Source organism: uncultured Phyllobacterium sp. (assembly GCF_902479695.1).
GTDB classification, from domain to species: Bacteria; Pseudomonadota; Alphaproteobacteria; order Rhizobiales; family Rhizobiaceae; genus Phyllobacterium; species Phyllobacterium calauticae.
Map to the genome: position 1 here is coordinate 1 of NZ_CABSQF010000026.1, position 57,671 is coordinate 57,671.

General features: G+C 60.6%; 48 protein-coding genes, 1 pseudogene and 1 riboswitch (1 of these 50 running past the window's edge). Of the genes and pseudogenes, 21 read left to right on the top strand and 28 right to left on the bottom strand.

The genetic code is table 11. The features are described 5' to 3' along the window. The 5 genes from RDL77_RS15930 to RDL77_RS15950 form a co-directional block, all read left to right on the top strand. On the top strand, positions 1 to 366 hold a 366-nt coding region (locus tag RDL77_RS15930), incomplete at its 5' end, for an SAM-dependent methyltransferase (protein ID WP_288193700.1). Between the two features lie 18 nt (positions 367 to 384). Further along, positions 385 to 699, top strand: coding sequence for a DUF2849 domain-containing protein (locus tag RDL77_RS15935; RefSeq protein WP_223614062.1), 315 nt, complete (start codon positions 385 to 387; stop codon positions 697 to 699). A gap of 23 nt (positions 700 to 722) precedes the next feature. After that, entirely contained in the window at positions 723 to 2,393 is a 1,671-nt protein-coding gene (locus RDL77_RS15940) for a nitrite/sulfite reductase (RefSeq protein ID WP_288193701.1), read from the top strand. Beyond that, positions 2,386 to 3,138, top strand: a complete 753-nt coding sequence (locus RDL77_RS15945; RefSeq protein ID WP_374042730.1) for a phosphoadenylyl-sulfate reductase — start codon at positions 2,386 to 2,388, stop codon at positions 3,136 to 3,138. Before RDL77_RS15940 ends, RDL77_RS15945 begins: the two co-directional genes overlap by 8 nt. Before the next feature lie 5 nt (positions 3,139 to 3,143). Continuing rightward, entirely contained in the window at positions 3,144 to 3,677 is a 534-nt protein-coding gene (locus tag RDL77_RS15950) for a DUF934 domain-containing protein (protein ID WP_288193742.1), read from the top strand. A 3-nt stretch (positions 3,678 to 3,680) separates the two neighbouring features. Here the strand turns inward: RDL77_RS15950 and RDL77_RS15955 are convergent, their stop codons facing one another. Together RDL77_RS15955 and RDL77_RS15960 are read right to left on the bottom strand one after the other, a co-directional pair. Next, positions 3,681 to 4,241 (bottom strand): L,D-transpeptidase, encoded by a 561-nt coding sequence (locus RDL77_RS15955; RefSeq protein WP_288193702.1) that lies wholly within the window; start codon positions 4,239 to 4,241, stop codon positions 3,681 to 3,683. 155 nt (positions 4,242 to 4,396) lie between these two features. Beyond that, complete coding sequence (locus tag RDL77_RS15960; RefSeq protein WP_288193703.1) at positions 4,397 to 5,335, bottom strand: nucleoside hydrolase; 939 nt, start codon at positions 5,333 to 5,335, stop codon at positions 4,397 to 4,399. A gap of 112 nt (positions 5,336 to 5,447) precedes the next feature. Between RDL77_RS15960 and RDL77_RS15965 the strand changes: the two genes are divergently transcribed. Further along, a complete protein-coding gene (locus RDL77_RS15965) occupies positions 5,448 to 5,870 on the top strand; it encodes an Hsp20 family protein (RefSeq protein ID WP_223614066.1) in 423 nt (140 codons plus the stop codon). A 44-nt stretch (positions 5,871 to 5,914) separates the two neighbouring features. Beyond that, complete coding sequence (locus RDL77_RS15970; protein WP_105734008.1) at positions 5,915 to 6,184, top strand: DUF1150 family protein; 270 nt, start codon at positions 5,915 to 5,917, stop codon at positions 6,182 to 6,184. A gap of 119 nt (positions 6,185 to 6,303) precedes the next feature. Here the strand turns inward: RDL77_RS15970 and pncB are convergent, their stop codons facing one another. Next, positions 6,304 to 7,611 (bottom strand): nicotinate phosphoribosyltransferase, encoded by a 1,308-nt coding sequence (pncB, locus tag RDL77_RS15975; protein WP_288193704.1) that lies wholly within the window; start codon positions 7,609 to 7,611, stop codon positions 6,304 to 6,306. 279 nt (positions 7,612 to 7,890) lie between these two features. Here pncB and RDL77_RS15980 point away from each other — a divergent pair, with 279 nt between their 5' ends. Both RDL77_RS15980 and RDL77_RS15985 read left to right on the top strand, forming a co-directional pair. Beyond that, on the top strand, positions 7,891 to 9,060 hold the full coding sequence (locus RDL77_RS15980) for an efflux RND transporter periplasmic adaptor subunit (protein WP_288193705.1): 1,170 nt from the start codon (positions 7,891 to 7,893) through the stop codon (positions 9,058 to 9,060). Between the two features lie 8 nt (positions 9,061 to 9,068). Beyond that, positions 9,069 to 12,206 carry an efflux RND transporter permease subunit gene (locus RDL77_RS15985; protein WP_288193706.1) on the top strand — a complete coding sequence of 1,046 codons (3,138 nt, stop codon included), beginning with the start codon at positions 9,069 to 9,071 and terminating at the stop codon, positions 12,204 to 12,206. Between the two features lie 67 nt (positions 12,207 to 12,273). Here the strand turns inward: RDL77_RS15985 and RDL77_RS15990 are convergent, their stop codons facing one another. The 8 genes from RDL77_RS15990 to RDL77_RS16025 all read right to left on the bottom strand — a co-directional run bounded on the left by RDL77_RS15990 (position 12,274) and on the right by RDL77_RS16025 (position 20,678). After that, positions 12,274 to 13,260 (bottom strand): ABC transporter substrate-binding protein, encoded by a 987-nt coding sequence (locus RDL77_RS15990; protein ID WP_223614071.1) that lies wholly within the window; start codon positions 13,258 to 13,260, stop codon positions 12,274 to 12,276. A 27-nt stretch (positions 13,261 to 13,287) separates the two neighbouring features. After that, entirely contained in the window at positions 13,288 to 14,397 is a 1,110-nt protein-coding gene (locus RDL77_RS15995; protein ID WP_288193707.1) for an ABC transporter permease, read from the bottom strand. Further along, positions 14,394 to 15,269 carry an ABC transporter permease gene (locus RDL77_RS16000; protein WP_288193709.1) on the bottom strand — a complete coding sequence of 292 codons (876 nt, stop codon included), beginning with the start codon at positions 15,267 to 15,269 and terminating at the stop codon, positions 14,394 to 14,396. Before RDL77_RS16000 ends, RDL77_RS15995 begins: the two co-directional genes overlap by 4 nt. Beyond that, positions 15,266 to 15,727 (bottom strand): GNAT family N-acetyltransferase, encoded by a 462-nt coding sequence (locus RDL77_RS16005; RefSeq protein ID WP_288193711.1) that lies wholly within the window; start codon positions 15,725 to 15,727, stop codon positions 15,266 to 15,268. The genes RDL77_RS16000 and RDL77_RS16005 overlap by 4 nt, the downstream gene beginning before the upstream one ends. A gap of 9 nt (positions 15,728 to 15,736) precedes the next feature. Further along, positions 15,737 to 16,531 carry an ABC transporter ATP-binding protein gene (locus RDL77_RS16010; protein ID WP_374042731.1) on the bottom strand — a complete coding sequence of 265 codons (795 nt, stop codon included), beginning with the start codon at positions 16,529 to 16,531 and terminating at the stop codon, positions 15,737 to 15,739. Positions 16,532 to 16,566: 35 nt separating this feature from the next. Further along, positions 16,567 to 18,021: a dihydropyrimidinase gene (hydA, locus tag RDL77_RS16015; protein WP_223614076.1), complete on the bottom strand. Its 1,455-nt coding sequence runs from the start codon at positions 18,019 to 18,021 to the stop codon at positions 16,567 to 16,569. 62 nt (positions 18,022 to 18,083) lie between these two features. After that, positions 18,084 to 19,331 carry a Zn-dependent hydrolase gene (locus RDL77_RS16020; protein ID WP_288193713.1) on the bottom strand — a complete coding sequence of 416 codons (1,248 nt, stop codon included), beginning with the start codon at positions 19,329 to 19,331 and terminating at the stop codon, positions 18,084 to 18,086. Positions 19,332 to 19,346: 15 nt separating this feature from the next. Then, positions 19,347 to 20,678, bottom strand: coding sequence for an aspartate aminotransferase family protein (locus RDL77_RS16025; RefSeq protein WP_130271502.1), 1,332 nt, complete (start codon positions 20,676 to 20,678; stop codon positions 19,347 to 19,349). A gap of 210 nt (positions 20,679 to 20,888) precedes the next feature. Between RDL77_RS16025 and rutR the strand changes: the two genes are divergently transcribed. Together rutR and RDL77_RS16035 are read left to right on the top strand one after the other, a co-directional pair. Then, complete coding sequence (gene rutR, locus RDL77_RS16030) at positions 20,889 to 21,542, top strand: HTH-type transcriptional regulator RutR (protein WP_223614079.1); 654 nt, start codon at positions 20,889 to 20,891, stop codon at positions 21,540 to 21,542. Between the two features lie 292 nt (positions 21,543 to 21,834). Beyond that, positions 21,835 to 22,572: an acetoacetate decarboxylase gene (locus RDL77_RS16035; protein WP_105733997.1), complete on the top strand. Its 738-nt coding sequence runs from the start codon at positions 21,835 to 21,837 to the stop codon at positions 22,570 to 22,572. Positions 22,573 to 22,631: 59 nt separating this feature from the next. Here the strand turns inward: RDL77_RS16035 and preA are convergent, their stop codons facing one another. The 4 genes from preA to RDL77_RS16055 form a co-directional block, all read right to left on the bottom strand. After that, positions 22,632 to 23,942 (bottom strand): NAD-dependent dihydropyrimidine dehydrogenase subunit PreA, encoded by a 1,311-nt coding sequence (gene preA, locus RDL77_RS16040; RefSeq protein ID WP_223614081.1) that lies wholly within the window; start codon positions 23,940 to 23,942, stop codon positions 22,632 to 22,634. 11 nt (positions 23,943 to 23,953) lie between these two features. Then, positions 23,954 to 25,411 carry an NAD(P)-dependent oxidoreductase gene (locus tag RDL77_RS16045; protein WP_288193715.1) on the bottom strand — a complete coding sequence of 486 codons (1,458 nt, stop codon included), beginning with the start codon at positions 25,409 to 25,411 and terminating at the stop codon, positions 23,954 to 23,956. Positions 25,412 to 25,637: 226 nt separating this feature from the next. Further along, positions 25,638 to 27,251 (bottom strand): GMC family oxidoreductase, encoded by a 1,614-nt coding sequence (locus RDL77_RS16050; RefSeq protein WP_288193716.1) that lies wholly within the window; start codon positions 27,249 to 27,251, stop codon positions 25,638 to 25,640. 124 nt (positions 27,252 to 27,375) lie between these two features. Continuing rightward, positions 27,376 to 27,819, bottom strand: coding sequence for a carbon monoxide dehydrogenase subunit G (locus RDL77_RS16055; RefSeq protein WP_288193717.1), 444 nt, complete (start codon positions 27,817 to 27,819; stop codon positions 27,376 to 27,378). A gap of 254 nt (positions 27,820 to 28,073) precedes the next feature. Between RDL77_RS16055 and RDL77_RS16060 the strand changes: the two genes are divergently transcribed. From RDL77_RS16060 to RDL77_RS16085, 6 genes are all read left to right on the top strand, one after another. Continuing rightward, positions 28,074 to 28,343 carry a hypothetical protein gene (locus RDL77_RS16060; RefSeq protein ID WP_223614085.1) on the top strand — a complete coding sequence of 90 codons (270 nt, stop codon included), beginning with the start codon at positions 28,074 to 28,076 and terminating at the stop codon, positions 28,341 to 28,343. A gap of 173 nt (positions 28,344 to 28,516) precedes the next feature. Continuing rightward, a complete protein-coding gene (gene pgi / locus RDL77_RS16065) occupies positions 28,517 to 30,145 on the top strand; it encodes a glucose-6-phosphate isomerase (protein WP_374042732.1) in 1,629 nt (542 codons plus the stop codon). Positions 30,146 to 30,225: 80 nt separating this feature from the next. Beyond that, entirely contained in the window at positions 30,226 to 31,284 is a 1,059-nt protein-coding gene (locus tag RDL77_RS16070; protein ID WP_288193719.1) for a succinylglutamate desuccinylase/aspartoacylase family protein, read from the top strand. Next, a complete protein-coding gene (locus RDL77_RS16075) occupies positions 31,284 to 32,024 on the top strand; it encodes an HAD family hydrolase (protein WP_288193720.1) in 741 nt (246 codons plus the stop codon). Before RDL77_RS16070 ends, RDL77_RS16075 begins: the two co-directional genes overlap by 1 nt. Before the next feature lie 128 nt (positions 32,025 to 32,152). Next, positions 32,153 to 32,530: a glyoxalase superfamily protein gene (locus tag RDL77_RS16080; RefSeq protein WP_223614089.1), complete on the top strand. Its 378-nt coding sequence runs from the start codon at positions 32,153 to 32,155 to the stop codon at positions 32,528 to 32,530. A gap of 120 nt (positions 32,531 to 32,650) precedes the next feature. Then, positions 32,651 to 33,286: a LysE family translocator gene (locus tag RDL77_RS16085; protein ID WP_288193721.1), complete on the top strand. Its 636-nt coding sequence runs from the start codon at positions 32,651 to 32,653 to the stop codon at positions 33,284 to 33,286. A 37-nt stretch (positions 33,287 to 33,323) separates the two neighbouring features. Here RDL77_RS16085 and RDL77_RS16090 read toward each other — a convergent pair whose 3' ends face one another. Then, on the bottom strand, positions 33,324 to 35,339 hold the full coding sequence (locus RDL77_RS16090) for a long-chain-fatty-acid--CoA ligase (protein WP_308526408.1): 2,016 nt from the start codon (positions 35,337 to 35,339) through the stop codon (positions 33,324 to 33,326). A gap of 265 nt (positions 35,340 to 35,604) precedes the next feature. Between RDL77_RS16090 and RDL77_RS16095 the strand changes: the two genes are divergently transcribed. After that, entirely contained in the window at positions 35,605 to 37,236 is a 1,632-nt protein-coding gene (locus RDL77_RS16095) for a Na+/H+ antiporter (protein ID WP_223614091.1), read from the top strand. An 18-nt stretch (positions 37,237 to 37,254) separates the two neighbouring features. Here RDL77_RS16095 and ilvD read toward each other — a convergent pair whose 3' ends face one another. Both ilvD and RDL77_RS16105 read right to left on the bottom strand, forming a co-directional pair. Further along, positions 37,255 to 39,108: a dihydroxy-acid dehydratase gene (gene ilvD, locus RDL77_RS16100; protein WP_223614092.1), complete on the bottom strand. Its 1,854-nt coding sequence runs from the start codon at positions 39,106 to 39,108 to the stop codon at positions 37,255 to 37,257. Between the two features lie 175 nt (positions 39,109 to 39,283). Next, entirely contained in the window at positions 39,284 to 39,520 is a 237-nt protein-coding gene (locus RDL77_RS16105; RefSeq protein ID WP_105733984.1) for an Lrp/AsnC ligand binding domain-containing protein, read from the bottom strand. Positions 39,521 to 39,624: 104 nt separating this feature from the next. Beyond that, positions 39,625 to 39,711: riboswitch (glycine riboswitch) on the top strand. Between the two features lie 215 nt (positions 39,712 to 39,926). Here RDL77_RS16105 and RDL77_RS16110 point away from each other — a divergent pair. Then, positions 39,927 to 41,201 carry a D-amino acid dehydrogenase gene (locus tag RDL77_RS16110; protein WP_288193722.1) on the top strand — a complete coding sequence of 425 codons (1,275 nt, stop codon included), beginning with the start codon at positions 39,927 to 39,929 and terminating at the stop codon, positions 41,199 to 41,201. 33 nt (positions 41,202 to 41,234) lie between these two features. Here RDL77_RS16110 and RDL77_RS16115 read toward each other — a convergent pair whose 3' ends face one another. Together RDL77_RS16115 and RDL77_RS16120 are read right to left on the bottom strand one after the other, a co-directional pair. Beyond that, a complete protein-coding gene (locus RDL77_RS16115) occupies positions 41,235 to 41,708 on the bottom strand; it encodes a DUF2442 domain-containing protein (RefSeq protein WP_288193745.1) in 474 nt (157 codons plus the stop codon). A 123-nt stretch (positions 41,709 to 41,831) separates the two neighbouring features. Continuing rightward, a pseudogene (locus RDL77_RS16120) lies at positions 41,832 to 41,909 on the bottom strand (DUF4160 domain-containing protein); the annotation flags it as partial. 434 nt (positions 41,910 to 42,343) lie between these two features. Here RDL77_RS16120 and RDL77_RS16125 point away from each other — a divergent pair. Together RDL77_RS16125 and RDL77_RS16130 are read left to right on the top strand one after the other, a co-directional pair. Continuing rightward, positions 42,344 to 44,230, top strand: coding sequence for an autotransporter assembly complex family protein (locus RDL77_RS16125; RefSeq protein ID WP_374042733.1), 1,887 nt, complete (start codon positions 42,344 to 42,346; stop codon positions 44,228 to 44,230). Then, on the top strand, positions 44,227 to 48,831 hold the full coding sequence (locus tag RDL77_RS16130) for a translocation/assembly module TamB domain-containing protein (RefSeq protein WP_288193724.1): 4,605 nt from the start codon (positions 44,227 to 44,229) through the stop codon (positions 48,829 to 48,831). The genes RDL77_RS16125 and RDL77_RS16130 overlap by 4 nt, the downstream gene beginning before the upstream one ends. 39 nt (positions 48,832 to 48,870) lie before the next feature. Here RDL77_RS16130 and RDL77_RS16135 read toward each other — a convergent pair whose 3' ends face one another. The 8 genes from RDL77_RS16135 to RDL77_RS16170 all read right to left on the bottom strand — a co-directional run. Then, positions 48,871 to 50,208: an MFS transporter gene (locus RDL77_RS16135; RefSeq protein WP_223614098.1), complete on the bottom strand. Its 1,338-nt coding sequence runs from the start codon at positions 50,206 to 50,208 to the stop codon at positions 48,871 to 48,873. Between the two features lie 100 nt (positions 50,209 to 50,308). Next, complete coding sequence (locus RDL77_RS16140) at positions 50,309 to 51,148, bottom strand: fumarylacetoacetate hydrolase family protein (RefSeq protein ID WP_288193725.1); 840 nt, start codon at positions 51,146 to 51,148, stop codon at positions 50,309 to 50,311. A 27-nt stretch (positions 51,149 to 51,175) separates the two neighbouring features. Beyond that, positions 51,176 to 51,928 carry an SDR family NAD(P)-dependent oxidoreductase gene (locus RDL77_RS16145; RefSeq protein WP_288193727.1) on the bottom strand — a complete coding sequence of 251 codons (753 nt, stop codon included), beginning with the start codon at positions 51,926 to 51,928 and terminating at the stop codon, positions 51,176 to 51,178. Positions 51,929 to 51,950: 22 nt separating this feature from the next. Then, on the bottom strand, positions 51,951 to 53,753 hold the full coding sequence (locus RDL77_RS16150; RefSeq protein WP_223614101.1) for an IlvD/Edd family dehydratase: 1,803 nt from the start codon (positions 53,751 to 53,753) through the stop codon (positions 51,951 to 51,953). Between the two features lie 32 nt (positions 53,754 to 53,785). Next, positions 53,786 to 54,685, bottom strand: a complete 900-nt coding sequence (locus RDL77_RS16155) for a carbohydrate ABC transporter permease (RefSeq protein WP_288193729.1) — start codon at positions 54,683 to 54,685, stop codon at positions 53,786 to 53,788. Positions 54,686 to 54,700: 15 nt separating this feature from the next. Then, positions 54,701 to 55,627: a carbohydrate ABC transporter permease gene (locus RDL77_RS16160; protein WP_223614103.1), complete on the bottom strand. Its 927-nt coding sequence runs from the start codon at positions 55,625 to 55,627 to the stop codon at positions 54,701 to 54,703. Positions 55,628 to 55,864: 237 nt separating this feature from the next. Then, a complete protein-coding gene (locus tag RDL77_RS16165) occupies positions 55,865 to 57,178 on the bottom strand; it encodes an ABC transporter substrate-binding protein (protein WP_223614104.1) in 1,314 nt (437 codons plus the stop codon). A 121-nt stretch (positions 57,179 to 57,299) separates the two neighbouring features. Beyond that, positions 57,300 to 57,671: the 3' end of an ABC transporter ATP-binding protein gene (locus RDL77_RS16170; RefSeq protein ID WP_288193730.1), read on the bottom strand. It continues 693 nt past the right edge of the window; 372 of the gene's 1,065 nt are visible here — the last part of the coding sequence; its start codon lies beyond the right edge, outside the window; the stop codon is at positions 57,300 to 57,302.

A 57,671-nucleotide genomic window follows, 5' to 3' on the forward strand; every position in this document is an offset into this window, starting at 1 on the left:
GCTCATGAGGTGGCGGGAGAAGTGCTGCCGGATGGGCCGCGCCTCGCCATTTCGGGCGCAACCATTGCGGTTTATATGGGCCGCAGCGTGGCAGCCTCCGTCGCTGAGCGGCTGATGAGTGCCGGCCTGCATGCCGATACCGGCGTGGCCGTGATCGAAAATGCCGGACGTGCGGATCGCCGCATGTTCCATGGCACGCTGCAGGATTTGCCGGCGTTGGAACAGCGCCCCGACCTTGATGGTCCCGTCATGGTGGTCATCGGCGATGCCGTGGCCGGTGCTGCGATCGACAAGGCCGAGCCGCTGGCTATCCGTACCCCAACCTCTTCGGTGGCTGCGCGCCACCTCCAATCCAATGCCGCTTGATTGCGAAGGATGATGATCATGAGTGTTAAAGTTCTCACTGCAAACCGTCTGACCGATGGCGAAGCCGTATGGCTTGGCGCCAATGGCGAATGGCTCGATCACATTGACGGCGCCCTCGTGGCCCGCCACGCGGAAGCGGCGGCGGCGCTGGAGGAAGCGGGCAAGGCGGCGATCAAGTCCAACCTTGTCATCGACGTCAATGTCATCGACGTGGAAGAGCGCGGCGAGCATCTTTATCCGGTCCGCCTGCGCGAGCGCATTCGCCAGCTCGGCCCCACCGTCCGTCTCGACCTTGGCAAGCAGGCGGAAAAGCCTGCGGCAAACGCTGCTTAACTGATAATCGAAGGCCCAGCAGAATGTATCGTTACGATGAGTTTGATCACGCGTTTGTTTCCGCCCGCGTTGAACAGTTCAAGGATCAGGTCGAGCGCCGTTTGGCTGGCGAACTGACCGAGGACCAGTTCCGCCCGCTGCGGCTGATGAACGGCGTCTATCTGCAACTGCATGCCTATATGCTGCGCGTTGCCATCCCCTACGGCACATTGTCGTCGCGCCAGATGCGCAAGCTTGCCCACATCGCCCGCACCTATGACCGCGGCTATGGTCACTTCACCACGCGCCAGAACCTCCAGTACAATTGGCCCGCGCTGAAGGACATGCCGAAGGTTCTCGACGAACTTGCCGAAGTCGAGATGCATGCGCTGCAGACGTCGGGCAACTGCATCCGCAATGTGACCGCCGATCACTTTGCCGGCGCAGCCGCCGACGAGGTTGCAGACCCGCGCCCCTACGCGGAAATCCTGCGCCAGTGGTCGTCGATGCATCCGGAGTTCTCCTACCTGCCGCGCAAGTTCAAGATCGCCGTTACCGGCGCAGAACGGGACCGCGCTGCGATCCAGGTGCATGACATCGGCCTGCACCTGAAAAAGAACGAAGCGGGCGAGATCGGGTTTGCCGTTTATGTCGGCGGCGGTCAGGGCCGCACGCCCATGGTTGCCAAGAAGATCCGCGACTTCCTGCCCGTCGAGGATCTGCTGACCTATACGACCGCGATCATGCGCGTCTACAATCTCAACGGCCGCCGTGACAACAAGTACAAGGCGCGCATCAAGATTCTCGTGCATGAAACCGGGACGGAAGAACTGACCCGCCAGGTGGAAACCGAATGGCTGGCGCTGAAGAACAGCGACCTGAAGCTGCCGCAGACGGATGTCGATGCCATCGACAGTTACTTCCGTCCGCCGCATCTGCCGCAGCGGCCGGAAGGCTGGTCGGCACTGGCCAGTGCCCGCAAGGCGGATCATGCCTTTGCCGCCTGGGTCGACCAGAACGTGACACCGCACAAGAACCCGGATTACGGCGTCGTGACCATTTCCCTGAAGCCGATTGGCGGCATTCCGGGCGATGCCACCGATGCCCAGATGGATCTGGTTGCCGATATTGCCGAACAGTTCTCCCAGGACGAAATCCGTGTCAGCCATGAGCAGAATCTCATTCTGCCGCATGTGGCGATTGCCGATCTGCGCATCGTTTACGATCTGCTGCTGACCGACAGTCTCGCCACGGCCAATGCCGGGCTGATCACCGACATCATCTCCTGCCCGGGTCTGGATTATTGCGCGCTGGCGACAGCCCGCTCGATCCCGGTTGCCCAGCGCATATCGGAACGCTTTGCCGATCCGGTACGCCAGGCCGATATCGGCGAACTCAAGCTGAAGATATCGGGCTGCATCAATGCCTGCGGGCATCACCATGTCGGTCATGTCGGCATTCTCGGCGTCGAGAAGAAGGGCGAGGAACTCTACCAGATTTCCCTCGGCGGCTCCGGCGACGAGGTCTGCACCATCGGCGATATCACTGGGCGCGGCTTCTCCTCAGAAGAAATCGTCGACGCGATCGAGACCATCGTCGACCGCTATCTCGAAGTCCGGACGGACAAGGAAGAAACCTTCCTTGCGGCTTACCGGCGTCTGGGCGCTGCTCCCTTCAAGGAGGCGCTCTATGGCGAGGCTGCCAATGCTGCTTGAAACCAACGAGATCACCGTGGCGGATGAAGCGCGGGCGCTTGAAGCCCGCTATGGCAATCTCGACCCGGCGCAGATCATCGAACTGGCGATCGGCCAGCTCTTCAAACAGGACATCGCCGTGGTTTCCTCGTTCGGGGCGGAATCCTCGGTGCTTCTGCACCTGATCGCGCAGGTGGATCGCGCCCTGCCGGTGCTGTTTCTCGAGACCGGCAAGCATTTTCCGGCAACGCTGCGCTACCGCGACCAGCTCGTGCACGAGCTCGGCCTGACCGACGTGCAGGACATTCACCCGCTCAAGCAGAGCCTGAAAGACGAAGATCCTTTCGGGGCGCTGTCCATGACCAACAAGGATCGCTGCTGCTATATCCGCAAGGTCGAGCCGATGGCCCGCGCTGTTGCGCCGTATCGCGCCTGGATGACCGGACGCAAGCAGTTCCAGGCCTCGACGCGCACGGCATTGCCTGTGTTCGAGTCCGTCGGCGCGCGCGTGCGCATCAATCCGCTGTCGCGCTGGACGTCTGCCGACCTGAAGGCCTATATGGCCGCCAACCAATTGCCGCCGCACCCGCTCGTCGCTGAAGGCTACCGGTCCATCGGCTGCATGCCCTGCACGTCGCCGGTGAAGGAAGGCGAAGATGACCGCGCCGGCCGCTGGGCAGGCACTGATAAAACCGAATGCGGTATCCACCTGACTGGCCTCACCGACCAGCTGAGCAATATTTCCCTGACGGATTCGAATCTATGAATGACATGTCTGAAAAGTCCGAAAGCCAGCTGTGGGGTCGCGAAGGTTTCCGCGAGGACCCCTATATCACGGCTGAAACGCTGGAGGAGGCAGGCGATGCCCCGGCGGTCATCCTGCCGCTGGCCGTCTGGCTCGGACTTGACGAGGGGGTGCGCAATGCGACCAACCGGCGGATCGGTGTTTCCGTCGCGCCCGGCGAAAGCATCGATCCGCTTCTGCCGTTGCTCGGTTCAATCCCGGTGATTGCGCTGCAGTTTCCGGCTTTCAATGATGGCCGTTCCTATTCGAAGGCCGAGGTTCTGAAGGATCGCCATCAGTTTCAGGGCGAGCTGCGTGCGGTCGGCGATGTGCTGATCGATCAGGTTGCCTACATGCTGCGCACCGGCTTCGATACGCTGAAGGTCACCCACGCGGTGACGCTGACACGCCTCGCCGACCACAACCTGCACGATACGCCGGTTTATTATCAGCCTGGCCGCGGCTCCCACACCAAGGCGGGCACCTACAGCTGGCGCCGCGTGCCGGACACGCGCTCCTGAGCATCAGAGGACGATCACGGGCGTTCCCAGGGGAACGCGGTCGTACAGATCGACCACATGGTCATTGATCATGCGGATGCAACCGTTGGAGACGGCCTTGCCGATCGACGAGGGTTCGGTGGTGCCATGGATGCGGTAATAGGTGTCACGGCCATTGCGGTAGAGGTAGAGCGCGCGGGCCCCGAGTGGATTGCCGCCGCCGCCGGCAACCCCGTCCGCGTAACGGGCATATTTTTCCGGCTGGCGTTTGATCATGTTGTCTGTCGGCTGCCAGCGCGGCCATTTGGCTTTGCGGCCGACTTCCGCCGTTCCTGAGAAGGCCCGTCCGGCCCGCCCGACACCGATGCCGTAACGGATGGCAGAATATTCATCCTCGACGAGGTAGAGAAAGCGGTTGCGCGGATCGATGATGACGGTTCCGGCCTCTTCATAGGTCGGGTAGTCAACGATCTGCGGCATGTATTCGGGATTGGGGACAAAGGGTTTCCTGGGTTTTGCCGAAGCCGCCTGAGGCGCGGCAACGGTCACCATCAATCCGCAGAAGAACGTCCGTCGTGTCAGCATATCGATCCCAATAGGCTTGAGCGCAGCCCTTGCGGGCCTTCCGGTCACGGGACGATCATGCGCGGAAATTGCTGACTGAAGGTTTACGTCGACTCAACTTTTTGTGATGAAACAAGGAGATAGGTCCGGCAGGGGGCTGCCGGACCTGTTTTGGCTCAGGGAAGACGAGCGATGCGTTCGATCAGCAGGTCGAAGAAACCCTCATCGTTCACATCGCGTATATAAAAGGCGTTTTTCGGCCTGTCGGTGACGCCCCACCAGTCGACGACGGTCATGCCGAGGGTAAGGTCTGACGCCGTTTCCACGACGACATTGCAGTGCCGCCCCTTGTAAAGGTCCGGCTTCAGGAGATAGGCAATCACGTTCGGATCATGCAGCGGGCCGCCATCGCTGCCATATTTCTCTTCGTCGAACCGCTCGAAGAATTCGAGCAGCTCTGCGGACGCAGCGCCGGACCGGGTTCCCATGGCCCGGAAGCGTTCGATCCGCCGGGCACTCGTCAGCGCCTTGTGCGTCACATCCAGCGGCAGCATCACAATCGGCACACCCGATGTCAGCACGATGTGTGCCGCCTGCGGATCGACATAGATGTTGAATTCGGCGGTCGGGGTGATATTGCCGCCTTCGAAAAAGCCGCCGCCCATCAGTACGATTTCGCGGATGCGCGTGGCGATCTGCGGGGCACGGATCAGGGCCTGCGCAATATTGGTGAGAGGGCCGAGCGGGCACAGGGTCACAGTGCCGCTTTCCTGCGTCAGCAAGGTCTCGATGATGAAATCGACCGCATGCTGCTCCTGCAGGGGCATGGCAGGTTCAGGCAGGTCCGGACCATCGAGGCCGGTCTTGCCGTGGACGTTTTCAGCGGTGACGAGCGCCCGCATCAGGGGCCGGTCTGCGCCGGCAAAGACCTTCACATCCGGCCGCCCAGCCAGTTCGCAGATCTTTCGGGCATTGGTTTTGGTCAGGTCCAGGGGAACATTGCCGGCAACCGCCGTGATTCCCAGAACGTCCAGTTCCGGGCTTGCCAGTGCCAGAAGGATTGCCAGCGCATCGTCCTGGCCCGGATCCGTGTCAACTATGATTTTCCGCGTCATCTCTTGCTTTCATTCTCTTGAAGTCTGCATCGGGATCGACCATATCAAAGGACGGAAGGGAAATGCCATCTCCGGGTTTCTCTTTTCGGTCGCTTTTCTGAGGACTGCACAGATGACACGAATGACACCGTTTTCAAGCCCTTTGCTGCTTGGTTTCGACACGATGGAAAAGACGCTGGAGCGTATCGCCAAATCCGGTGACGGCTACCCGCCCTACAATATCGAACGCATCCATGGCGATAACGGCCGGGAACAGCTTCGTATCACCCTCGCGGTCGCCGGCTTTTCCAATGACGATCTGGAAGTGACGACTGAAGACAATCAGTTGGTCATCCGCGGCAGGCAGGCCGATGAAAGCGAACGGGAATATCTGCATCGTGGCATTGCCGCGCGCCAGTTCCAGCGCATTTTCGTTCTTGCCGATGGAATGCGCGTGAGTGCTGCCACATTGAAGAATGGGCTTCTGTCGATCGATCTCGACCGTCCGGAACCCGAACGATTGGTCAAACGCATCAACATTGCAGTTCAGGACTGATCGTGGCTCTAACAGGACGGGGCCTTTGGAAGGACTGTCCGAATATGGAGGCTGATATGCAAAACACTGTTTCGAAGAATTTCCTGAGTGAACTGGAATTCTCGCGTCTTGGCGCCGGACAGGTCGCCTATATGCGCAAGGTGAAGACCGACGATCTCGCCACCAGTTTCCCAGCATTGCCGCCGATGACGCCGGGTGTCGAACTCTGGGCGCTCTTTGCCGCCAATGGCGATCCCATCGTGCTTTCCGATGAACGCGACAATATCCTTGTCGGCGCGCAGGAGCACGAGCTGCAGACAGTCATGCTGCAGTAACAGCCGTCCGGTCGACGCTGAATTTCCAAAACCCCGCTGGCTTGCCGGCGGGGTTTTATTCATTTCAAACAGATTCAAACAGATCGAACCACGCAGGATGGCAATGCAGCTTCTTCTGCTTAAACCTTCACGGCCTGTTCCACCCGGTCTTCCGCTCCGAACAAGTCCAGATAGCGTTTGATTTCGGCCTTGTCGCCGGTTGCCTTCTTCGGGTTGTCCGAAAGCTTGACTGCCGGGCGGCCATTGGCTTCGCTGACCTTGCAGACCAGCGAAATGGCATTGAGCTGATCGTTGAAACGCGGCGCGCAATCCTCGAAATCATTGGTCAGGTTTGTCCCCCAGCCAAAGCTCATGCGCACCTTGCCCTTGAAGTGATGATAGGCCTCTTCGATCGTCTCGACGTCAAGCCCGTCGGAAAACACCAGGAGTTTGCCGCGCGGGTCCTTGCCCCTGGAGCGCCACCAGGACAGGATCTTTTCCCCGCCCTCGATCGGGGGTGCACTGTCCGGGCGGAAACCCGTCCAGTCGGCAACCCAGTCGGGTGCGTCGCGCAGAAAGGCGGCGGTCCCGAAAGCGTCCGGCAGCACGATGAGAAGATTGCCGCCATAGTAGCGGTTCCAGTCCTGCAGCACCTTGTAGGGTGATTTCAGCAGTTCATCGTCCGTGCGGCTGAGGGCGGCCAGAACCATCGGCAGCTCATGGGCATTGGTGCCGAGTGCTTCCAGATCATTGTCCATGGCGAGCAGCACATTGCTCGTGCCGGTAAAGGCTTCGCCGATGCCTTCCTTCAGGGCCTCCACGCACCAGCGCTGCCACAGGAACGAATGGCGGCGGCGCGTGCCGAAATCGGAAATCCGGATATCGGGCAGGGAGCGCAGCCGCTCCACCTTCGTCCACATCTTGGCCTTGGCGCGGGCATAGAGCACATCGAGTTCGAAACGCCCCATCTTCTTCATCGCCGCCCGCGAGCGCAGTTCATTGATGATGGCGAGCGCCGGGATTTCCCACATGGTCGTGTACATCCACGGGCCATGGAAATTCAGCTCGTACTGGCCGTCGCGCTTGGTCAGCTCGTATTCCGGCAGCTGGAAATGCGTCAGCCATTCGAGGAAGTCCGGTTCAAAGATCTGCTTCTTGCCGTAGAAGGTGTTACCGCCGAGCCAGATCATTTCCTTCTTGGAAAAACGGATCGTGCGGGCATGGTCCAATTGCGCGCGCAGCTCTTCCTCGTCGATCTCGTCGCCCAGCCGCACACGCGTGGTACGGTTGATCAGCGTGAAGGTTGCATCGACCTTGGGATAGACCCCCCAGATCATCTGCAGCATCAGCAATTTATAAAAATCCGTATCCAGCAGGCTGCGGACAATGGGGTCGAGTTTCCACGTGTGATTGAACACGCGGCGTGCAATGTCGGTCTTCGTCGCCATTGAATGCTCTCCTTCCGGAATTTCCGCCCGCCATGTTGCACGGCAGCAACCGCCCATCAAGCATAACCGGGCATAACCGGCTAAATTCTGCAGTCAAACGGACGCGGGCATTTGCATTAAATCTTTGTAACCTCACCGTTTTGTCATTAACGGCGACATCAAAGCGCTTTATTCTTGTCGGTAAACAACCTTTCGCGCCGGGATGCGCATTGGGATACAATCAAAAATACGGTGGTGCTGGCTCCGCGGATAGCGGAACCGGCCTTTTTGGAGTGACGTATGAAAGTCTGGAAACAACTTGTACTGGTTGTCGCTATCCTCGCCGTTGCCGGCGCGGGATGGCTGTATTTCTTTCCGGGCGCGTCCAATCTCCTGAAAAAAGCCGGTGTCGACAAGGTTCTGACCACAGCAAAGGAACCAGCGGTGCCCAATGGCCAGGGACGGAGCGGACAGGCCGTTCCGATCGTGGTTGTGCGGGCCGCCGACGCGGCCAAGATCAATGACAAGCTGTCGGCTATTGGCACCGGCAAGGCAAAGAGCTCCGTTTCCGTCACACCGTTCGCCGCCGGACGCATGACGGAAATCCTGGTCACCTCAGGCACCAGGGTTGAAGCCGGCGACGTGATTGCCCGGCTTGATTCCGAGGCGGAAAGCATCGCCGCCGACAAGGCACGCACGATGCTGAAGGATGCCCAGACCAAGCTGAAGCGTGCGGAAAACCTCAGCACAACCAATACCGTTTCCGCCGTGCAGGTGTCCGATGCCGGACTGGCGGTCGACAATGCCGGTCTCGATGTGCGCGAGGCCGAACTCGCGCTGGATCGCCGCGCGGTCAAGGCGCCGATTGGCGGTATCGTCGGCATTCTTCCCGTGAGTGCCGGCAACTACATCACCACGACGACGCAGATCGCGACGATCGCCGATCGCAGCGAAGTGCTGGTGGACTTCTGGGTGCCGGAACGCTTTGCCCCGGCCATCAAGGTCGGCGCCGCCGTCACGGCCACCTCCGTTGCCCGGCCGGGCGAGACGTTCAAGGGCACGATCAACGCCATCGACAATCGCATCGATCCCGACAGCCGCACCCTGCAGGTGCAGGCGAGGATCACCAATCCGAATGATGCCCTGCGCGAAGGCATGGCCTTTCAGGTGAACATGGGATTTGCCGGAGAGACCTATCCGACGGTCGATCCGCTGGCGATCCAGTGGGGCACGGACGGCGCTTATATCTGGAAGATTGCGGACAACAAGGCGCAGCGCGTTCCCGTCCGCATCATGCAGCGCAATGCCGCCTATGTTCTCGTCAACGCCGAGATCAAACCGGGTGACCTCATTGTCGCGGAAGGGGTGCAGGCCGTTCGCCAGGGTGGTGCCGTCCAGATCAAGGGCCAGCCTGCCAACCAGACGGATTCCGGCACACGACCGCTGGCATCCGTCGGCGAAAAGGGCTGAGGTGCGGCGTGAGCAATTCACACGGACAGGCCAACTCCAATTTCACCGCTCTTTTCATCCGCCGCCCGGTGCTGGCGCTGGTGCTCAATGCCCTGATCGTCGTTGCCGGGCTTGCCGCCTTCTATGGCGTCGACGTGCGCGAACTGCCGGATGTCGACCGGCCCGTGGTGACGGTAACGACGACATTCCAGGCCGCCGCCGCCGAGACGGTTGACCGCGAGCTGACCGCGGCGATTGAAGGCGCGGTGTCCCGCGTTTCCGGGGTCAAATCCATTTCCTCCAGCTCGTCCTTCGGGACCAGCCGTGTCACCGTGGAGTTCAATGACGGTGTCGATCTGAACGTTGCCGCCGCCGATATGCGCGATGCCATCAGCCGCATCACCAACACCCTGCCGGAGCAGGCCGACCCGCCGCAGATCGTCAAGGCGGATGCCAATGCCGACGCGGTGATGCGCCTTGCCGTCACCTCGACCACGATGGCCGTCGAAGACATGACCGTTCTGGTCGAAGACCAGATCAAGGACGTGCTTGCATCGGTGCCCGGTGTCGCGGATGTGCAAATCAACGGCAACCGCAGCAAGATTTTCCGTATCGATATCGATCAGGGCAAACTGGCAAGCCTTGGGTTGACGGTTGCCAATGTCCGCACGGCCCTCAACACGATGGCGTTCGATACGCCCGCCGGTCAGATCAACAGCAGTGCCCAGAGCATCGTCGTCCGCGCCACCGCGCCGGTGTCGACGCCGGAGGATTTCGAAAACATCATCATCAAGGATCGCACCAAGATCCGGGATGTCGCAACCGTCACGCTCGGTCCCGATATCGGCACATCGACGCTGCGCGCCAATGGCAAGACCGGCATTGGTCTTGGCATCATCCGCCAGGCGCAGTCCAACACACTCGATATCTCCAAAGGCGTCCGGACGGCTATCGGTCAATTGCAAAAAACCTTGCCGGAAGGCGTCGATATCCGCGTAACCAGTGACGATGCCGATTTCATCAACGGTGCCGTGCACGAGGTTGAAATCGCGCTGGGCGCCTCGGTCTTCATCATCATCCTGATCATCTATCTCTTCCTGTGGGACCTGCGTGCGACGCTGATCCCTGCGGTGTCGATGCCGGTCGCCCTGATCGGAACCATCTCGGCGATCTATCTCGCCGGGTTCTCGATCAACATCCTGACGCTGCTGGCGCTGGTGCTGGCGACGGGTCTCGTGGTGGACGATGCCATTGTCGTGCTCGAAAATATCGTCCGGCGCCGCAACCAGGGTATGGGGCCGCGCGCCGCTGCCGTGCTAGGCACGCAGGAGGTGTTTTTCGCGGTCATCGCAACGACGGTGACGCTGGCGGCGGTGTTCGTGCCGCTCTCGTTCCTGCCCGGACAGACCGGTGGTCTCTTCCGCGAATTCGGCTTCGTGCTGGCAATCTGCGTGCTGCTCTCGGCCGTCGTCGCGCTCACGCTCTGTCCGATGCTGGCCTCGCGCCTGCTCTCGGCAAGCGAAGCCAAGCACGAGGATATCAACCATTCGCCGGGCCTTGTCCGGCGGGTTGGCGGCTGGTTCCTCGAAGCCTATCGCCGCATGCTGCACGGATGTCTGGCCGCGCCATGGCTCGTGGTCCTGGCATCGCTGCTGTTTGCCGGGGCAGCCTTTGGCGCCTTTTCGCTGCTTAAACAGGAATTGACGCCGACCGAGGACCGCGCTTCGGCCTTCCTGCGCATCACGGCGCCGCAGGGCGTCAGCCTTGAATATCTCAACGACCAGATGCGCCAGATCGAGACGCTGATCCAGCCGATGCGCGATTCCGGTGAAATCCAGAACACGTTTTCCATCGCCGGACAGAACGGCAACACCAATCGCGGTTTCATGGTGCTCAGCCTTGCCACATGGAAGGAACGTCACCGGAGCCAGCAGGAAATTCTCGCCGACGTGTCCAAGCGCGTGCGCAATATTCCCGGCATCCAGGTCTTTGCCGCCCAGCCCAATTCGCTCGGCATTCGCGGCGCGGGCAACGGCCTGCAGTTCGCCATTGTCGGGACCAATTACGCCGACCTCGGAACGGCCGCCGCCAAGATCGTGTCGGCGCTGGAAAAGGACAAACGCTTTGACCGGCCGCGCCTGACCAATGAACCGACGCAGCCGCAGCTCTCCGTGTCCATCGATCGCGAGCGTGCATCCGATCTCGGCATCGAGATCACCGGTCTCGCCGAGGCGCTGCAATCGGTGCTGGATGGCTACAAGATCGGTTCGGTCTACATCGAGGACCGCAGTTTCGACGTGAAGCTGGTCTCAACCACCAATCCGATCAATGACCCGACCGATCTCGAAAACGTCTTCATGCGCACCAGTGACGGCCGCTTCGTGCCGATGGCGACCATCGCCAAGCTGACGGAAGTGGCAGTGCCGCCGGCATTGACCCGTGAGCAGCAGATGCGGTCTGTCGCCATAACGGCCGCCCTCAGTCCTGACTTTGCCTTGGGTGATGCCTACAAGGTAGCGCAGGAGGTGGCTGCGCCACTGCTTCCGCCGGGTTACCGCATCATTCCGCTCGCCGAGGCGGCAACGCTCGGCGAGAATTCCGCCAGCATGTTCGTCACCTTCGGTTTCGCCATCCTGATCATCCTGCTCGTGCTCGCGGCACAGTTTGAAAGCTTCATCAGCGCGGTTATCGTGATGGCGACCGTTCCGCTCGGCCTGGCCTGCGCGGTCTTTGCCATGGTGCTCACCGGCACCAGCATGAATGTCTACAGCCAGATCGGGCTGGTGCTGCTTGTCGGCATCATGGCCAAGAACGGCATCCTGATTGTGGAATTCGCCAACCATCTGCGCGATCAGGGTCGTAGTGTGCGGCAGGCCATCGAGGAAGCCTCCAATATCCGCCTGCGCCCAGTCGTCATGACCATGCTCTGCGCCATTCTCGGCGGTGTTCCGCTGGTTCTGGCCAGCGGTGCCGGTGCCGAGGCCCGCATTGCCCTCGGCTGGGTCATCGTCGGCGGTCTTGGGCTTGCCACGGCCTCGACGCTGTTCCTGACGCCGGTTGCCTATCTCCTGCTCGCCGGTTTCTCCAAGCCGAAAGCGGAAGAGGAAGCGCGGCTCGAGCGGGAGCTTCTGGAAGTGGTATCCCAGCCGCCCTTGCCCGCTGAATAGGATCCGTATTGATATAAACAAAAAGGCGGGGATCGCTCCCCGCCTTGTTCATTCCGGCTGCGAATCGTTATTTCGCTGCATCCGTGACCTTCGTTGTCCAAGCGCCTTCCGGCTTCTTGGTGATGACCGGATCGGAGCCGCCGCCGAGGAGTGTCTCCACGGTGCGCTCGGCCGCTGCCACATCGAGAACGCCGGTGGAGCCCTCTGTCAGCTTGTTGATCTCAGCCACCATGCGCTTCTGGTGCTTTTCGGTCTGCGCGCCGCTGGCATCGTTTTCAAGCACGATGTTGGCCGCTTCATCCGGATGCTGGCGGGCATAGTCCCAGCCCTTCATTGACGCCTTGACGAAGCGGGCAAGCTTTTCCACCATCTTCGGGTCATCGAGGCTCTTCTGCAGCACGTAAAGACCGTCTTCGAGCGTGGCGACCTTCTCGTCCTCATACTTGAACGTGACCAGCTGATCGGCGGGAATGCCGGCATCGATCACCTGCCAATATTCATTGTAGGTCATGGTCGAGATGCAGTCCGCCTGCTTCTGGATCAGCGGATCGACATTGAAGCCCTGCTTGAGGACGGTGACGCCATTCGGGCCGCCATCGGTCTTGAGGCCGAGGTGGTTCATCCACGACAGGAACGGATATTCATTGCCGCCGAACCAGACGCCGAGGGTCTTGCCCTTGAAATCCTGCGGCTTGGTGATGCCGGTCTCCTTGCGGCAGGTCAGCATCATGCCGGAGCGCTTGAACGGCTGGGCGATGTTAACGAGTGGCAGGCCCTTTTCGCGCGTGGCGAGGGCAGACGGCATCCAGTCGACGACCACGTCGGCGCCACCGCCGGCGATCACTTGCGGCGGGGCAACGTCAGGTCCGCCCGGCTTGATTTCCACGTCGAGATTGGCCTCCTTGTAGAAACCCTTGTCCTTGGCGACATAATAGCCGGCGAACTGGCCTTGCGTGACCCATTTGAGCTGCAGGGTCAGCTTGTCGGCCGCCAGCGCCGAGCCCGCCATCAGCGTCATCGCCAGACCCATCGTCAATGCTATCGTCTTCTTCATGTTTCAGTTCTCCTCTGTTCTTGTTTTTTAAGTTCTGTAGGAAGGGTGCCAGAAAGTAACCGCCCGCTCGATGAGGGTAATAAGCCCGTAAGACAGCGAGCCCGCAAGCGCCGCGACAAAAATTTCCGCCCACACCATATCGACATTCATGCGGCCCACTTCCGCCGAGATGCGGAAGCCCATGCCGACAATGGGCGAGCCGAAGAATTCGGCAACGATGGCGCCGATGAGGGCCAACGTCGAATTGATCTTCAGCGCGTTGAAGATGAAGGGCATGGCGGCGGGCAGGCGCAGCTTCAAAAGAGTCTGTCCGTAGCTGGAGCCATAGGTCTGCATCAGGTCGCGTTCCATCGCGCCGGATGCGGCAAGTCCGGCCACGGTATTCACCAACATGGGAAAGAAGGTCATGATGACGACCACGGCGGCCTTCGATTCCCAGTAGGAACCGAACCACATGACCATGATCGGCGCGATGCCGACAACGGGAAGGGCGGCCACAAGATTACCGATGGGCAGCAGTCCCCGGCGCAGGAAAGGCACCCGGTCGACAATGATGGCGGCAAGGAAACCCGAACCGCAACCGATGACGTAACCGGCAATGGCGGCCTTCAGATAGGTCTGCTGAAAATCCGCCCAAAGCGTCGGCACGGAACCGGAAATGCGCTCGGCGATCATGGATGGCGGCGGCAGCAGAATGCTCGGTACGCCAAAGCCGCGGACAATGATTTCCCACAGGATCAGCAGCCACGCACCGAACAGCACCGGCAGGGCGAGATTGACCAGCCGCTGGGCCTGCGGCGAAGTGAGTTTCAGGCCGGCCAGATTCTGCACGCTGAACCAGGCAAGCAGCCAGGATGAGGTCACCATGCACCAGTAGCCGATCGACGGTCCCGGCGGCTGCGGCATCGCGTGGAGCAGTCCGATGAGGCAGAAGGCGACCACATGGACAAGCACGAGAACGACGATCAGCGATGGTATCGATACGCTCGTGAACATGGCAACGGCAGCGGCAACGAACAGGATGACCGGGGTCGAATAGGTGAGGGTGTCGAGAACGTCGCCGCCGGACGATATCAGCAATCCGGGAACGGCGAGCAGGAAGGCGGCAATGGCCAGCGGGGAGCGGGATAGTCTCATGGCCGTACTCCCATGCGCCGGTTGACGAGCGTGGCCACCAGCCCGATCAGGCTGACCAGAATGGCAGCCATCAGCGCCGCCGCGATCAATGCGGCCCAGATCTGCACCGTCTGGCCATAATAGGAACCGGCTAGGAGCCGCGCACCGATGCCCGCGACCGCCCCGGTCGGCAGTTCACCGACAATGGCGCCAACCAGGCTGATGGCGACGGCAATCTTCATCGAGGTGAAGAGGTAGGGCATGGACGCCGGCCAGCGCAGCTTCCAGAACACCTGCGCCTTCGAGGCGTTATAGGTGCGCATCAGGTCGAGATGCATGATCTCGGGTGAGCGCAAGCCCTTGACCATGCCGACGGCAACAGGAAAGAACGACAGATAGGTGGAGATCATCGCCTTGGGCAGGAGCCCGGTGATATTGACCGCATTGAGCACCACGATGATCATCGGCGCAATGGCAAGGATGGGCACGGTCTGCGACGTGATGATCCACGGCATCAGGCTTTTGTCGAGCGTGCGTGAATGGACAATGGCAATGGCAAGCAGGATGCCGAGCAGCGTGCCAAGCCCGAAACCCAGCAACGTCGAGGACAGGGTGACGCCGCCGTGATAAACGAGACTGCGCTTCGATGTCGGGCTGATATCGAACACGGTCTTGCGGATTTCCTCGGCCACCTGATGCGGCGCGGGCAGGACCGGGCGCTCCTGCGCCATCGTGTTGGCGATCAGTTGGCCGGTCGCGATCGTTGTATTGGCGCGTGCAGCCTGATCCCGTTCGAACGGCGCATTGAGGATAATGGCGAAGGCATACCACAGCGCCAGAATGGCGAGGAGAACGGTCCCAACGGGAACAACGCTGTTGCGGATGAAGTTCATGAATGCATCCCCGCTTCAGGCTGCCAGCGGTACAGAATATCCGGCAAATGTTCCTCATTGTCGCCATCGGTGCGGCGCACTTCGGTGAAGCCTTCGCGCCTGTAGAAGGACTGGGCACCAGTGTTCGCCACAAAGGTCCAAAGCTCCACCGGTCCCGTGGCCTGCCGCTTGGCGTGATCCAGCAGCGCCTTGCCGATGCCCCTGCCGCGCCGGTCGGCATGCACGTAGAGTGCATTGACCATGTTGTCAGGCGCGAGCGCAACCATGCCGGCCACCGCGTCATGGTCATCGGCGACAAAGACTTCGTATCTGGAAAAGACGGTATCGCAATAATAGTCCGTGACGTCGTCCGCCGAATGAATGCGCGGCATCCATTCCGTCGCGTCGATCCACGCATTGACGATAGCCGCGCAGTCGGACATGTCACGCAGTTTGGCGGCGCGGATCGTGGTCATCATGCGCCCCGGCTACTCATCATAGGAATGGCCATGGCGCAGGCCCTCGCGCACCCGGTGGGCAATCTCGAGAAATTCCGGCGTCTCGCGGATATCGAGCGTGCGTTCCGTGCCGAGATTGCAGTCGATGATCTCATGGATGCGGCCGGGACGCGGGCTCATCACCACGATCTTTGTCGACAGGAACACCGCTTCCGGAATGGAGTGCGTGACGAAGATCACCGTCTTCTGTGTCTTGGCCCACAGCTTCAGCAGCTCTTCGTTGAGGTGGTCGCGGACGATCTCGTCCAGCGCACCGAACGGTTCGTCCATCAGCAGCATGTCGGGATCGAAGGACAGCGCCCGCGCTATGGAGGCGCGCTGCTGCATGCCGCCCGACAGCTGCCACGGAAATTTTTTCTCGAAACCGGCAAGGTTGACCAGCTCAAGGTTTTTGGCGATGCGGCTCGCCCGTTCGGCTTTTGGCACGCCCATCACTTCCAGCGGCAGGGAAATATTGCCGCCGATGGTGCGCCATGGATAAAGCGCCGCTGCCTGGAACACGTAGCCATAAGCGCGATTCTGCCGCGCTTCGGATGGCGTCATGCCATTGACGGAAATGGTCCCGGATGTCGGCTGCTCCAGATCGGCGATCACCCGCAGGAGGGTGGTCTTGCCGCAGCCCGAGGGCCCGATGAAGGAAACGAACTCGCCGCCATTGACCGCAAGGTTGATGTTCGACAGGGCATTGACCGGCCCGTCATTGGTCTGGAAGACCAGCGACAGGTCCTTGACGTCGATCACATTCTTTGGCGTCGCGTTTGGCATTGACTGGGCCTTGGGTCTGAGCGCGACGACTGTCATCAGACACCCGCCGGTATGTTTTTCGGATCGCGCTCCACCTTACGCGGTGCCGTGAGTTCCTTCCACGTGGAAAGTGCACGATTGGCCGGCGCATTGGCCTCGCGTTCGACAAAGCGGCCGCTGCCGGTCGGGGCCAGCACTTCGCCGTCCTTGTAGGCGATCTGCCCGCGCGACAGGGTGATGCGCGGCAGGCCGGTGACCTCGATCCCTTCGAACACGTTGTAGTCGATGGCGGATTTCTGTGTCTTGGCGGAAATCACCTTCGACGCCTCGGGGTCCCAGATGACGATATCCGCATCGGAGCCCGGCAGGATGGCGCCCTTGCGCGGATAGATGTTCAGGATGCGGGCGATGTTGGTGGAGGTCACGGCCACGAATTCGTTCGGCGTCAGGCGGCCGGTGCGAACGCCCCTGGTCCACAGCACGGGCATGCGGTCCTCAAGCCCGCCGGTGCCATTCGGAATCTTGGTGAAATCGCCGACGCCAAAACGCTTCTGCTCCGTGGTGAAGGCGCAGTGATCGGTCGCCACCACCTGCAGGCTGCCGGAGGCGAGACCGGCCCACAGGCCGTCCTGATGGCTCTTGTCGCGGAAGGGCGGCGACATCACCCGGCGCGCCGCATAGTCCCAGTCCTTGTTCTTGTACTCGCTCTCGTCGAGCGTCAGATGCTGCACCAGCGGCTCGCCATAGACGCGCATGCCCTTCTGGCGGGCGCGGCGGATGGCTTCATGCGCCTGCTCGCAGGACACGTGCACGATGTAGAGCGGCACGCCGGCCTGGTCGGCGATCATGATGGCGCGGTTGGCGGCTTCCCCCTCGACCTCCGGTGGCCGGGAATAGCCATGGGCTTCCGGTCCGTTGTTGCCTTCTGCCAGGAGCTTCTGCTGGAGATGCGCGACCACGTCGCCATTCTCGGCGTGGACCAGCGGCATGGCGCCGATCTCGGCGCAGCGCGTGAACGAGGCGAACATCTCGTCATCGTCCACCATCAGGGCGCCTTTATAGGCCATGAAGTGCTTGAACGTGTTGATGCCGCGTTCCACCACCTTCGGCATCTCGTCAAAGATCTGCTTGTTCCAGCCGGTGATGGCCATGTGGAAGGAATAGTCGGTGCGTGCCTTGCCCGCCTTCTGGAACCAGTCCTGCAAGGCTGCCAGCAGGCCGTCGGCGCCGGGCAGGACGAAATCGACCACCATGGTGGTGCCGCCCGCCAGCGCCGCGGCGGTGCCTGTGTCGAAATCATCGGAAGAGTGGGTGCCCATGAAGGGCATTTCGAGATGGGTGTGCGGATCGATGCCGCCCGGCATCAGATAGCAGCCCGTCGCATCGATAATCTCATCGCCGGAAAGATCCGTACCGATCTGGGCAATGATGTCGCCCTCGATCAGCACATCCGCCTTGTAGGTGCGGTCGGCGGCAATGATGGTCCCGCCTTTGATCACTTTCGTAGCCATGTGTCCGTTCCCCTTATTGGTCTTTTGTCGAACATGTTGCTCTGTATGGAAATGGTATCCGGTCAGGTCTGGATCACGGCCGTTTCCAGAACAGCATGCAGGAGGACGTCCGCGCCGGCGGCCGCCCATTCCTTGGAAATCTCTTCATCTTCATTGTGGCTGAGCCCGTCGACGCAGGGACACATGACCATGGCCGTTGGCGCAACCCGGTTGACCCAGCAGGCATCGTGCCCCGCGCCGGAAATGATGTTGCGGTGGCTGTAACCCAGCCGCTCGGCCGCATTGCGCACGGCGGTTACGCAGCCTTCGTCGAAAGTGACGGGATCGAAATGTCCGGCTTCCTCGATCTCGATTTCCAGCCCGAGCTCTTTGGCAATCTTTGGTGCCTTCTCCTCGAGCTCTGCCTTCATCGCATTGAGTGTCGCAAGGTCGGGCGAGCGGAAATCGACGGTGAAAACCACCTTGCCTGGAATGACATTGCGCGAGTTCGGATAGACGTCGCAATGTCCGATCGCGCCGACCGCGCTGGGCTGGTGGGCCATGGCGATGGTGTGGACGAGTTCGGTGATGCGGGCCATGCCCAGCCCGGCATTCCGACGCATGGGCATCGGTGTGGAACCCGTATGGCTGTCCTTGCCGGTCAGCGTGATCTGGAGCCACCACAGGCCCTGGCCATGGGTGACGACGCCAATGTCCTTGCCTTCGATTTCGAGGATCGGGCCCTGCTCGATATGCAGTTCGAACAGCGCGTGCATCTTGCGCGCGCCCACCTCCTCGTCACCCTTCCAGCCGATGCGTTCCAGCTCGTCGCCGAACGTCTTGCCCTTGGCGTCTTCCCGCGCATAGGCCCAGTCCTGCGAGTGGATACCGGCAAAGACGCCTGATGCCAGCATGGCGGGAGCAAAGCGCGTGCCTTCCTCATTGGTCCAGTTGACCACGACAATCGGGTGCTTGGTCTTGATATTGAGGTCGTTGAGGGTGCGGACAAGTTCGAGCCCGCCGAGGACACCGAGCACGCCGTCATATTTGCCGCCGGTCGGCTGGGTGTCGAGATGGCTCCCGACATAGACGGGCAGGGCATCCGGGTCGGTGCCTTCGCGGCGGAAGAACATGTTGCCCATGGTATCGACGCCCATGGTCAGCCCGGCCTTTTCGCACCAGCTCTGGAACAGGCGCCTGCCTTCGGCGTCCTCGTCGGTCAGGGTCTGGCGGTTGTTGCCGCCGCGCAGTCCCGGTCCGATCTTTGCCATGTCCATCAGGCTGTCCCAGAGACGGTCGCCGTTGATCCTGAGATTTCCAGTGAGCGCCATGTGAGAGCCTTTCAATTATGCCAGGTTTTTCAGGACGTCGGCCAGCGTATCGAAGAGATGCTCGATCTGGCCCTTGGTGATGATCAGGGGTGGCGACAGCGCGATGATATCGCCCGTGGTGCGGATAAGGACACCCTTTTCATAGGCATCGAGGAATGCCTGGAAGGCGCGTTTCGTTGGTGCGCCTGATATGGGTTCCAGCTCGATGGCGCCGATCAGGCCGAGGTTGCGGATGTCGATGACATGCGGCAGGCCCTTCAGGGCATGCAAAGCATCGGCCCAGTAATCGGAAAGCTCCGCCGCACGGGTAAGCAGGCCCTCTTCCTCATAGGTATCCAGCGTCGCAAGCGCTGCCGCGCAGGCAATGGGGTGGCCGGAATAAGTGTAGCCATGAAAGAGCTCGATCATGTTTTCCGGGCCGGTCATGAACGCATCGTAGATCTGCTTGGATGCAAACACCGCGCCCATCGGGATCACGCCGCTGGTGATGCCCTTGGCGGTGGTGATGAGATCGGGAACCACGCCGAAATAATCCACGGCGAAGGGGGTGCCAAGACGACCGAAACCGGTGATGACTTCATCGAAGATCAGCAGGATATCGTTCTTCGTGCAAATCTCGCGCAGGCGCTGCAGGTACCCCTTCGGCGGGATGAGCACGCCGGTCGATCCGGCCACCGGTTCGACGATGACGGCGGCGATGTTGGAAGCATCGTGCAGGGCGATCACCTTTTCCAGGTCATCGGCAAATTCGACGCCATATTCGGGCTCGCCGCGCGTGAAGGCATTGCGCGCGAGATCGTGGGTATGGCGGATGTGGTCGACACCGCCGAGCGCGTTGCCGAATGTCTTGCGGTTGCCGGAAATGCCGCCGACTGAAATGCCGCCGAAACCGACGCCGTGATAGCCGCGCTCGCGGCCGATCAGCTTGGTCTTGGTGCCGTTGCCCTTGGCGCGGTGATAGGCGAGGGCGATCTTGAGCGCCGTGTCGACCGATTCCGAACCGGAATTGGTGAAGAAGACGTGATCGATGGGGGACGGCAGCATGGCCGCAAGCCGCGCCGCCAGCTCGAAGACCTTGGGATGGCCCATCTGGAAGGCGGGCGCGTAGTCGAGTTCGGCAACCTGCTTCTGTACCGCCTCAACGATTTTCGGGCGCGAATGACCGGCGTTGCAGCACCACAGACCGGCGGTTCCGTCGAGAATTTCGCGGCCGTCGGCGGACTTGAAATGCATGTCCTTGGCGCTGACCAGAAGACGGGGATTTTGCTTGAACTGCCTGTTTGCCGAAAACGGCATCCAGAACGCCTCGAGATTATTGGTGCCCAATCCCAATGCCGATTTCGACATGTGACGTACGCCTCCTGTTTGCGGACATTGCCGCTTGTTTTGTGTTCCCGAATGATTGAACCTGTGGTGCAATCAAAAACTTGACTAGTTGGTCAAAATGCAGGCTAGAAGAGCATAGGAAGCCGGTCAAGCGCTTTATGGGGAATAAAAGCGGTTCCGGGATGCGACGAAACGGCCCGTCGCGCCGGATAACAAAAAGGGATGAGTGGCATGGCGAGGGCAGCGAAGAAAAAGACGAGCGATGTGCCGGAAAAGACGACGCGCATCCAGGAAATCAATCGCCGTCTCATCCTCGATGCCGCTCTCGATGTTTTCTCCGCCTATGGCTTTCGCGGCACCACCATCGACCAGATTGCCGACAAGGCGGGGATGTCGAAGCCGAACCTGCTCTACTATTTTCCGCGCAAGCAGAACATCTATGTGACGCTGCTGGAAGAGACGCTGGCGGAATGGCTGGCGCCGCTGGCGGAAATCGATCCCGAGGGCGACCCGATCGAGCAGTTGCGCAAATACATAACCTTGAAAATCCGCATGTCGGAGAGCCATCCGGAGGCGTCGCGGTTGTTTGCCAACGAAGTATTGCACGGCGCTCCGGCTATCAGCGAGTTCCTGAGCAAGCATCTGAAGCCGCTGGTGGACGACAAGGCGGCGGTGATCCGCCGCTGGGTCGGCGAAGGCAAGCTCGCGCCGGTCGATCCCTATCACCTGATTTTCATGATCTGGGCGACCACGCAGCACTATGCGGATTTCGATGTGCAGGTCCGTGCCATCATGGGCAATCAGGTTGGCCGCCCCGGTTTCCGCGAGCAGACGGCGCAGGCGGTCCTGAGCATCATTCTCAATGGCATCCGCCCGCGCGGATGAGGGGATTGGTCCATTGCAGGTAGATTGTGCGTGGTTCGACAAGCTCACCATGAGGGAGGGTGTTGACTGCAAGGCCAATCGAAAATGCAGTGGATATAGCTCCCTGCCATCCACCTCCATCCCTCATGGTGAGCTTGTCGAACCACGCACGATGTTGATGCAAAACGCCTGCCTCACGCGAAATTGACAGACGCGGATTGTGCGTTGCACTATTGTCCTGCTGCGCCGCAATATCCGTTGCCGTGCCTGGCTTGCATCAAAGCCAGTTTCCCTGACATCCGGAGATCGCCCCGTGAAAATATCCGATGTTCGTTCCGCCTATGCCATGCCGCTCACCAACCCCTCCTATCCGCCGGGTCCCTACCGCTTCATCAACCGCGAATTTGTGGTCATCACCTATCGCACCGATCCGGAGGCACTGCGGGCGGTGGTGCCCGAGCCGCTCGAGATCGCCGAGCCCATTGTCAAGTTCGAGTTCATCCGCATGCCGGATTCAACCGGCTTTGGCGATTACACCGAATCCGGCCAGGTCATTCCGGTCCGCTTCAACGGCAAGGAGGGCGTCTACGTCCATTCCATGTATCTCGACGATGATGCGCCGATCGCCGGTGGGCGCGAAATCTGGGGCTTTCCCAAGAAACTCGCCAAGCCGAAAATCTCCCATGAGGGCGAAACCATCCTCGGCACGCTGCATTATGGCAGTGTGCTCTGCGCGACGGGCACCATGGGCTACAAGCACAAACCAGCCGATCATGCCGCCGTTCTGAAATCCATGCTGCTGCCGAATTATCTCATCAAGATCATTCCGCATGTGGATGGTACCGCGCGCATCTGCGAGCTGGTCGAATATCACCTGCAGGATATCGATCTGAAAGGCGCGTGGACGGCACCGGCGGCGCTCGAACTTCATGCGCATGTCATGGCCAATGTTGCGGGCCTGCCCGTTCTTGAAGTCTTGTCGGGAACGCATTTCATCGCCGATCTGACCCTCGGGCTCGGGGAAGTCGTGTACGATTACATGAAGGGGTAGCTGCCGGTTGCGGGCAGTCTGACAAAGAAAAAACCCGCCTTGACGGCGGGTTTTGAATGTTATTCGGCAGCGGCCTTGGCCATCGGATTGTTGGGATGGGTGGTCCAGTTGGCGTAGTCCGGCTGGATCGGCAGCTTGGTGCGCGGGTCGACCCCCGAGGTCATCGGCACCATGGTGATGCAGTTGTCGACAGGGCAGACGTTGACGCAGAGGTTGCAGCCGACGCATTCCTCGTCGATCACCTCGAAATGCCGGGCGCCGTCCACCATCGCCGTGATGGCCTGGTGCGACGTGTCCTCGCAGGCAATGTGGCAGCGGCCGCATTTGATGCACAGGTCCTGGTCGATCTGCGCCTTGGTGATGTAGTTGAGATTGAGGTACTGCCAGTCGGAGACGTTCGGCACGGCCATGCCGCGGAAGTCCTCGATGGAAGCGAAGCCGCGGGAGTCCATCCAGTCAGAGAGCCCGTCGATCATTTCCTGCACGACCTTGAAGCCATAGGTCATGGCCGCGGTGCACACCTGCACATTGCCGCAACCGAGCGCGATGAATTCCGCCGCATCGCGCCATGTCGTGATGCCGCCGATGCCGGAGATCGGCAGGCCACGCGTCTCCGCATCGCGGGCAATTTCCGCCACCATGTTGAGTGCAATGGGCTTGACCGCCGGGCCGCAATAACCGCCGTGCGATCCACGCCCGTCAATCGAAGGATTGGGCGCAAAGGTATCGAGATCGACCGACACGATGGAATTGATCGTGTTGATCAGCGACACGGCGTCGGTACCGCCGGATTTTGCCGCGCGCGCAGGTTTGCGGATATCGGTGATATTCGGCGTCAGTTTGGTGATGACAGGCATGCGCGTATATTGCTTGCACCAGCGCACCACCATCTCGATATATTCCGGCACCTGGCCGACAGCCGCGCCCATGCCGCGTTCGGACATGCCGTGCGGGCAGCCGAAATTGAGCTCGATGCCGTCTGAACCCGTCGCTTCCACCAGCGGCAGAATGGCTTTCCAGGCGTTCTCCTCGCAGGGCACCATGATGGAGGCGATCAGCGCCCGGTCCGGCCACTTCTTCTTCACCTCGGTCATTTCACGCAGGTTCACTTCCAGCGGACGGTCGGTGATGAGCTCGATATTGTTCAGGCCGAGCAAGCGCCGGTCCGGGCCGTGGATCGCGCCATAGCGCGGGCCGTTGACGTTGACGACGGGCGGGCCTTCTTCGCCCAGTGTCTTCCACACAACGCCGCCCCAGCCCGCCTTGAAGGCGCGCTCGACATTGTAGGCCTTGTCTGTCGGCGGTGCGGAGGCCAGCCAGAAGGGGTTGGGGGATTTGATGCCGAGGAAATTCGATGAAAGATCAGCCATGTCGATCTCCTTCAGCCAGCGATGTGGCTTGGATGGGTGGGGTGCTGCGCCGGTGCCGACGCGCCGTCCGGATTTTCCGCCATGACGGCTTCGACAAAGCCGCTGACTTTCTCCGGCTGCTGCGTCAACGCCCGGTGGATGGATTCAGCGGCAAGCTTGCCGTCCTGCACCGCGGCCACGGTCAGGTCCTGACCACCGGCAATGCAATCGCCGCCAGCCCATATGCCGGGGATCGAGGTGCGGCGGTCGTCATCGACGCTGATACGTCCCTTCGATAGGGCAAGCCCGGCTTCGGTGAGGATGCTCTCCGCCGGCGTCTGGCCGATGGCCTTGAAAATCTGGTCGCTGGCAAGGGTGATGCTTTCGCCGGTGACGGCAAGCCTGCCGTCGGCCATGGCGGTATAGTCCAGCGTGATGCCGCAGACTTCACCGGATGCGTTGCGGGTAAGCGCCCGCGGCTGCAACCAATGGCGGATGATCACTCCGGTTTTCAGCGCCAGTTCCTGTTCATAGGGGCTGGCGTTCATGCTTTCCGGCCCGCGCCGATAAGCGATGATGACGTTCTCGGCGCCCAGCAGCTTGGTCTGCACGGCCACGTCGATGGCAGTCATGCCGCCGCCGATGACGACAACGTCGCGCCCGACAGCGATCTGCGACAGGTCCTCGCTCTGGCGCAATACGGAGATGTAGTCGACGGCATCGATGCAACCGGCGGCATCCTCGCCTTCGAGGCCAAGCTCGTTCACACCCGGCAATCCCATGCCGAGGAAAACCGCATCAAAACCGGCTTTCAGCGCATCGATGCTGATGTCCCGGCCAAGCGCCTTGTCGTTCTCGATGGTGATCCCGCCGATTTCCAGAATGAAATCGAGTTCCTTCTGGGCAAAATTGTCGACACTCTTATAGGCGGCAATGCCATATTCATTGAGGCCGCCGGCTTTCGGCCTGGCTTCGAAAATCGTCACGTTGTGGCCGTGCTTGGCCAGACGGTGCGCCGCGGACAAGCCGGCCGGACCCGCGCCGACCACGGCAACGCTCTTGCCTGTCGGCTCGGCGCGCTTGAAGGGGTGCTGGCCCTTTTCCATCAGATGGTCAGTGGCGTAGCGCTGCAGAAGGCCGATTTTCACCGGCTTGCCCTCGGCGGTCTCACGCACGCAGGCCTGTTCGCACAGGGTTTCGGTCGGGCAGACGCGGGCACACATGCCGCCGAGAATGTTCTCCGCCAGAATCGTCTTGGCAGAACCGGTGGGATTGTCGGCGGCGATCTGGCGGATGAACAGCGGAATATCGATGCCCGTCGGGCAGGCATTCATGCAGGGCGCATCGTAGCAGAAGTAGCAGCGGTCGGATTCGACAAAGGCTTCATGCCGCGTCAATGCCGGGTGCAGATCGGAAAAAACATCGGTGTAGGCATCGGACTCTAACCGCCCGGCCCTCACATCACGGATTCCAGAATCGATCGATCCCATGAAATCGCCTCTCCATTTCTGAAACTGCAGCATCCCGTTCCCTTTGGGCGTGCCGCAATTTGGTGATGGGCCGGTTTGTCCGGCGCCTGTTGATGGAAAGAATGCCAGATTTTCACAAAAGGTCAAATTTTTTATCAAACGGTCAAGAAATATGAAATTGAATCATATTCGTTTCGTTTGCGCGGGTGGATATCCACGCAAATCTGGCAATCGCAGTGGGGAAAAGCTAGATCAGATCGTCCAGAACAAGGCTTGCGCCTTTTGCCCCGACCATCATGGCGGCGGCATTGGTATTGCCGGAAATGATATTGGGAAAGATCGAGCAGTCGATCACACGCAGCCCTTCGACGCCGTGCACCCGCAAACGGGGGTCGACCACCGATACCGCCGGGTCCGGCCCCATGCGGCAGGTCGAAACCGGGTGATAGACCGTGCCGCTGCGCCGGCGGAAATCGGCGATGAGATCCTCGTCGCTCCGGCAATGCGGACCGGGCAGCAATTCCTCGACGATCAGCTTCGACAGGGTTGGCGTCGCAGCGATTTTCCGCAGGAACTTCACCGCATCCAGCATCTCGGCAACATCATGCCCGGTCGAAAAAGCGTTCGGCGCGATGGTCGGTGCGTCGAGCGGATTGCCCGAGCGGATATGGATGGACCCGACGCTGGTCGGACGGCAATTGGACAGGCCGATGGAAAAGCCCGGCCAGGGATCGGGGGTCAGAATCGGGCGCTCGCCTTCCCTCGGCCGCACGGTCGAAAAGGCCTGAAAATACAGCTGCATGTTCGGGCGCGGGCGCGACGGATCGGTACGAAAGAAGCCACCGCCCTGATTCATGCTGATCGACAGGGGCCCCGTCCGCAGCAGCAGATATTCGATGCCGACGCGCAGTTTTCCCCACCATGGGCGCAGCACCTGGTTGAGCGAGGCCACGTTGGCCCTGTAGGTGTAATTGATGCCGAGATGGTCCTGCAGGTTTTCCCCAACCTGGCTGTTGGCGTGCACAAGCGGAATGCCGAATTGCGCCAGGCGCGCCGCGTCACCAATGCCCGAAAGTTCGAGCAGTTGCGGTGTATTGACGGAGCCGCCGCACAGGATCACTTCGCGCCCGGCCCTGACCGTCTCGGTCCGGCCGTTGCGGGTGAACACAACACCGGTAGCCCGTTTGCCCTCAAAGACAATCCGCTGCACCATCGCGCCGGTCAGAACCGTGACATTGGGGCGTTTCATCGCCGGGCGCAGAAAAGCCCTGGCGGCGGACATGCGCCGCCCGCCTTTCGTGGTCAGCTGAAATGGCCCAGTGCCTTCCTGCGTGGCGCCATTGAAATCGGGGTTGTAGTGCAGCCCGGCCTCCTGCGCGCCCTTCAGAATCTGATTGGCCAGCGGATGAAACAGATGCGAACAATCGGTGACATGCAGTGGTCCGCCGCGGCCAAGGCTTTTCGCGGGGCCGTCATGGTCTTCCAGTGCCTGAAACACCGGCAGTACATCGTCATAGCCCCAGCCGGGATTGCCGCGCGCGCGCCATTCGTCGAAATCCTCCTTCGCGCCGCGGATATAGACCATGGCATTGATCGAACTCGACCCACCCAGCACCTTGCCGCGCGGCCAGTAATCCGCATTGCCGCCAAGCCCCGGATCGGCTTCGGCCTTGTACATCCAGTTGACGGATTTGTCGTAGAAGGTCTTGCCGTAACCGAGCGGCATCTGCACGAAGAACCGCCGGTCCGTCCCGCCCGCTTCCAGCACAAGAACCGTGTGGCGTCCGCTGGCGGACAAGCGCTCGGCGACAACCGATCCGGCAGAGCCTGATCCGACAATGATGAAATCAAACGCGCGCATGAATTCCAGCCTGAACACAATCTATTTATCCAGGCAGGATATCCGGCTTCATCGGTGCAAACCCAAACGTCATTCCGCCATGGCTTATGGAAAATGCGACAGGCCTGTCGAATTGTCCGGCGTGTCAGGTGCCGGCAGCGGCCTGATTGAGATTCTCGAAAAACTGGGTGGCGAGTTTCTTGGCGGAGGACGATATAAGGCGGCTGCCGAGTTGGGCGATCTTGCCGCCGACGTCGGCATTGACCGTGTAGGTGAGCACGGTTTCGCCGCCTTCCTCGGTCAGGGTGACATCGGCGCCACCCTTGGCAAAACCGGCAATGCCACCCTTGCCCTCGCCCGTGATCGTGTAGGACAGTGGAGGATTGAGATTGCTCAACTCGACCTTGCCGTTGAAGCGCGCCTTGACGGGGCCGAGTTTGACGCCGACCGTGGCTTCCAGTTCCGTATCGGAAATCCGCTCGAGGCTTTCGCAGCCGGGGATGCAGGCTTTCAACACCGCCGTGTCGTTCAATGCCTTCCAGACTGCTTCGCGGGGCGCTGCAATGCGTTCTTCGCCGGTCATATCCATGTTTCAATGCCTCCCTGGAAGAAGAAAGCTAAGATAGACGACTTCATCTGTCCACGATTTATAAAAATTCGTTCTTCCTGCCACTGTATTAAATCCTGTCACAAAACATCATGATACTGGTGATGAAGATGCTGGACCGGACAGGAGCGGTGTAATAACAGGATTAAGACTTTGTGATTCCGCAGGGATGACGGCCACAAAGTACTGACCCAACTATTCTTCTACTTCATTCATCTCATCAAGGGAGACTGCACATGAAATTGAAAATGGTCGCCGGCATTTCGCTGCTGGCTGTCGCTCTCGTCGGCTGTTCCAAAGCCCCCACCTGCACCCAGGAAGAGCTGACCAAAAAGGCCGGCGAAATCACCGCTGCCGTTCAGCAGGTCATTACCAAGGATCCGTCCAAGGCTCAGGGAATCGTTGCCAAGATGCAGGAACTGGCTACCAAATATCAGGGCCAGACCGATCTGAAGGACGCCTGCAAGGCGTATGACGACGTTCTGACAGCCATCAAGGGCTCGTAAACTTTCGCGCCGCAGTTCCGCCCGGATTTGCGGCGCAGATTACCTGATGTAAAATCGGAAGAGATTCTGCTTTAAATCGATTGAAACAAAATGATTCCGGTGGCAGGTTCCACTCTGTCAGGATCAAGGCGTGACTTCAGGAGAGAGAAATGGCGACAGTGAAAGCGAACGACCTGCGTAGCTCCGTTCAGGCATTGAAAGCACACTTCAAAAGCGGCGCGCCGAAAAACATGCGCGCGACCTTCATGGAAGATCCCAAACGCTTCTCCCGTTATTCCCTCAGTCTCGACGATCTTCTCCTCGACTGGTCGAAGTGCCTGGTCAATGACGAGACGCTTTCCCTCCTTGCTGATCTGGCAAAAGTTGCCCATGTCGAAGCCCGGCGCGATGCGATGTTTGCCGGCGAACCAATCAACAATACTGAAGGCCGCGCCGTGCTCCACGTGGCGCTGCGCAATCGTTCCAACAAGCCGATCAAGGTTGATGGCGCCGACGTCATGCCCGGCGTCAACGATGTGCTGAAGCGCATGGGCGCCTATGCGGATGGCCTGCGCTCCGGTGCCATCAAGGGTTCGAAGAACAAGCCGATCACCGATGTGGTCAATATCGGCATTGGCGGCTCCGATCTCGGACCGGCCATGGCAACGCTCGCCCTGTCACCCTATCATGACGGGCCGAAGACCCATTTCGTCTCCAACGTCGATGGGGCACATATCGCCGATACCTTGAAAGACCTCGATCCGGCGACGACGCTGATCATCATCGCGTCGAAAACCTTCACCACCATCGAGACCATGACCAATGCCCGCGCCGCGCGCACATGGATCGCCGATGCGCTGGGTGAAAAGGCTGTCGGCAAGCACTTTGCCGCCGTTTCCACGGCGCTCGACAAGGTCGACGCCTTCGGGATTCCGGAAGATCGTATCTTCGGCTTTTGGGACTGGGTAGGCGGCCGCTATTCCATCTGGTCGGCCATCGGTCTGCCATTGATGATTGCGATCGGGCCCGAGAATTTTGGCCGGTTTCTCGATGGCGCCCATGCGATGGACGAACATTTCCGCAAGGCGGCGCTTTCCAAGAACCTGCCGATGATGCTGGGTCTGGTCGGCTACTGGCATCGCGCCATCTCCGGTTACACCAGCCGCGCCGTGATTCCATATGATCAGCGGCTGGCCCGCCTGCCGGCCTACCTGCAGCAGCTCGACATGGAATCGAACGGCAAGGGCGTCACCGTCGACGGCAAGCCGGTTTCCGGTCCGACCGGCCCGGTGGTCTGGGGTGAACCCGGCACCAATGGTCAGCATGCCTTCTTCCAGCTCCTGCATCAGGGAACCGATACGATCCCGCTTGAATTCATCGTCGCGGCGAAGGGCCACGAGCCGCATCTCGATAATCAGCATGAGATGCTGCTGGCCAATTGTCTGGCCCAGTCGGAAGCCCTGATGAAGGGCCGCACGCTGGAAGAAGCCAAGGCGCAGCTCGCGGCAAAGAACCTGGCGAAATCCGAGGTGAACCGCATTGCGCCGCACCGTGTTTTCAAAGGCAACCGGCCATCGATCACCATCGTCTATGACAAACTCGATCCCTTCTCCTTGGGCCGCCTGATCGCGCTTTACGAGCATCGCGTTTTCGTCGAGGCTCAGCTTTTCGGCATCAATGCCTTCGATCAATGGGGTGTCGAGCTCGGCAAGGAACTGGCGACCGAGCTTCTGCCGATCGTCTCCGGAGAGGCAAAACCAACGGACAAGGACGCATCCACGCAAGGTCTTGTCGCGCACTTGAGGAAGCGTCGCGGCAAATAGGCTATAGTGGCCCGATAACAAACAGAATGGGTATCCGGCCTCTGCTCCAGGGCCGGAAGTAAGGAACTGGAAAAGCATTGATGAAGACGGAAACGATCCAGCTGGCCGGCGATGTGCCGGGCAATCATATCGAACTGCGTGTGCTGCGTTTTGCCGGCAAGGATGAAAAGGCGGCCAGCGCCTATCTGCAATCGTCGCTCCATGGTTCGGAACTGCCCGGACAGGCGGCGCTGCATTTCCTCATCCCCATGCTGGAAAAGGCCGGCAGGGAAGGCCGCATCGCCGGTAACATTACCGTTGTCCCGCAGGCCAATCCGGTCGGCTCCGCTCAATGGTTGTCGCACCAGCATCTCGGCCGCTTCGAATTCTTCTCCAGCGGCAATTTCAACCGTTCTTTCCCTTTGCTCGATACGTTCGATACATCGGGCCTGGTTCCGATCGATGGTCCGAAATCCCTGGCTGAACGGCTGAAGGCGCAATTGCTGCGTCTCGCTTTGCCGCACGACATCGTGCTCGATCTGCACTGCGATGACGAGAGCGAAAACTACCTCTACATCCATCAGGCATTCCTGCCGGAGATGTACGATCTGGCCGCGGCGCTTGGGTCAACGGCGATCCTGTCCTGGAACAGCACCGCCGATGCGGCCTTTGAGGAGGCCTGTGCCCATCCGGTATTGCAGCTGCCGGAAGGCAAGCGTGACGTGAAGCGGCGCGCTGTTACGACAGTCGAGTTCCGCGGATTGAACGATGTCGATATTGCAACAGGCAAGGCGGATGCGGAAGGCCTGTACCGGTTCCTGGTGCATCGCGGTGTGATCACCGATCCCGCCGTCACGCTGACGGTTGATTTCAAGGGCCCGGTTACACCACTCGAAAATGTCGAAATGGTGCGTGCGCCGCAGGGCGGCATGATCCTGTTCCATGTGAACATTGGCGACGAGGTCGCGGCAGGCGCAAAACTCGTCACGGTGGTGACCGTTCCCGGCGATCCCTCCGGCGATATCACGCTGACGGCGCCGCAGGCGGGCCGTATTCTCACGCGGCGCAGCCATCGTTACACCCGCCGGGGCGACGACCTTCTCAAGCTCCTGGGTTCCAAGCGCTCCGAACAGGCGCGGCCGGGCTCGCTGGAAGCATGATGCCCCGCACGCATCCTTCGGAAATCCGTGCCATCCTGTTTGACAAGGATGGCACGCTGGTGGATTTCAACCGGACGTGGTTCGGCATCACCATGGAACTGGCGCACAAGGCGGCAGATGGCGATGTGGATCGCGCCCGCGCGCTTGTCGAAGCGGGCGGCTATGACTGGGAGATGGAACGGTTCCGCGGCGGCTCGGTTGTCGCCGCCGGAACGATCAACGACATTGTCGATCTCTGGCATCCGGAACTGACGCTGGAGGAAAAGCGCGAGCGCATCCGCAGCTACGATGATTATACGGTGCGCGAAGGGTCGCGCCGGGCCGTGGGCATCGACGGATTGCGCGAAACGCTGGAGCGGCTGGCCGCGCAGGGGTTCATCCTTGGGATCGCCACCAATGATTCGGAGGCCGGTGCGCGGGCAACCGCCGAGGCTTTGGGATTGACCGCATTGTTTTCAGTGATCATCGGTTATGATTCCGTCGCACGGGCAAAACCCCACGCCGACCAGCTGGAGCTGTTTGCGGCCAAGACCGGCATTCCGGCCAGCGCCATCGCCATGGTCGGCGATAACGGTCACGATCTGGAAATGGCCCATGCGGCCGGTGCCGGATTGGCTGTCGGCGTTCTCTCGGGCAATAGCACGCTGGATGATCTGGCATCGCTGAGCGACGCCATTCTGGGCTCGATTGCCGATCTGCCGGACTTTCTGGCGGGACGCGCGAAAGCTTTGCGGACTTGATGGAGGCAACACCTCTCGCTATAGAAATCCGGTGGGCACCGTCTCATGATCTGATCGACAAAAGCAGCAGCTCCAACCGGCACCGTCCGGGAAAGCCTGCCTGAGCTTTCAAGCCATGAGGTTGTGACATGAACGATAGTCCCGCCCGCTCCATCCATTTCGGACGAATCGCAGCCATGCTGCCGGTTGCGGATATTCAGCGCGCCCATGATTTCTACACGGGCGTTCTCGGCTTTTCCAGAACCTTCCAGAATGGTGATCCCGTCGGGTTCATGATTTTGAAACGTGACAATGCCGAACTGCACCTGACATTGCAGAAAGGCCACAAGGCAGCGCCCTTCAATGTCATCCATATGATGGTGGACAATGTCGATGCCCTGCATGCGATCTGCCGGGCACAAGGTCTGCGCATCATCAAGGGTTTGAAGGACAAGGAGTATGGCCTCAGGGCCTTCGTCTTCGAGGATTTCGACGGCAACCGCATTGATGTCGGCCAGCCGCTTTAATCTCCGGCTGCCCTGTCCTTCCCCGTGAAGGACAGGGATGCGCGCCCGCTTGACCGGCTTCGTGCCATGGGTAATGTCAGCGGCAGGGATGTCCGCAATCTGGCGCCAAGGGGGGTGATCATGACCGCAACAACGCTTCTTGCTTTTGCTCTCGTCGCTTTCGTCGGCATAGCCACGCCGGGGCCGACGGTTCTTCTGGCTTTGACCAATGGCTCGCGCTTCGGCGTCCGCCGCGCCCTGGCGGGGATGGCGGGTGCGGTCATTTCCGATTTCGTCCTGATCGGTTCCGTTGCCCTTGGCCTTGGCGCCTTGCTTGCGGCCTCGGAGTTCTGGTTCTCGGTGGTCAAATGGCTCGGTGCCGGTTATCTCGCCTTTCTCGGCCTCATGCTTCTGCGCTCGAAGGGAACGCTTGACCTGTCGCTGCGCCCCGCCACGCACGAACCGCCGGCAACCACCCGTGCCATCTTTCTCAAGAGCTTCCTTGTTGCAGTGACCAACCCCAAGGGCTACCTGTTCTTTTCGGCCTTCCTGCCGCAATTCATCGCGCCCGATATGCCGCAAATCCCGCAATATGCGGTGCTGGCGGTGATTTTCGCCACGCTCGATTTTGCAATCATGTTCGGTTATGCCCTGCTCGGTTCGCAGGCGGTCCGTGTCCTGAAGAAATCCGGCGCGCTGTGGCTCGATCGCATCTGCGGCGGCGCATTGCTGGCGCTTGCCGGTTCGCTTGCGTTCTACCGGCGCGCAAACGCCTGAAAAGAAGAAAACCGCCCCGGGGGCGGCTTTCTCGATATCAGCCGCGCAACTCGCGCCGCAGGATTTTGCCGACATTGCTTTTCGGCAGCTCGTCGCGGAATTCGACCGTCCGGGGACGCTTGTAGTTGGTCAGCCGCTCGGCGCAGAATGCCTTGACCGCCTCTTCCGTGAGCAGGGGATCCTTGCGCACGATGAAGAGCTTTACCACTTCGCCGGAGTGCTCGTTGGGAACGCCGATTGCCGCCGCCTCGCGCACACCAGGGTGTTCCATGGCGACTTCTTCGATCTCGTTGGGATAGACATTGAAGCCGGACACCAGGATCATGTCCTTCTTGCGGTCGACGATCTTGGTGTAGCCGCGCTCGTCCATGTAGCCCATGTCGCCGGAGCGGAAGAAGCCGTCCGCTGTCATGACCTTGGCTGTCTCGTCCGGACGGTTCCAGTATCCGGCCATGACCTGCGGCCCGCGAATGCAGATTTCGCCGACTTCCAGCAATGGCAGTTCCTTGCCGTCATCATCGCGGATGGAGAAGTCGGTCGATGGCAGCGGCGTGCCGATCGTGCCGGAGAATTCCGTGGCATCCAGGCGGTTGGCCGAAGCGACCGGCGACGTCTCGGAGAGGCCGAACCCTTCGGTGATCAGGCCGCGCGTCACCTCGAACCAGCGATCGGCGACCGGTCTTTGCACGGCCATGCCGCCACCCAGTGTCAGGATCAGGTTACGGAAGTCGAGTTTGCGGAAATCCTCGTTGTTGAGCAGTCCGTTGAAAAGCGTGTTGAGACCCGGGAAGACGTGGATCGGCACTTTCTGCAATTCCTTGACGAAGGCAGGAATGTCGCGCGGATTGGGGATCAGCACATTGTTGCCGCCGAGTTCCATGCTGATCATCGCATTCACGGTGAGGCCGAAAATATGATAGAGCGGCAAGGCGCAGATGAACGTCAGATTGTCCGGACGGCCCTTCTTGCGGAAGCCGACCTCGACCCACAGGCGCATCTGCGTGACATTGGCCACGATGTTGCTGTGCATCAGCACGGCGCCCTTGGAAACGCCCGTGGTACCGCCGGTATATTGCAGGAAGGCGATATCGTCCCGCTTGACCTCGACCGGCTTCAGCGTGAGCGCCGCCCCTTGCGCCAGCGCTGTTTTGAACGGTGTATGACCGGGCAGGGACCAGGCCGGCACCATTTTCTTGACGCGGCGCACGACCAGATTGACGATATGGCCCTTGAGACCCAGCATGTCGCCCATGGTCGCGACGACAACATGTTTGACCGGCGTCGCCGTCAGGACCTTTTGCAGCGTCGTGGCGAAGTTTTCCAGAATGATGATCGCTTTCGCACCGCTGTCCTTGAGCTGATGTTCGAGCTCGCGCGGCGTGTAGAGCGGATTGATATTGACCACCGTCAGGCCCGCCCGCAGAATCGCAGCGATGGCCACAGGATATTGCAGGATGTTCGGCATCATCACCGCGACCCGGTCGCCCTTGACCAGCCCGCGTGACTGGAGCCATGCCGCGAATGCCTGTGACTTGCGATCCATTTCCGCATAGGTCATCACCTTGCCCATGCAGGTAAAGGCCGGCCGGTTGGCATATTTCTTGTAGGCGGTGGCAAAAAGCGCGTTGATATTCTCGTAGGGCAGCGGTCCGATCTCGGCGGGAACGCCTTCCGGATAGGATTTGACCCACAGTTTCGGTTCGGGCATTTGGGCGAGGGACGCCGCCTTTGCCGATGCTGCCTCGGCGGCTGGCGCCGCAGTTTTGGCTTTGGCTGCGGGCTTCTTTGCCGCGGGTGTCTTGGCTTCGCTCGCAACCGGCGCTGCGGTTTTCGCGGCAGGTTTTGTTGCCGTCCTTGCAGCCTTGGTAGCCGTCTTTACCGCAGCGGGTTTTGCCGCACCGGCGGTTTTCGTTGTCTTGACCTCACCGGCTGGTTTGTTCGCGGCGGCTTTGGCAGTCGTGGCGGCGGGTTTCGCCGGTTTGGCTGGCGCTGCCTTTGCAGTGGCGCGCTTGGCTGTCACGGATGTTTTTACCGGCGTTGTCTGTTTTGCCACATTAACCTCCCCTGATGGTTTCCTTGTAGCGGGCCCACGGTCCTCCAACCCTAAACATGCTACTCAACAATTCTATCTATGGCGATAGGCGGTGCGCTTGCAAGTATTACATTGACGTAAACGTAAAATTGATTGTCGCGGAATTGTCGTGCTTTGCCGCCAATTCACCCAATCGGCACGATCTGGGCGCAAAGTTGCCAAGGTTCGCCTCGACAAAGCACCGGCCTTTCCTTCATCCTGCACTGACAATCAAAATGGATTCGCCGTGGAAACAATCACCATCGTCTTGCTGATGCTTCTGGCCGTTGTGGTCAGTGACTCCATCGTGCGCGTGCTGCCTCTGGCCGTACCGCTGCCGCTGGTGCAGATCGGGCTTGGCGCTGCGATTGCCTCGGTCACCAGCATCCGCGTGCAGCTCGATCCCAACATTTTCTTCCTGCTGTTTCTGCCGCCGCTGTTGTTTCTCGATGGCTGGCGCATCCCCAAGGAGGGTCTCTTCCGGGACAAGGGCATCATTCTGGAGATGGCGCTCGGCCTTGTCATCTTCACGGTGATCGGTGTCGGCTTCTTCGTGCACTGGATGATCCCTTCCGTCCCCCTGCCGGTGGCCTTCGCGCTGGCGGCCATCGTCTCGCCGACCGATCCGATCGCCGTTTCCGCCATTGCGGCGCGCGTGCCGATTCCCTCGCGCATGATGCATATTCTCGAAGGGGAATCCCTGCTCAACGATGCGTCCGGCCTCGTCTGCATGCGTTTTGCCGTGGCCGCGATGCTGACCGGCAGCTTCTCGATCACCGAGGCGTTCTTTACGTTCCTCTGGCTCGCTTTTGCGGGGATTGCCATCGGTATCGGCGTGACCATTGGCGTCACGCGCGGCAAGGCATTCCTCGCCCGCAAGCTCGGCGAGGAGAGCGGCTCGCAGATTCTCATCAGCCTGCTCATCCCCTTCGGCGCGTACCTGCTGGCCGAACATGTGCATGCCTCGGGCATCCTTGCCGCCGTTGCCGCCGGTATCACCATGAGCTACGCCGAGAATACGGCCCAGTCCATGGCGCTGACCCGCGTGCGCCGCACGGCGGTGTGGGATACGGCGCAGTTCGCCGCCAATGGCGCCATCTTCGTTCTGCTCGGCGAACAGCTGCCCGGCATTTTCTCCGGTGCCGTCGAGAATGTGCAGCACGGCGAGACCAGCCCCTGGTGGCTGCTGGTCTATGTTGTGGTCATTTATGCCGCTCTGGCTGCCCTGCGCTTTCTCTGGGTCTGGGTGTCGTGGCGCGTGACCATGGCGCAGCGCCGCAGGCAGGGTGAGGCCGTGGTCAAGCCAAGCTGGCAGCTGATTGCCGCCATGTCGTTTGCCGGCGTTCGCGGTGCCATCACCCTTGCGGGTATCCTGACACTGCCGCTGTTCCTTTACGACGGCTCGCTGTTTCCGGCCCGCGATCTCGTCATTTTCCTCGCCACTGGTGTGATCATCCTGTCGCTGGTCATGGCCAGCGTCAGCCTGCCGCGTCTGCTGCGCAACATCGACCTGCCCATCGAGGATTCAAACCAGCGCGAAGAGGATTATGCCCGTATCGCTGCCGCGGAAGCCGCAATCATGGCGATCGAGCGGGCCCAGCACAGCCTGGCATCGGGCCGCGCCGACGCCGATATCTATACGGATGTCGCCAACCACATCATGGAGCTCTACCGCAAGCGTATTGACGGGCGCATGCAGCTCGGGGAAGAGCGCGAAGAGGTTGCGCGGAGCGAGGAGATCGAGAAGCTGCTGCGCATCACCGCGCTCCGGGCGGAACGGCAGGAAATTCACCGCCTGGTTCGGGCAAGGCGGCTTGAAAGCAGCATTGCCACGAAAATGGTGCGGGATATCGACCTACTGGAAGCCCGCTTCCAGTAGGTATCCATTGAACCCTGATCAGTTCCAGTCGTCGGGAATCTGGCGCACGGCACCCCGGGCAGCACTGGTTGCCATCGCGCCATAGGCGCGCAGAGCCGTGGTGATCTTGCGCTTGCGCTTTTCCTCCGGCTTCCACGCAGCGGTGCCCTTGGCTTCCATTTTTGCGCGGCGTTCGGCCAGGACGGCATCGTCGACGGCCAGATGAATCCCGCGGTTCGGAATGTCGATATCGATGATATCGCCGTCCTCAACCAAGCCGATCAGGCCGCCTTCCGCCGCTTCCGGTGAAACGTGGCCGATGGAAAGGCCGGATGAACCGCCGGAGAACCGGCCATCGGTGATCAGCGCGCAGGCCTTGCCGAGACCCTTCGATTTCAGGTAGCTGGTCGGATAGAGCATTTCCTGCATGCCCGGTCCGCCGCGCGGGCCTTCGTAGCGGATCAGCACGATATCGCCCGGTTTGATGCCGCCGTTGAGAATGCCGAGAACAGCGCTGTCCTGGCTTTCGAAAATGCGGGCGGGACCGGAGAACTTCAGGATCGAATCGTCAACACCGGCGGTTTTGACGATGCAGCCGTCTTCCGCCAGATTGCCGTAGAGCACGGCCAGACCGCCATCCCTGGAATAGGCGTGTTCAAGATTGCGGATAACACCCTTTTCGCGGTCAAGATCGACATCGGCAAAACGGCGCTCCTGGCTGAAGGCTACCTGTGTCGGGACGCCGCCCGGTGCCGCCTTGAAGAAATCATGCACGGACGGGTTTTTGCTGCGCACCACATCCCAGCGGTCAAGAGCAGCGCCGAGATTGGCGGCATGCACGGAATAGACGGATGTATCGAGCAAACCGGCACGGTCGAGTTCGCCGAGAATACCCATGACACCGCCGGCGTGGTGCACGTCTTCCATGTGCACATTGGCAACGGCAGGCGCCACCTTGCACAGGACGGGAACGCGGCGGGACAGGCGGTCGATATCGCTCATGGTGAAGTCGACTTCGCCTTCATGCGCAGCGGCCAGCAGATGCAGCACGGTGTTTGTCGAGCCGCCCATGGCGATGTCGAGGGTCATGGCATTTTCAAAGGCGGCAAACGAAGCGATGGAGCGCGGCAGAACCGTTTCATCGTCCTGTTCGTAATAGCGGCGGGCGAGATCGACCACGAGATGGCCGGCCTCGACAAAGAGGCGGCGGCGGTCCGCATGGGTGGCGAGCGTCGAGCCATTGCCCGGCAGGGAAAGGCCGAGTGCCTCGGTCAGGCAGTTCATGGAATTGGCGGTGAACATGCCGGAGCACGAGCCGCAGGTCGGGCAGGCCGAACGCTCGATGGCCTTCACTTCCTCGTCGGAAATGCGGTCGTCGGCGGCCGCAACCATGGCATCGACCAGATCGAGCTTCTTTTCCTTGTCTTCCCAGACGACTTTGCCCGCTTCCATCGGTCCGCCGGAGACAAAAACGACGGGGATGTTGAGGCGCAGCGCTGCCATCAGCATGCCGGGCGTGATCTTGTCGCAGTTGGAAATGCAGACCATGGCATCCGCACAGTGGGCGTTGACCATGTATTCGACGCTGTCGGCGATGATTTCACGCGACGGCAGGGAATAAAGCATGCCGTCGTGACCCATGGCGATGCCGTCGTCGACGGCAATCGTGTTGAATTCCTTGGCGACGCCGCCGGCGCTTTCGATTTCGCGCGCCACGAGCTGGCCGAGATCTTTCAGGTGGACGTGGCCGGGCACGAACTGGGTGAACGAGTTCACCACGGCGATGATCGGCTTGCCGAAATCCTCGTCTTTCATGCCGGTCGCGCGCCAGAGCCCGCGAGCTCCTGCCATGTTGCGGCCATGTGTGGTTGTGCGTGAACGATAAGGAGGCATTGTCGAAAATCCTGCTGATGACGGGCGAGGGAGCATCTCTTACAGAAAAAGAGTTCCCATGGCAAAAGAATGGAATTTTATTGCCTTGAAGGGGCGTGTTTCATTGCATTGATTACATAAGGCAGATGCCGGGCGCATGAAACGGGACGTAATGTCTCGCCCCGCCGAGCGCCTGTCAGAACGCGGTGAAGGTCAGCGTTGTCAGCGATCGCGCAATGCCTGATATATCGAGCACGTTGGTGTTGATGAATTTGCCGATATCCTGATCTTCCGGAATGTAGATCTTGGCCAGAAGGTCGAACTCGCCGCTGGTCGAATAGAGCTCCGAGACGATTTCACGCTCGAACAGGGTTTTTGCAACTTCGTACGTCTTGCCGGGCGCGCATTGCAGTTGCAGAAAGACAGGCTTCATAAATTCCTCCGGAAGGCTGGGCGATTTTCAGTCAGCATAATTGCTGCGACGCTTCTTAGCCAGTTGTTCTCGTCTCGCAACTGCGATATATATCCCGCGTTCGCACAGGCTATCTGGGAGAGACCGGTAAAACCGGCGCCGATGGAGCAACCGCCCCGGAAACTCTCAGGCAAAAGGACCAGAATAGTCTAGAACATCTGGAGAGAGGCATGGCTTGAAAAGCCGTACCCACCGAAGGAGAAAGCCCTGCCCGGTTGCATGACCGGAAAAAGGCGCCGACGACACGGATGACAAACATCCGGCGGGCGCTCAAAGGGCCAAGCTCTCAGGTTCCGTGACAGATGGGGTTTCGTGCCGTTGTCAACGGCGAAACTGAAACCATGTGTTGCCTGAGGACCGTTTTATCATGACCCATATCGCCATTATCGGCGCCGGTATCACCGGCGTGACGACTGCCTATGCGCTTGCCCGCCAGGGCTATTCCGTCACCGTGTTCGACCGCAACCGCTACGCGGCCATGGAAACATCCTTCGCCAATGGCGGTCAGCTTTCCGCGTCCAATGCGGAGGTGTGGAACAGCTGGTCCACGGTGCTCAAAGGCATGAAGTGGATGCTGCGCAAGGATGCGCCGCTGCTGATGAACCCGAAACCCTCCTGGCACAAATATTCCTGGATGGCGGAATTCGTCATGAACATCCCGCACTACGAAGAAAATACCATCGCCACCACCAGGCTCGCCATTGAAGCGCGCAAGCGCATGTTCGAAATCGCTGCGGATGAAAAGATCGATTTCGACCTGGAAAAGCGCGGGATCCTGCACATTTACCGCTCGAAATACGGTTATGACCACGCCGTCAAGGTCAACAGGCTGCTGGAAGCCGGCGGTCTTGACCGGCGGGCCGTCACCAATGAAGAAATCCGCAGCATCGAACCGGCCTTGAACGGTTCCTTCTATGGCGGGTTCTTCACGCCATCCGATTCGACCGGCGATATCCACAAGTTCACCCGCGGCCTTGCCGCTGCCGCCATCCGCCATGGCGTGCGCTTCATTGGCGATGCCGACGTTGCCGAACTGAAGCACGGCGCCGACGGCGTGGTGGTTGCATGGAACAGGGCATCCGTTGCCGATGCCGGGACGGAGACGGAGCGTTTTGACGCCATCGTCATCTGCGCCGGTATTGCCAGCCGCAAATTTGCCGCCCAGCTCGGCGACCGCGTCAACATCTATCCGGTCAAGGGCTACTCGATCACCGTCAATCTGGATGATGCCGGGAGCCAGCAGTCAGCCCCATGGGTGAGCCTGCTCGACGATGATGCAAAGATCGTCACAAGCCGTCTTGGGGCGGGGCGCCTGCGCGTGGCCGGTACGGCCGAATACAATGGCGAAAACCGCGACATTCGCCACGACCGGGTCAAGCCGCTGGTCGACTGGAGCCGCGACCTGTTCCCGGGCATGGACACGTCCAACGTGGTGCCGTGGGCCGGCCTGCGCCCGATGATGCCGAACATGCTGCCGCGCGTCGGTGCAGGCAGGCGGCCCGGTGTGTTCTACAACACCGGCCATGGTCATCTCGGCTGGACACTGTCTGCCGCCACGGCTGAAATCGTCGCCGGGCACATCAGCGCTGCCATGCCCGTCGATGCCAGCCCGCAGGGCGGCTGGCTCGCCGCCGCAGAATAAAACCGGCTTGCACGCAAAGGAGCGCCGGTTGCCTCAGGTGCCCTTTTTATGGTGTTCGACCAGGTAGCGGGTGGCAAGCGCGATGTGCCGTGGAATGGGCTTATCCCTACGGAAATCGGCAATCAGGCGGCGTGAGACTTCAAGCGCCGCCGCCATGCCATCGAGGCTCATGCCAAGCTCATCCATGGCAGTTCTGAATTCCTGATTGTCGAATGTGACCGGGGGGAGGCGCGCAATCCACGCCGCTGAAAAATCCAGCTCATCCGTCCATTCGATCGCCTCGCCATATTCACTGACGCGCACGGTCCTGAACAGGCCGTCATTTTCCCGCAGTGGTATGTAGACACGGCGACTGGCAAAGGCGGGAGCAAGATCCACGATCTTCGTTTCACCCGAGCGCCATGTGACGGCAACCTTACGCCCATCCAGCGGAACAACGTCTCTGATGCGGGGTAGCGGCAACCCGACATTGATGATGTCATCGTTCTCTAAGTCTGTCCCACTCACGTTCGAGCCTTTCCTTGTTCTGCGAAGCTCACTGCAATGCCGTTTGACGAATGCTCGACGGTACCCAGCCGCCAATGGTGGACAATCTGAAATCCTGATGAGCGCTTGATAATCCGGGGTCACAACGTGGAAATGCGGCGGGTTATGATCGTCAGCAAACATCCGGATGAGTATTTTTCCAATTCTGGCAATGGTTGGCATTTCTAAAATGGCCTTCGATAAAATAGTGCACTATACGCACTTTGTCAATAAATAGTGCGCAGCGTGCACTTTAATGGTTGCGGCACTTGAAAACGTAAATGTGTCATTCAATGATGCGGGTGGAAATGGGTTTGGCTTCAGGCAAACTATTGCACGCGCCACATAAAAAGTGATTGGCGTTTAAATGCGCTTGTATCGCGGTTTTGTGGCGATATGGCCACTAATGCCGGGTTGCATGGCCGATCAGGTGCCATTGCGGGTTGGCCAGCTTTTCCCGGCATGTTATCGTTTTCTTAAGCTCGAAGGGCGAATTTTATCAATTGCAGGCAGCGTGCGCACGGTCCCTGCAGTGTATCCTTGTGTTTATTGATGTGTAGGGAATTTGCTGGTTGATGGACTTGAAGCGCCCACAGGCCAGTTGTTTCGGTGCCGCATTGCTGGCCCTTACGGCCCTTGTCTCGCCTGCCCAGGCCTTTGATCTTTTCGGCGTTCATCTCTGGGGTGCCAAGAAGGAGGACGATGCGGATTCGGTCATCGCCGACCCGCAGAGATACACGGTTGAAACCGCTGCTTCGACAAGCGATGAAACCAAAGCGCTCGTGGAGGGCGCGTCGAGCCTGTTTGCCGACAAGGACAAGCCTGCGTCCGGTGCGGCGGGACTGCTCGCCAAGGCGCGCGGAGACTACCGCCGCATACTTGGCGCGCTCTATGCGGACGGCCGCTATGGCGGCACCATCAGCATTCAGGTCGACGGCAAGGAGGCGAGTGATGTTCCGCCGGATGCCGTGCTGTCCAAGCCGGCCAAGGTGGTCATTTCAGTCGATCCCGGATCGCAATTCTTGTTTGCGTCGGCCCGGGTCAAGAACATGGCGCCGCCGACGCTCGACCCGAAGGACTTTGTCGAAAGCCCGGAGAAACAGGGCTACATCGCTGGCGAGATTGCCCGCTCGACAGCCATCGTCAAAGCCGAGCGGCTGGTGGTTGATGCCTGGCGCCAGCAGGGGCATCCAAAAGCCAGGATTGTCAGCCGGGAAGTCATTGCCGACCACGAGACCAACCGGGTTGACGCGACCATCGATGCCGATCCCGGCGCCAAGGCCGGTTTTGGGCCGGTGCAGGTCAAGGGCACCGAGCGCATGGACCCGGAATTCGTGGCGTTCATCACCGGCCTGCAGCCGGGACAGGAATACGATCCCGACGAAATCGAGAGAGCCAAGAAACGGCTGTCGCGCCTCGAAGTCTTCCGCTCGGCGCGGATCGAGGAAGGCGATGCCATCGGCAGCGACGGCCTGCTGCCGATCACCGTGGCGGTGCAGGAACAGAAGCTGCGCCGCTTCGGCGTTGGCGGCAGCTATTCGACGCTGGACGGTCTCGGTCTCGAGACATACTGGCTGCACCGCAACCTCTTCGGCCGGGCGGAACGGCTGCGCATTGACGCCAAGATCGGCGGCATTGGCAGTCAGTCCTACGATCCCTCGGAATATAGCTATCTGCTGGGTGCAAGTTTCACCAAGCCCGGCGTCTATACGCCTGATACCGATTTCATCGCCTCGCTGATTGGCGAGCGCAAGGTGCTCGACGCCTACACGCAGACATCGATTACGGCCGATGCCGGTTTCACCCAGATTTTCTCCGATGAACTCTCGGGCAGGCTTACTGCCAATGTTTCCAAATCGCAGTTCAAGGACGATTTCTTCGGCACGCGCGATTTTCTCACCGTCGGTCTGCTGGGCGGCCTCACCTATGACAGCCGCAACAGCAAGGTCGATCCGGCGCGCGGCTATTTTCTGGAAGGGGTGCTGTCGCCGTTCTACGAGATCGAGCATGGCAACTTCGCCACCAAGTTCACGGCGGAGGGCCGCACCTATTTCGGCTTCGGTAAGGACGACCGGTTCGTGCTCGCCAGCCGCCTGAAACTCGGCACGATTGTCGGCGCAGAAATTGCCGAACTGCCCTCGGACCAGCTGTTCTTTGCCGGTGGCGGCGGTTCGGTGCGCGGTTACGCCTATCGCAACATCGGCGTCAATGTCGAGCGCAACGGCACAAGCTATGTGATCGGCGGGCGGTCGCTGGTCGAGGGATCCGTGGAGGCGCGCGCCAAGATCACAAACACCATCGGTGCCGTCGGCTTTGTCGATGCGGGCTATGTGGGTGAAGAGTCTTTCCCCGATTTTGCCCAGCAGTTGCGTGTGGGCGTTGGCGCCGGCATTCGTTACAATACGGGCCTTGGCCCGATCCGCCTCGATGTGGCCATGCCGCTCGACCGGCGGACAAACGACCCGAGTTTTGCATTCTACGTTGGTATAGGACAGGCGTTTTGACCCGGATTTTCGCAGTCATATTCCTTCTGCTTTTTGCAGCACCGGCTTTGGCGCAGGATAGCGCCGAGGCGGAAAAGTCCTATTTCCTCAGCTTCGTCGAGGAACAGCTGTCGACGCCCAATCGCCAGATTTCCATTTCCGACATTCAGGGCGTCCTGTCGTCGGAAGCCAATATCGGCAGCATCACCATTGCCGACCGTGAAGGAATCTGGCTGCGCGTTACCAATGCGAAAATTGTCTGGAGCCGTCTGGCGTTGCTGCGCGGGCGTCTGGATATCAACAGCCTCGGCGCGGAGCGCATCGATGTCATCCGCAAGCCGCTGCCGGACACCAGCAGCCTGCCTTCACCCGAAGCCAAGGGTTTCAGCCTGCCGGAGTTGCCGCTTGCGGTCATCCTGCAGGATTTGCAGGTGGGACGCATTGCCTTTGGCGACAGTATTTTCGGGCTGAAGTCGGAAATCTCTCTGGCCGGCAGCCTGACGCTCGATAGCGGCTCCCTGGATTCGAACCTCAAGGTGCAGCGTCTTGATGGCCCGGGCGGCACCTTTGCGATCAAGGCGGCCTATGCCAAGGAAAGCCAGAAGCTCGATCTGGATCTGTCGCTCAATGAACCGCAGAACGGTATTGCCGCCAATCTTCTCAATATTGAAGGCAGGCCGCCGGTCGCACTTTCGCTGAAGGGATCGGGCCCGCTCAGCGATATTGCCTTGCAGCTGACGCTCGATGCCGCCGGCAAGCGCGTTCTCACCGGCAGCACGCAGATCAACCGTCAGGGCGAGGGACTTGCGTTCAAGACAACCGTCGATGGCGCGATCGCCATGCTGGTTCCGCCGCTCTTCCGTGATTTCTTCGGCAACGATACAGCGCTCGCGGTCAATGGCGTGGTGCGCGATGCCGGCGGTGTTTCGCTTGACCGGTTGAACATCAAGAGCGCTGCTCTTGCGGTCGATGCGACAGCCGATACAACCAATGATGGATTTTTGCGCCGCCTGAAGGTGGATGCCTCGATTGCCGATCCCAGCGGTAAGAAGGTCATTCTGCCGGTTGCGGGCGGCCAGACAACCGTCGACAAGGCCGTACTGGCCGTTGCCTTCGGGGCAAGTGCCGGCAATGACTGGTCGAGCACGCTTGACGTCACCAACCTCACCACCAACAATTTTGCTGCCAAAACGGTCAATCTCGTTGCCAAAGGCCTGGCGGAAAATCTCGACAACCCGGCCGCCCGTTCCCTGAGCTATGATGTGAACGGCAATGTCTCCGGCATCACGGCCAAGCGCGCCGATATCGCCAAGGCACTGGGCGACCTGATCCAGTTGAAGATCAACGGCGACTGGAAGGCCGGTACGCCGGTCAATCTCAAACAGGCGCTGGTTGCCGCCAACGGCTTCAGCACGGCGCTGGCTGGCACCATCGACAAGTTCATCTATAACGGCGACATCCTGGTCAAGGCGTCGAGCATCGCACCGTTTTCCGAACTTGCCGGACGCGATCTCGCCGGCGCGCTCGATCTGAAGGCCAATGGTGCTGTCGAAGCGCTGACGGGTGGCTTCAATCTGATGCTGGATGGCCATGCAACCGGCATGACGCTTGGCATTGATGCGGCGGATCGCGTGCTTGAGGGCGAAACGCGCATCACCGGCGGCCTTGCGCGCGGTGAAGCGGGCCTCAGCGCCAGGAACTTCCGGGTCGAAAACCCGCAGACGCTGGTCACGGCCAATGGCACCTTTGCCACAGGCGCCGCCAATTTCGATTTCGGTCTCGATCTCACCAACCTCGCGCTCCTGTCGGAAAAGACCAGCGGGGCGCTCAAGGTCAAGGGCAGCGCGCGCGGCAGCGACGGCATCATCGCTCTTGCCTTCAATGCCGGGGTTCCGGATGGCAAGCTCTCCGGGCGCAAGCTCAGCGAAGGCGCGTTCTCCTTCAACGGGCTTCTGCTCAAGGATGCGCTGGACGGCAAAGTGTCCGGTCTGGCGTTCCTCGACGGCGTGCGGGCCGATCTTGCCACCGAACTTGCCCTGCGCAAGGACGAAAAACGCCTGAGCAATATCCAGTTCATTGCCGGTGGCACACGGCTGCGCGGTGATGTCACCCAGGACAAGAAGGGGCTGCTTCAGGGCAACCTGATCCTCGCTTCCAGCGACGTGTCGACGGCCGCAGCCTTGTTCCTCGTGGAGGCGACTGGCAAGGCGAATGCCGCCATTGCGCTGAGCCATGATGACGAGAGCCAGAATATCGACATCAAAGGCGATATTGACGGGTTGAAGGCCAACAATGTCATCGTCGGCAAGGCGGCGGTTGCACTGGCCGCCCAGAACATCTTCAAGGTTCCGTCCGCCAACGGCACGATCACGGCCACCACGGTTTCGGCCGGTGGTGTCGATATTTCGACCCTCGATGCCCAGGCGGCGCAGCAGGGCAAGACCACCGATTTCAAGCTGAACGCCGCGCTGAAAAATGGTGCGAAGACATCCGTTGGCGGTTCGCTCGAACCGACGGAAAAGGGCTTTCTCCTGTCGCTCGCCAATGCGGATCTGACCCGTGGCGCGCTTACCGCCCGGCTGGTCCAGCCGGCCGCCATCAATGTCGCCGGCAGCAATGTTTCCTTCGGTGATATCATTCTGGATATCGGCAAGGGCAAGGTCACGATCCGCGGCGATGTCGCCGAGAAGCTGGACCTCGCCGTTGCCATCGAAAAGCTGCCGCTCGATGTCGCCAATGCGGTCAAGCCCGATCTGGGACTGGGCGGTGAAATCAACGGCACCGCCAGGATTGGCGGCACGCGCGACAAGCCCGACGTGAACTTCAATATGCAGGCCCGCGCGATCACCGCCGCCGTACTGAAAAAGGCTGGACTGGACGGCCTCAATCTGGACGCCAAGGGCACATCGACCACCGATCAGCTCAATGTCGATGCGCGCCTGACTGGCGCCAACGGGCTCGATGCATCGGCCAAAGGCTCGGTTCCACTGACGCCGGGACAGCTTGCCGTCGATCTGACGCTCGGCAACCTGCCGTTGCGCGCTCTGAATGGCGTCGTCAAGGATCAGAACCTGGCAGGCAATATCACCGGCAGGGGCCGCATCACCGGCACGGTGCAGAAGCCCAATGCCGAATTTGACCTGAAGGGGGCGGGCCTGTCCGCCAAGCCTTTGCAGGACGCCGGTCTGTCGCCGTTGCAGCTGACCGCCGCCGGCCGCTTTGCCAATGATACGCTGACCCTGACGTCGGCCAAGGCTGACGGGCCGCAGGGTTTCACCGTGTCGGCCAATGGCAATGTGCCGGTTTCCGGAAACGGGCTTGGCATCAATGTAACGGGCAATATCCCTTTGTCCCTGGCCAACCGCTTCCTGGCCGATCGCGGCACGCAGGCAAAGGGCAATATTGACGTCACCGCATCCGTCTCCGGCAGCTTCCAGCAGCCGCTGATCCGCGGCATGTTCTCGGCCAATGGTGCCGAAGTGGTCGATCCGGAAACCAATCTGCGGCTGCAGCGCATTACCCTGCTTGGCAGCATGGAAGGACAGACCGTCACCATCCGCACGCTCAATGCCGGGCTTTCCACCGGCGGTACTGTCAGCGCCACGGGCACCATCTCCACCGATGCAGCGGCCAATTTCCCCGCCAACATCCAGATCAAGCTCGACAAGGCCCGCTATGCCGACGGCAATCTTGTCGTTGCCACGCTGACCGGTGCGCTCGGCGTCAACGGTCCCTTGACGCGCGATCCCGTGATTGCCGGCAACATCAATGTTGACCGTGCGGAAATCAGCGTTCCGGAAAGCTTTGGCGGTTCGTCGGCGGTCATCGACGTCAAGCACAAGAAGACGCCGAAGGCCGTCGCCACGACGCTGAAGCGCGCCAAGGCCGACCAGCCCGCCACGGCAACACCCACCGCACGGCCCAGTGTGGTGCGGCTCGATATCAATGTGACAGCGCCCAACAAGATCTTCGTGCGCGGCCGGGGGCTGGATACGGAAATCGGCGGCTCGGTGCGGCTGACTGGCCCCGCAACCGATATCCAGCCGGTCGGTGCGTTCGATCTGGTACGCGGGCGCCTTGAGATTCTCGGGCAGCGTATCACCTTCACCGAAGGGCAGGTCACGCTGGTCGGGGATCTCAACCCGGAACTCAATTTCGTCGCGAGCACCCAGAGCAGCGACATTACGGTCAATGTCACGGTCAAGGGGCGGGTATCCGATCTGCAGATCGCGTTCTCGTCGCAGCCGGAATTGCCGCAGGACGAGGTCCTTGCCCGCCTGATCTTCAACCGCTCCATCAGCGAATTGTCGCCATTGCAGATTGCGCGGCTGGCTGCCGCCGCGGCCGAACTGGCCGGCGGATCGAACTCATCCCTGCTCGACAGCCTGCGCAAGGGCACTGGCCTCGACGATCTCGATGTGACGACGGACAGCGAAGGCAATGCCGGCGTCAAGGCCGGGCGCTATATCCGCGACAATGTCTATCTTGGCGTGGAAGCGGGTGCCGGCGGCAAGACCAAGGGCACGATCAATCTCGACGTGACGCCGCAGCTGAAGGCCAAGGGCTCCGTCGGCAGCGATGGTGACTCCGGCGCCGGTGTGTTCTTCGAAAGAGATTATTGAGCGGTGCTGCGGGGACGGAGGGGAATATCCTCCTCCGTCTCAGGTCCTTGGCGGAAGCACGGGCAACGGTTCTGCACGGCCGACCACAAAGGCATAGGTGAAAGCGCCGACCACCGCCATGAAGGCTGCCATGGCGAAGGAGGGCGTATAGTTGCCGTGGAAGCGGTCAAGCAGTGCGCCGAACAGGAACGGGCTGATAATGCCGGCAATGTTCGAGGCAAAATTCTGGATACCGCCGATGGATGCGACGTGATGGGAACTGGGCGCCACATCGGCGGGCAGGGACCAGATGGCCGTGGCGGCTACGGCGAGGCTGCTGTAGGAAATCGCCAGGAAGATGAGTGCCATGTAAAGCGATGATACCAATGCCGCCGGGAGAATGGCCGCGCCGCCCAGCAGGCCTCCAACCATGATGAGCTTGCGAATGGCCGTGACGTCGGCACCGCCACGGATCGCCCGGTCCGCCCAGGCGCCTGCGCTCCATGCGGCGACCACCGCGGTCAGACCCGGAATCATGCCGAATGTACCAAGCTCCGCCAGGTTGAGGCCGCGTGCATTCTTCAGATAGTCCGGAAACCAGGTGAGGAAGAAATAGATGACGAAGTTCAGGCAGAAAAATCCGATCATCATGCCCCAGATGGTGCGGTAGCGGAAAAGGTCGATCCAGCGAATCTTGACCGCTTCCGCATCATCGGTTGCGTCGGTGCGTCCGCCATTGTCGGTGATGTACTGACGCTCGAGATCATTGGCGCCGGTGTGTTCGGCCGGATCGCGGTACATGACATACCAGAAGAAGGCCCAGACAAGGCCGAGTGCGCCGAGGATGGCAAAGGAATAATGCCAGGTGGTCAGGGCGATAATTCCCGTAACGATCGGCAAGGCAAGCACCGTGCCGACACGCGAACCGGAATCGATCACTGCGGTGGCGAAGGCCCGCTCGCTCTTCGGGAACCAGCGGGAGGCTGCCTTGGTTGCGCTGGGATAGGCGGGGGCTTCCCCGGCGCCCAGGGCAAAACGCACGGCAAAAAATCCCCAAAAACTGGTGGCAAGTGGTGTCAGCGCCGTAAAGATCGACCACCACACGGCTGCTATGGTGAATGAACGGCGCGAACCGACCTTGTCGGTGAACCAGCCGGCGATGAGCATCATCCCGTCATAGGCCCAGAAGAAGGCGCCGAAGATCAGACCCTTTTCCGCATTGGTCAGCTGAAGATTGAGTTCGGCATCGATATAGGGCAGTGCCACGCTCAGATTGGCCCGGTCGAGGTAATTCATCGTTATGCCGAGAAAGCACATGGCAAGAATGATGTAGCGGACCTTGCTGGCGCCAGCCGGCGCCTTTTGCGGCGGGTGGGCGGATGACGTTGCGATGCTCATGAATGGACCTCCCAGTACCGTTCGGACGCTGTGCAACGCCCATGGAACCGCGCCGTCATCCGGCGCGATGATTCTCATAGTAAGGAAAACCGGCTCCTTGTCAGCCCTGAACGACGGTCTGCCTCTGCTCGCCCAGCCCCTCGATGCCCAGTGTCATGACATCTCCGGCCTTCAGGAAGATATTGGGTTTCTGGCCAAGGCCGACACCGGGTGGCGTGCCGGTCGAGACGATGTCGCCGGGATGCAGGCTCATGAACTGCGACAGGTAGGAAACGAGATATTTGACGCCATAGACCATCGTTTCGGTCGAGCCGTTCTGATAGCGGTGACCATTGACCTCCAGCCACATTTTCAGCTTCTGCGGATCAGCCACTTCATCCTTCGTCACCAGCCACGGGCCGGTGGGACCGAATGTGTCGCAGCTTTTGCCCTTGGTCCACTGCCCCTGGCGTTCGGCCTGGAAGGCCCGCTCCGACACGTCGTTGATCAGGCAATAACCCGCCACATGGTCGAGCGCCTCGTCTTCGCTGACATATTTGGCGTGCTTGCCGATGACCACGCCGAGCTCGACTTCCCAGTCAGTCTTCAGCGAGCCGCGCGGAATTTCCACATCGTCATTCGGGCCGACAATGGCCGAGGTCGCCTTCATGAAGATGATCGGCTCCGGCGGCACGGTTGCGCCGGTTTCCGCCGCATGGTCGGAATAGTTGAGGCCGATGCAGATGAACTTGCCGGTTCCCGCGACGCAGGGACCATAACGGTCGACTGTGACCTCGGGCAGCGACGCCGGATCAATGCCTGCGAGCTTGTTCAATCCTGCAGGCGAAATCGCTTCGCCGGCAATATCCCCGACGTGTCCGGAGAGATCACGGACCTTGCCATCCTTGTCGACAAGCCCCGGCTTTTCCTGACCGGCAGGACCGTAACGCACGAGTTTCATGGAGTAACCTTTCTGATTGGGAGGGGATCAATAGGTGGCGCGGCCACCGGAAATGTCGAAAACGGCACCCGTCGTGAACGAGCATTCCTCGCTGGCGATCCAGCTGATCAGGGATGCTAGTTCATCGACGGTGCCAAACCGCTGCATGGGTATTTTCGACAGCATGTAGTCGATGAATTCGGGTTTGAGCTGCTGGAGGATCGGCGTATCGACGGTGGCTGGCGTAATGGCATTGACGGTAATGCCGTCATGCACCAGCTCCTTGCCGAGCGATTTCGTCAGGCCGATCACCGCCGCCTTCGACGCGCTGTAGGCCGAGGCGTTCGGATTGCCTTCCTTGCCGGCAATGGACGCAACATTGACGATGCGGCCATAGCCATTCTTCTGCATGAACGGCACGACGAAGCGGTTGCAGTAGAACAGGCCGTTGAGGTTGATATCGAACACCCGTTTCCACTGATCGATCGGATAATCCGCCACCTTGGCGTTCGGCCCGGTGATCCCGGCCGAACAGATGAGGATATCGATCCTGCCGGCGCTGGCGGCGGTGTCCTGCGCCGCCTTTTCCACCTGCACCGGGTCTGAAACATCGAGCGCCAGCCCATGCGCGCCCTCACCGAGCCTGGCTTTTGCTTCCTCGATCCGTGCTGCATCGACGTCCCAGAGGCTGACCGTGCCGCCCTCCGACACGATCCGCTCCGCCGTCCTGTAGCCTATGCCGGAAGCACCGCCGGAAATGACCGCATGCCGCCCCTCATAGCGCCTGATGGTGTTCGCCATGTTCCCTCCCGAACGGTTGGCCTCAGTGATTGTCGCGCGGCAGTCCCTTGGTCTGGGCAATGCGCTGGAAATCGACCGCCGGTTTCAGGACCATGCCTTGCGCCAGCTGATCGACCATGCCGCGCTGGATTTCCTGCCATGGCGTCTGGCTGGCCGGATATTTGTAGCCGCCCGCCGCCAAAAGGTCGTCCCGGCGCTTCTGCAGTTCCTCGTCATCGATGAGGATGTTGGCGGTGCCTTTCCGCAGGTCGATGCGCAGGTGGTCGCCGGAGCGCACCAGTGCCAGGCCGCCATTGACCGCCGCCTCGGGCGAAGCATTGAGGATGGACGGCGAACCTGACGTGCCGGACTGCCGGCCGTCGCCAAGGCATGGCAGCGCATGGATGCCTTTCTTCAGCAGATAGCCTGGAGGCTGCATGTTGACGACCTCAGCCGCGCCGGGATAGCCGATGGGGCCGGTACCGCGCATGATCAGGATGCTGTTCTCGTCAAGGCCGAGTTTCGGATCGTCGATCCGCGCATGGTAATCTTCCGGGCCATCGAACACTTCCGCGATGCCTTCGAACGCTTCCGGATCGTCCGGATCGGAAAGATAGCGCTCGCGGAATTCGTCGGAAATCACGCTGGTTTTCATGATGGCGCTGTCGAAGAGGTTGCCCTTGAGATTGATGAATCCGGCCTTCTTCTTCAGCGGTGTCTCATAGGGACGAATGACGTCGGTGTTGAGATTTTCCACGCCCTCGCAATTGGTGCCGATGCTCTTGCCGTTGACCGTAAGCGCCGATGGATGCGGCAGTCGCTTCGCCTTGAGCAGTTCCGCCACGACGGCAGGCACGCCGCCTGCGCGGTGGTAATCCTCGCCTAGATATTCCCCTGCAGGCTGCAGGTTGACCAGCAGCGGCACGTCATGACCGATGGTCTGCCAGTCATCATTGTCGAGCGCGATATCGAGGTGGCGGGCAATCGCGTTCAGATGGATGGGCGCATTGGTCGAACCGCCGATGGCCGAGTTGATGACGATCGCATTCTCGAAGGCTTCGCGCGTCATGATATCGGAAGGCTTCAGGTCTTCGCGCACCATGTCGACAATGCGCTTGCCGGTATCATAGGCGATCTGGCCGCGTTCACGGTACGGTGCCGGGATGGCAGCGCCGCCGGGCAGTTCCATGCCGAGTCCTTCGGCCAGCGAATTCATCGTGGTGGCGGTACCCATGGTGTTGCAATAGCCGACGGATGGTGCCGACGACGCCACGATATCCATGAACTCGTCGTAGTTGATTTCGCCTGAAGTCAGCTTTTCGCGCGATTTCCAGACGATGGTGCCGGAGCCGGTGCGCTCGCCGCGGTGCCAGCCGTTCAGCATGGGCCCGACGGAGAGGGCGATGGCGGGAATGTTCACCGTGGCGGCACCCATCAGCATGGCCGGTGTGGTCTTGTCGCAGCCGATGGTCAGCACGACGCCGTCAAGCGGATAACCGAAGAGGACTTCCACCAGCCCGAGATAGGCAAGGTTGCGGTCGAGCGCCGCGCCGGGACGCTTGCCAGTTTCCTGAATGGGATGAACCGGAAACTCGAAAGGGATACCGCCCGCCGCGATGATACCGTCGCGCACCCGCTTGGCCAATTCGATGTGATGGCGGTTGCAGGGCGAAAGGTCCGAGCCGGTCTGGGCGATGCCGATGATCGGCTTGCCCGACTGCAATTCCGCCCGCGTCAGGCCGTAGTTGAGATAGCGCTCGAGATAGAGCGCCGTCATCCCCGGGTTGTCAGGATTGTCGAACCATTCCTGCGAGCGAAGCTTTTTCGGGGTTTTGTTGGTGGTCATGAAAGCAACTCCTGGATGGGGGCACGCCCCAATTACTCTTTGACCGCGCCGGTCATCGAGGACACGTAATAATCGACAAAGAATGAGTAGAGGATGACGACGGGCAGCGAGCCAAACAGCGCTCCTGCCATCAGCGAACCCCACTCGAAAACATCCCCTCGCACCAGCTCCGTCAGGACACCGACCGGGACAGTCTTGTTCTCCGAGGATTGGATAAAGGTCAGCGCATAGATGAACTCATTCCACGACAAAGTGAAGGCGAAAATGCCGGCTGAGATCAGTCCTGGCACCGCCAGCGGCAATATGACCCTGACGAGGATTTGCCAGCGCGATGCCCCGTCCACCAGCGCGCTTTCTTCGAGCTCGAACGGGATCGAACGGAAGTAGCCCATGAGCAGCCAGGTGCAGAACGGAATGAGGAAAGTGGGGTAGGTGAAGATCAGCGCCAGCTTGCTGTCATAGATGCCGAACTTGAAGACGATCACCGCCAGCGGGATGAACAGGATGGAAGGTGGCACGAGGTAGGCAAGGAAGATCAGGAGCCCGACGGAACGCGAGCCCTTGAAGCGGATGCGCTCGATGGCATAGGCGGCAAAGACCGAGGCTGCAAGCGCCAGCACGGTCGCGCAGACCGAGACGACGAGCGTGTTCCACAGCCAGCCGGGATAGGAGGTCTCGAACAGGAGGTATTTGATATGGTCGAGTGTCGGCCCGACCACCCAGAACGGGCTGTAATTGTTGTAGTCCGTCAACTGCGAGTTGGGTTTTACCGCCGTGATTGCCATCCAGTAGAACGGGAACAGCAACACGATGATGAAAACGGCCAGCGGCAGATAAAGCACGACGATGCGCCGCGGCAGCCGGTTGAGATAGCTCATGCCCTGCGCGTCGTCGGTGAGTGGCGCCGTGGCGGTCTGTTCGGAAATGCTCATGGTCGTTCTCCCCCCTTAATCCTGTCCGCCCTGCTGCCATTTCCGGCGCTGCAGGCCGAAGAATGAGAACAGGATCGAGGCGAGCAGGAACGGGATCATGGCGACGGCAATCGCCGCGCCTTCGCCGAGCTGCCCGCCCGGGATGCCCCGCTGGAATGAAAGCGTGGCCATGAGGTGGGTGGCATTGACCGGCCCGCCCTTGGTCAGCACATAGATCAGCTGGAAATCGGTGAAGGTGAAGAGCACCGAGAAGGTCATGACCACGGCGATGATGGGGGTGAGCATGGGCAGGGTGATGAAGCGGAAGCGCTGCCAGCCGGTTGCGCCGTCGAGCGATGCCGCCTCGTGCAGCGATTGCGGAATGGTCTGCAGGCCGGCGAGCAGCGAAATGGCAACGAAGGGAATGCCGCGCCAGACATTGGCGGCGATGACCGATGCCCGCGCATTGTTGGGGTCACCGAGGAAGTTGATGGGCGTATCGATCAGGCCGAGCTTGATCAGCGACCAGGAAATGATCGAGAATTGCGCATCGTAAATCCACCAGAAAGCCAGCGCCGACAGCACCGTCGGGACAACCCAGGGCAACAGGATGATGGCGCGGAAGAATGACTTGAACGGCAGGTTTTCATTGAGGATCAGCGCCAGCCACAGGCCGAGCGCGAACTTCAGGACCGATGCGATAAAGGTGTAGAGAACCGTATTGTAGACCGTCATCCAGAACACGGAATCGTTGGCAAGCGCTATGTAATTGTCGAGACCGATGAACACCCCATCCCGGCCGATCTTGGCATCGGTGAAGCCAAGCCAGACACCAAGGCCGAGCGGATAGGTCAGGAAGCACAGCAGGAACACCGCCGCCGGCAACAGAAACATGAAACCCAGGAACGTATTGTTCCGGGTCAGCGCGCCGAGGGCTGAAGGTGGCTTTGTTGTTGCTGTCATAAGGAATACCCCCCTCTGGGCTGCCGCTCATATCCCCCACAAGGGGGGAGATCAGCCTTCACCGCTGCTTCAATCAGCTCTGAGCCACTGCGAGGTAAGCAAAAGTGCAGATGCCGATGTGATCTCCCCCCTTGTGGGGGAGATGTCCGGCAGGACAGAGGGGGGTGAAGAACATCACTCCCTTCACAGCATCCTGTATTCACGCTCTTTGTCATCCTGCCGGTCTCCACCCTTTGGCTAGACGTTGTAGTAACGGTTGGCGCGTTTTTCCGCCTGGGCGATGGCGTCTTCCGGCGTCATCTGCCCTGTCACGGCGGTGGCATACATGTCGACCAGCACATAGTCGGCCATCACGCCGGCCGATGCCGTTCCGAGCGGTCCGGCATAGCCGTTCGGCCGCAGGCTGCCCGATGCCTTGGCATAGGCCGCATGGATGGGGTTGGATGTCCACACGGGATTGGCCGCATATTCCTTCAGCGGCTGGCAGCAATAGGCACTGGCGCCTTCGATCCACGCATTCATGTTGTCGGCCTGATACATGAACTGCAGATAGGCCTTGGCGGCTTCCGGATATTTCGTGTGCTTGAAGATGGAGACGGTGGACGCCTGGTGCAGCTCGACCGACTGGCCGACCGGGCCGATGGGCAGATTGACCGAGCGCATGTCGTCGGCAATGGCCGCCATCGCCGGGTCCTTCTTAGCCGCATAATAGACGGACACGCCATTGGCGGTTAGGGAGATCTGTCCGGCCAGGAAGGCGCGGTTGTTGTTGACGTCCTGCCAGCTTTCCGTGCCGGGAATGAAGGTCTTGTAGAGTTCCTGCGCATATTTCACCGAGGCCAGCGTTTCCGGGCTGTTGATGACAACCTTGCCGCTTTCGTCGACCATCTTGCCGCCATGGCTCCACAGCAGCCAGTGCGCATAATTGTTGCCGTCGCCCACGGCCTTGCCGTGCGGGAAGCCCGCGGGCGTGCCCTTGGCGTGCATGGCCTTGCAGAGTTCGAGAAAGCCTGCCGTGTCCTTGGGGAATTCGCTGAAGCCGGCAGCCTTCATGTGGCTGTCGCGGTAGACGATGGCGTTGCCGATGGCGCAGAGCGGCAGGGCAATGAACTTGCCGTCACGTTTGGCGTAGCCTTCGAGACCCGGATACCAGCCGCCATGGGCGCCGCCGAGATAGGTGCCGAGTTCGCTGACATCGACCAGCTTGTCGGGATATTGATGCGGGTCGTCGAACCAGCTCATCACCATGTCCGGGCCCGAGCCGACATTGGCGGCGACGGCGGCCTTCGGGCGCACGTCCTCCCAGCTTTCCTTGTCGATGCGCACTTCAACGCCGGTGGCGTCGCTGAACTTCTTGGTATTGGCAAGCCATGCGGCTTCTTCTGCCGGCACGAACGGCACCCAGCGCAACAGGCGCAGTTTTGCACCCGCTTCCGGCTTGTAGGCGGGGGCGGCCTGGGCAAAGGCCGGGGTAAGGCCCAGCCGGTTCAACCCGGCAGCGGCCACAAGTCCGGCAGAAGCGCCGAGAAGATGTCGTCTGTTGATGGTCATGGATGCTCCTCCTTGGGGTTTCACAAGCATGTCCGGAACGTCTCCCGCTTCCGCCCATGCTTTCCGGGGGCTTATATGACCGGCACACGCTCCCCGACTGGCAGGTGCCGCTTGGTGGTTTTCAGACGAGGCGCTTGCCGCTCTCCGCGTCGAAGAGATACGTCGCCTCGGCGTGGATCGACAGGCCGACCGTCTCGCCCGGACGGGCATTGATGCGCTGGTGGAACACGCCGGTGATGTCGTCGCCGCCGATGCGCATGATCATCTGGGTTTCCGATCCGGTGGGCTCGATCACCACGACGTTTGCCGGAATGCCGCCATCGGCAATCGTCATGTGCTCGGGCCGCAGTCCGTAGATCAGGGCGCGTCCCCTGGCGCTTTCGGGTGCCTTGGCCACCGGCAGGACAACACCCTTCTCCGTCACGAATTTCAGCGCATCATTCGGGTCCAGCCTGCCCTTGATCATGTTCATGGCGGGTGAGCCGATGAAGCT

Coding starts and splice junctions, on each gene's coding strand:
- RDL77_RS15935 (WP_223614062.1), top strand. CDS start 385: ATGAGTGTTAAAGTTCTCACTGCAAACCGTCTGACCGATGGCGAAGCC.
- RDL77_RS15940 (WP_288193701.1), top strand. CDS start 723: ATGTATCGTTACGATGAGTTTGATCACGCGTTTGTTTCCGCCCGCGTT.
- RDL77_RS15950 (WP_288193742.1), top strand. CDS start 3,144: ATGTCTGAAAAGTCCGAAAGCCAGCTGTGGGGTCGCGAAGGTTTCCGC.
- RDL77_RS15955 (WP_288193702.1), bottom strand. CDS start 4,241: ATGCTGACACGACGGACGTTCTTCTGCGGATTGATGGTGACCGTTGCC.
- RDL77_RS15960 (WP_288193703.1), bottom strand. CDS start 5,335: ATGACGCGGAAAATCATAGTTGACACGGATCCGGGCCAGGACGATGCG.
- RDL77_RS15965 (WP_223614066.1), top strand. CDS start 5,448: ATGACACGAATGACACCGTTTTCAAGCCCTTTGCTGCTTGGTTTCGAC.
- RDL77_RS15970 (WP_105734008.1), top strand. CDS start 5,915: ATGGAGGCTGATATGCAAAACACTGTTTCGAAGAATTTCCTGAGTGAA.
- pncB (WP_288193704.1), bottom strand. CDS start 7,611: ATGGCGACGAAGACCGACATTGCACGCCGCGTGTTCAATCACACGTGG.
- RDL77_RS15980 (WP_288193705.1), top strand. CDS start 7,891: ATGAAAGTCTGGAAACAACTTGTACTGGTTGTCGCTATCCTCGCCGTT.
- RDL77_RS15990 (WP_223614071.1), bottom strand. CDS start 13,260: ATGAAGAAGACGATAGCATTGACGATGGGTCTGGCGATGACGCTGATG.
- RDL77_RS15995 (WP_288193707.1), bottom strand. CDS start 14,397: ATGAGACTATCCCGCTCCCCGCTGGCCATTGCCGCCTTCCTGCTCGCC.
- RDL77_RS16000 (WP_288193709.1), bottom strand. CDS start 15,269: ATGAACTTCATCCGCAACAGCGTTGTTCCCGTTGGGACCGTTCTCCTC.
- RDL77_RS16005 (WP_288193711.1), bottom strand. CDS start 15,727: ATGATGACCACGATCCGCGCCGCCAAACTGCGTGACATGTCCGACTGC.
- RDL77_RS16010 (WP_374042731.1), bottom strand. CDS start 16,531: ATGCCAAACGCGACGCCAAAGAATGTGATCGACGTCAAGGACCTGTCG.
- hydA (WP_223614076.1), bottom strand. CDS start 18,021: ATGGCTACGAAAGTGATCAAAGGCGGGACCATCATTGCCGCCGACCGC.
- RDL77_RS16020 (WP_288193713.1), bottom strand. CDS start 19,331: ATGGCGCTCACTGGAAATCTCAGGATCAACGGCGACCGTCTCTGGGAC.
- RDL77_RS16025 (WP_130271502.1), bottom strand. CDS start 20,678: ATGTCGAAATCGGCATTGGGATTGGGCACCAATAATCTCGAGGCGTTC.
- rutR (WP_223614079.1), top strand. CDS start 20,889: ATGGCGAGGGCAGCGAAGAAAAAGACGAGCGATGTGCCGGAAAAGACG.
- preA (WP_223614081.1), bottom strand. CDS start 23,942: ATGGCTGATCTTTCATCGAATTTCCTCGGCATCAAATCCCCCAACCCC.
- RDL77_RS16045 (WP_288193715.1), bottom strand. CDS start 25,411: ATGGGATCGATCGATTCTGGAATCCGTGATGTGAGGGCCGGGCGGTTA.
- RDL77_RS16050 (WP_288193716.1), bottom strand. CDS start 27,251: ATGCGCGCGTTTGATTTCATCATTGTCGGATCAGGCTCTGCCGGATCG.
- RDL77_RS16055 (WP_288193717.1), bottom strand. CDS start 27,819: ATGGATATGACCGGCGAAGAACGCATTGCAGCGCCCCGCGAAGCAGTC.
- RDL77_RS16060 (WP_223614085.1), top strand. CDS start 28,074: ATGAAATTGAAAATGGTCGCCGGCATTTCGCTGCTGGCTGTCGCTCTC.
- RDL77_RS16070 (WP_288193719.1), top strand. CDS start 30,226: ATGAAGACGGAAACGATCCAGCTGGCCGGCGATGTGCCGGGCAATCAT.
- RDL77_RS16075 (WP_288193720.1), top strand. CDS start 31,284: ATGCCCCGCACGCATCCTTCGGAAATCCGTGCCATCCTGTTTGACAAG.
- RDL77_RS16080 (WP_223614089.1), top strand. CDS start 32,153: ATGAACGATAGTCCCGCCCGCTCCATCCATTTCGGACGAATCGCAGCC.
- RDL77_RS16085 (WP_288193721.1), top strand. CDS start 32,651: ATGACCGCAACAACGCTTCTTGCTTTTGCTCTCGTCGCTTTCGTCGGC.
- ilvD (WP_223614092.1), bottom strand. CDS start 39,108: ATGCCTCCTTATCGTTCACGCACAACCACACATGGCCGCAACATGGCA.
- RDL77_RS16105 (WP_105733984.1), bottom strand. CDS start 39,520: ATGAAGCCTGTCTTTCTGCAACTGCAATGCGCGCCCGGCAAGACGTAC.
- RDL77_RS16110 (WP_288193722.1), top strand. CDS start 39,927: ATGACCCATATCGCCATTATCGGCGCCGGTATCACCGGCGTGACGACT.
- RDL77_RS16135 (WP_223614098.1), bottom strand. CDS start 50,208: ATGAGCATCGCAACGTCATCCGCCCACCCGCCGCAAAAGGCGCCGGCT.
- RDL77_RS16140 (WP_288193725.1), bottom strand. CDS start 51,148: ATGAAACTCGTGCGTTACGGTCCTGCCGGTCAGGAAAAGCCGGGGCTT.
- RDL77_RS16145 (WP_288193727.1), bottom strand. CDS start 51,928: ATGGCGAACACCATCAGGCGCTATGAGGGGCGGCATGCGGTCATTTCC.
- RDL77_RS16150 (WP_223614101.1), bottom strand. CDS start 53,753: ATGACCACCAACAAAACCCCGAAAAAGCTTCGCTCGCAGGAATGGTTC.
- RDL77_RS16155 (WP_288193729.1), bottom strand. CDS start 54,685: ATGAGCATTTCCGAACAGACCGCCACGGCGCCACTCACCGACGACGCG.
- RDL77_RS16160 (WP_223614103.1), bottom strand. CDS start 55,627: ATGACAGCAACAACAAAGCCACCTTCAGCCCTCGGCGCGCTGACCCGG.
- RDL77_RS16165 (WP_223614104.1), bottom strand. CDS start 57,178: ATGACCATCAACAGACGACATCTTCTCGGCGCTTCTGCCGGACTTGTG.